This window comes from Serratia sp. T13T92 (genome assembly GCF_047530105.1).
GTDB lineage: Bacteria > Pseudomonadota > Gammaproteobacteria > Enterobacterales > Enterobacteriaceae > Chania > Chania fonticola.
The window spans coordinates 1-54,923 of the sequence record NZ_JBLJAK010000032.1 but is presented as its reverse complement, the minus strand read 5'-3'; the positions used below and the strand labels follow the sequence as shown (position 1 = coordinate 54,923).

The window sequence follows — 54,923 nt, the reverse complement described above, 5'->3', positions numbered from 1 at the left end:
AGGAGCCCCATAGAGGCCCTCAGAAAAAGCAAAAAGCAGTGTGGTGGGAAAATATCGCGATCGCGACCTACGGTCGCTAAAAACAACGAACCCCATCAAAATAATGGGGTTCGTCATCAGTCTGAAGGGAGCCGAAGCTCCCTTTTGTCTACCTAGCCGAAAATTACAGGCTTTCGGTAAAGGTACGTGCGATCACGTCACGTTGCTGTTCTGGCGTCAGTGAGTTGAAACGCACCGCGTAACCAGAAACACGAATGGTCAGCTGCGGGTATTTTTCTGGGTTCTTAACGGCATCTTCCAGAGTTTCACGGCGCAGCACGTTCACGTTCAGGTGCTGACCACCTTCTACGCGCACGGTAGGTTGCATTTCCATCGGCACTTCGCGGTACTCGATCTGGCCCAGTTCGCTAACAGGTACGATCTGATCTTCAGCATAATCCGCTTTGGCACAGACACAGCGCGCTTCTGATTTCTCTTCATCCAGCAGCCAGAAAGAGTTCACCAGTGCTTGATTGTTCGCTTTAGTGATTTGAATACCAGTAATCATTTTGTTGCCTCCGTAATAGGGAGAAAAATTTCTACGTCGCCGAAAACTCGGTTGTGGTTCCCGGCCATTTGGTAAAACCAATGTTGTCTTGTTGTTCTGTATACCAGTCAAACCGGGTCAATTCTTTGACTAAAATCAATTTTTACGGGGTAGTCGAATGAGCATCAGAGGCAAATTTATGTTTTATATCAATTTTACCTTTTTGCTCGTTAAAATTATTTTTGTAAATTTTCAAAAATATTTGTAAGTCTCGCTCGCCATACCCATTGAAAAAGCGGGTTTCGCCGAGCAGAGGTTAACGGTAAGCTATGCACCATGAATTGCTAACAAAAACAAAGGAGAGTGCTTATGTCTACCTCCCTCACCTGGCACGACGTCATCGGCAAAGAGAAAGAGCAGCCCTACTTTCTGGATACACTCGCCTTTGTAGCTAATGAACGCCAGGCTGGTAAGACCATTTATCCACCGCAGAAAGACGTGTTTAACGCTTTCCGCTTTACCGAGTTGGCAGACGTCAAAGTGGTGATCCTGGGGCAAGATCCCTATCACGGCCCGAACCAGGCGCATGGCCTGTCGTTTTCCGTGCGCCCAGGCATCCCTGCGCCGCCTTCACTGGTCAATATGTACAAAGAGCTGGTGACGGATATCCCCGGCTTTGAACGCCCGACACACGGCTGCCTGCAAAGCTGGGCCGAGCAAGGCGTACTGCTGCTCAATACCGTATTAACCGTTGAAGGTGGCCGGGCGCATTCTCACGCTAATCTGGGCTGGGAAACCTTTACCGACAAGGTCATTGCCGCGCTAAACGAAAATCGCGAGGGTGTCGTGTTCCTGCTGTGGGGTTCACACGCACAAAAGAAAGGGAGCTTTATCGATCGCCAGCGCCATCATGTGTTGAAAGCGCCGCATCCCTCCCCGCTTTCTGCCCATCGCGGTTTCCTGGGTTGCCACCACTTTTCGCAAACCAATCAGTTACTGGAACAACAAGGCCTGGCACCGATTGACTGGGTGCCGCACCTGCCACAGGAATGATCCAGGCACAAAAAAGGCACCGCTCAGGTGCCTTTATCCTCAGCAGGTCTTAATTAAGACTTGGCTTTGGATACCGCTACCATCGCCGGGCGCAGCAGGCGGCCATTCAGCGTGTAACCTTTCTGCATCACCATCATCACATGGTTCGGCTGATGGTCGGCTGATTCCATCAGGCTCATCGCCTGGTGAACGTCCGGGTTGAATGGTACGTTGAGCTCGCCTACCACTTCGATGCCGTACTTGCGTACCGCGTCCAGCAGTGACTTCAGCGTCAGTTCAATCCCTTCGATCATCGCGACCAGTTCAGGGTTGTTCTTGTCCGCCAGCTCCAGCGCACGCTCCAGGTTGTCAATCACCGGCAGTAAATCACCGGAGAATTTTTCCAGCGCGAATTTGTGAGCCTTCTCGACATCCAGCTCACTACGGCGGCGAACGTTTTCCATTTCGGCTTTGGCACGCAGCACACTGTCACGCTCGCGTTGCTGAGCTTCAGCCAGTTGGGCTTCCAACTCGGCAATGCGATCATCGCGCAGATCGGCGCCTGCCGCCATGGCTTCCTCGTGCTGTGCTTGCTGTTCCATTTCTTCCGAGGCTTGCTCGTTTGGCGTCTTCTGTTCTTTACTACTCATGAATATCTCCGCGTTTTAGCATTAATCTCGCAACTTGGCTTATTATGGGGATCAAAACCGGGGTTTCAAGTCAACCGGTCACAATGTGGGGCATAAACCGTCCCTGGTGAGGAAAATGGCAGCGATGAAGAAAAAATTTGCATGTATTGGCATTGTTGGGCACCCGCGTCACCCTTCCGCATTGGCTACTCATGAAATGCTGTTTGAATGGTTGGTTGCCCGTGGCTACAAGGTGATCCTTGAACGCCAGATTGCCCACGATTTGGGCATGAAAGACGTAGATACCGGCAGCCTGGCGGAGATTGGTCAACGGGCCGATCTGGCCGTCGTGGTGGGTGGTGACGGTAACATGCTGGGCGCAGCGCGCGTATTGGCGCGTTATGACATCAAGGTGATCGGGGTAAACCGTGGCAATCTCGGCTTCCTGACCGATCTTGACCCGGACAACGCACTCCAGCAGTTGGCGGACGTGCTGGAAGGGGAATATATTGACGAGAAGCGCTTCCTGCTGGAAACCATCGTCCATAAAGAGCACCAGCAATGCCGCGTCAGCACCGCGATTAACGAAGTAGTGCTACACCCTGGCAAGGTGGCGCACATGATCGAGTTCGAAGTCTATATTGACGATCGCTTCGCCTTCTCGCAGCGTTCCGATGGCCTGATCATCGCCACGCCAACCGGTTCTACCGCCTACTCGCTTTCCGCAGGCGGGCCCATTCTGACTCCATCGCTGGAAGCCATCGCGCTGGTGCCAATGTTCCCGCACACGCTTTCCGCCCGGCCGCTGGTGATCAACGGTGACAGCACCATTCGCCTGAAGTTTTCCCATATCGGCAGCGATCTGGAAATCAGCTGCGACAGCCAGATCGCCCTGCCCATCCAGGAAGGCGAAGAGGTACTGATCCGCCGCAGCGACTTCCACTTAAACCTGATTCACCCCAAGGACTACAGCTATTTCAATACGTTGAGCACCAAACTGGGCTGGTCAAAAAAATTATTCTAAAAATGGCGCCAACCGCTTTACTGTATATAAAACCAGTTTATACTGTATGAAATCACAGTTATGTGTTTATACACAGGAAGGTCCCTATGTTGGCGCAATTAACCATCAGCAATTTTGCTATCGTTCGTGAGTTGGAGATCGACTTTCAAGCGGGTATGACGGCAATCACCGGTGAGACCGGTGCCGGTAAGTCGATTGCTATTGATGCGTTAGGCCTGTGCCTCGGCAACCGCGCCGACGGCAACGTCGTACGTCTGGGGGCCTCCCGTGCCGATATCTGTGCCCGTTTCTCACTGGCAGATACCCCATCCGCCCGCGAATGGCTGGAACAAAACCAGCTGGATGACAGCAACGAGTGCCTGCTGCGCCGCGTGATCGGGACTGATGGCCGCTCCCGTGGTTTTATCAACGGCACCGCCGTTCCCCTTTCCCAATTGCGGGAACTTGGCCAGCGCCTGATCCAGATCCACGGCCAGCATGCTCACCAGCTGCTGCTAAAACCCGAACACCAAAAACAGTTGCTGGATGCCTATGCTGGAGAACCGGCCTTGCAGGCAGCCATGCACCAGGCTTACCACCAATGGCATCAAAGCTGCCGCGAACTGGCGCACCATCAGCAGCAATCTCTCGAACGCGATGCCCGCAAGCAACTGCTACAATACCAGTTGAAAGAGCTGAACGAATTCGCCCCACAGGCCGGTGAATTTGAGCAGATCGACAGCGAATACAAGCGTCTGGCCAACAGCGGCCAATTGCTGACCCTCAGCCAGCAGGCTCTGCAACTGCTAGCCGATGACGAACAACACAACATGCTCAGCCAGCTCTACACCACCAAGCACCTGCTGCTGGACCTGATCGGCATGGATGAGAAGTTAAGCGGCCTGCTGGATATGCTGGAAGAGGCCTCGATCCAAATCAGCGAAGCCAGCGATGAACTGCGCCATTACGCAGACCGCATGGATCTCGATCCCAACCGCCTGCATGAACTGGAACAGCGCCTGTCGCGCCAAATCAGCCTGGCACGTAAGCACCATGTTTCACCGGAAGAATTACCCGCCCTGCATCAACAACTGCTGGATGAGCAACAGCTGCTTTCCCAACAGGCCAGCGATCAGCAACACCTGAGCGAAGCGGTCAACCTGCATCATCAACAGGCACTGGCGCTGGCTGAACAGTTGCACCAGAAGCGGCAGCACTATGCGGCCGAGTTAACTACCCTGATCACCGAGAGCATGAATGCGCTCTCGATGCCGCACGGCAAATTTAATATCGACGTCCGCTTTGAACCGGAATACCTGAGCAGTGAGGGAGCCAGCCGCGTTGAGTTCTGCGTCTCCACCAACCCGGGGCAACCGCTGCAGCCGTTGGCAAAAGTGGCCTCCGGCGGTGAGCTTTCCCGCATCGCGTTAGCCATCCAGGTCATTACCGCCCGTAAAATGGAAACCCCGGCGCTGATCTTCGATGAGGTGGACGTAGGCATCAGTGGCCCAACGGCCGCCATTGTTGGCCGCCTGCTGCGTCAGTTGGGTGAATCAACTCAGGTTATGTGCGTGACCCACCTGCCGCAGGTCGCCGGTTGCGGTCATCAGCATTTATTTGTCAGCAAGCAAACCGACGGCACGGTAACCGAAACCCAGATGTCACCTTTGGACAAACGTGCCCGTCTGCAAGAGTTGGCGCGCCTGCTCGGCGGCAGTGAAGTCACTAAAAATACGCTGGCAAACGCAAAAGAATTGCTGGCCGCATAACTTTTTTACTTTCCTGAGGTCATAATGAGGCCCTGTAAAGGTTCCCAACTGCTGCAAGGTCTATTATCATCGGCATCCTATGCCCTAAAGGAATGTGATTATTATGCGCTGTAAAATGCTGACAGCTGCCGCTGTGGTTCTTGTGATGCTGACCGCAGGCTGTTCTACTTTTGAGAAGGTGGTTTACCGGCCTGATATCAACCAGGGTAACTACCTGACACCAACCGACGTGGCAAAAATCCACAAGGGAATGACGCAACAACAGGTTGCTTACACATTGGGCACGCCAATGATGCAGGATCCGTTTGGTACCCAGACATGGTTCTACGTGTTCCGCCAAGAGCCAGGCCATGAGAAGATCACGCAGCAAACGCTGACGTTGACGTTCGACAGCGCAGGCGTGTTGACAGATCTGCAGAATAAACCGGCACTGACCGAGTAAGCCGAGCCGGAGTTGTCATCCGGCCCGTGGGGGAAGAGTGAGATCCTTCATGACAGTCGCAGGCTGCAACTCGGAAGACAACGTTCTGATGAAGATAAGGCGCATTCAGCGCCTTATTTTTTTGCCTTTTCCGCCCGCTGGCGACGCAGTTCTTTCGGATCGGCAATCAATGGCCGGTAAATCTCTACCCTGTCGCCATCATTGAGCACATCGCTCAGCTTAGCCGGACGACTGTAGATACCCACCTTGTTGCTGGCCAAATCGATATCGTTACGTAGCTCTAACAGCCCAGAAGCCAGGATGGCCTGCTCAACGTTGCTGCCTGCGGCCAACTTAACCTGGCGCACATACTGGCGTTCTGGCAACGCATAGACCACCTCAACGCGTATCTCAGACACTGTAGACCTCTTTGGCGCGCTGAGTGAACGCTTGCACCATGCTACCGGCCAGTTCTTTAAACACTTTACCGAAGGCCAGCTCGATCAGTTTGTTGGTGAACTCAAAATCCAGGTGCAGCTCTACCTTGCACGCCTCGGGGCTTAACGCGGTGAACTGCCAGCCGCCCATCAGTTTGCGGAACGGGCCATCGACCAGTTGCATATTGATGCTTTGGTTATCCAGCAGCGTATTGCGCGTGGTAAAGGTTTTGCTGATGCCGGCTTTTGCCACCTCTACCGCGGCGGTCATTTCATTTGGGGAAGCGGCAATCACCCGGCTGCCGGTGCATCCTGGCAGAAAATCGGGGTAAGAATGAACATCGTTAACCAACTGATACATCTGCTCAGCGCTGAATGGCACTAATGCAGAACGACTGATCTGGGGCATATCATTTCCTGAGAGGCAAAAAACGTACAGATAATACCATTTATCTGGCGCCAAACAAAAAATCTGCTACGCGCGGCACGGATCCAAAATGCGAGAAATTGCGCAGGTGCTGAGTGGGAAAGGATTTCTTTCGCTGCGCCATCCAGTATAATGAGCGCACTATGACAAAGAAAAAAGCATACAAACCCGGTTCCGCGACCATTGCACAAAACAAGCGAGCACGTTTCGAATACTCCATAGAAGAGGAGATCGAGGCGGGTTTGGCCCTGCAAGGTTGGGAAGTAAAATCACTGCGTGCTGGCAAAGCTAACATCAGCGACAGTTATGTGATGTTCCGCGACGGTGAAGCCTATCTGTTTGGCGCCACCATTTCGCCGCTGAACGTCGCTTCAACTCATGTGGTATGCGATCCAACACGTTCCCGTAAACTCCTGCTGAAAAAACGTGAGCTAGACTCACTGATCGGCCGCGTTACCCGCGATGGTTATACCGTCGTCGCTCTCTCCATGTATTGGAAAAATGCCTGGAGCAAGGTGAAGATCGGCGTAGCCAAAGGTAAGAAAGAACACGATAAGCGCGATGACATCAAAGATCGTGAGTGGCAGACGGCGAAAGCCCGTATCATGAAGCATGCCAATCGTTAAGCCGCTGGCTTAACAGGGTAATCTTCTGTTATACTGCACAAAGTACTTGGGGCTGATTCTGGATTCGACGGGATTTGCGAAGCCCTAGGAGCATGCCGAGGGGCGGTTTGCCTCGTAAAAAGCCGCAAAAAAATAGTCGCAAACGACGAAAACTACGCACTAGCAGCTTAATACCCTGCTTAGAGCCCTCTCTCCCTAGCTTCCGCTCTTAAGACGGGGATAAAGAGAGGTCAAACCCAAAAGAGATCGCATGGAAGTCCTGCCTGGGGCTAAAGTGCTAAATCTAATCAGGCTAGTTTGTTAGTGGCGTGTCCATCCGCAGCTGACCGGCGAATGTAAAGATTGGACTAAGCATGTAGTGCCGACGGTGTAGTAATTTCGGACGGGGGTTCAAATCCCCCCAGCTCCACCAAATTCTTGGTTGATGGTTACCAGAGCCATCCAACGAAGTCCTAGAAGCCCGCATGGCGAAAGCCCTGCGGGCTTTTTTGTACCTTCAATTTGTCCCTCGAAGTCTGAAGCCACCTAATTAAATCCGAACCTTTTAGGCACCTTGTTAGGCACCTCGTAAAGCATTATTGTTTTTGAGGTGCCTAAAACTATGGAAACCCTGCAATGGCAAGACAAACCAAACCTTTATCCGTCAAGGAAATCGAATCCGCCAAACCCAAGGAAGCGGACTACGTTCTCTATGATGGCGATGGCCTTGAGCTACTCATCAAATCAAGCGGCAGTAAGATCTGGCAGTTTCGCTACATTCGCCCTGTCACTAAGAAGCGTGCGAAAAAGAGCATTGGCCCTTATCCGTCAGTCACCCTTGCCGATGCTCGAAGCTACCGGGCAGAAGCTCGTGCTCTCCTGACAAAACAGATCGATCCTCAGGAGCACCAGCAAGAACGACTCCGCAGCACTCTTGAAGCCAAAACCAATACTTTCAAACTCGTAGCCGAACGTTGGTGGAATGTGAAGAAAACCAGCGTAACAGAGGACTATGCGGTAGATATCTGGCGCTCACTTGAAAGAGATGTTTTCCCAGCGATTGGCGATATGAGCATCACTGATATTAAAGCACACACTCTGGTCCAAGCAATTCAACCTGTTCAGGCTCGCGGAGCATTGGAAACTGTCCGTCGCCTGTGCCAACGCATCAATGAGGTCATGGTTTATGCTCAAAACACAGGTCTGATTGATGCAGTCCCCAGCGTCAATATTGGTAAGGCATTCGAGAAGCCTCAGAAAAAGAACATGCCCAGCATCCGTCCGGACCAGCTACCGCAACTCATGCAGACGATGCGTACCGCCAACATTATCCTACCAACACGGTGCCTGTTCATGTGGCAACTTCTTACTATCACCCGCCCTGCCGAAGCGGCTGAAGCCCGCTGGGACGAGATAGATCTGGAAGCACGAGAATGGAAAATCCCCGCATCACGCATGAAAATGAACCGTGATCACACTGTTCCATTGTCAGATCAAGCAATGGCCGTTTTAGAAACGATGAAACCGCTAAGTATAAATCGAGAGTTTGTCTTTCCCAGTCGTATCAAACCGACTCAATCAATGAACAGTCAAACAGTGAATGCGGCGCTAAAACGCGCCGGGTTAGGTGGCATACTCGTGTCTCATGGCTTGCGATCTATTGCTAGTACTGCACTCAATGAAGAAGGCTTTTCGCCTGACGTGATTGAAGCTGCACTTGCCCATGTCGATAAGAATGAGGTTCGTCGTGCGTATAACCGCAGTGATTATCTTGAGCAGCGACGACCTATGATGCAATGGTGGGCTGAATTTGTAACTAACGCTGAAGACGGGAAAGCGCACAAGGGAACGTTGCGATTGGTCGGATAACAACGCAAAAATGGAGTGCCCCCAGCGCTTCATTTTTTTTTCTTAGTCCGAACCGTATTATTAAATGCTTCTCGAAGCAGCTCATCTTTGTAGGCCCATTGTTTTAAAGTAATAACTAAATTCTCATACTTTAAGTCAATTTTTTTCCCAAGATGATTTTCACTCTCAATAAACTCCCAAAGCTTATCCGCAATCGCCCGTGCTGCAATATCTCTTTTTCGCCACCCTCCATCAGGTGGTGAATTTTCGTACAACAACTTTACAGCCTGCTCTTTCACTGGAATATTCAGCGCGGCCTTAGCAATACCGCCTTTGGCAGCCCCCTGTGCTCTATACCAATCAGACAATTCCATTTTTATTGTTTGGCTGAGTGTCATACACATTCCTCTCGCAACCTCAATATGACATACCGCCCTAAAAAGAGCTTCGAGTGATTCGCAATCATTTACATTGCGCAAATATATTCCTTTCTGACGCTCCCTAAGAGCACTCTCTAACTTTCCATAAAAAGATCCGAAAGCACTAGGCCACCCATCAGTATTTTTTCGGTTGAGCCCAGGATCTAAAGAAGTGAATGAAAGTTCCACTCTGAAAAAAGGGTCCGCCGATGTGAATTCATCAGTTAGCTGTTCCAGAAAAAGCTGAATGTCAGGATGTTCGTAGTCCAGCATGGGCCACGCTGATTCCCACGGCGTATTTTGCACCCAATCTGGTATCGTTCCACGTACATCGTCGAAGCTTTTAATCAAAAAATCGTAAGTTTCTTTGAAGTTCATATCCAATAAAATCAATAAGTTAAGTTATTTGTGATTCAAATAAAAAAAACGAGAAGGCACAGATATTTTCTAAAAACGACCACGCCCCTAATCTGCCTGCATCCAAACCAACATGATTCAGGAGAACAAGCAATGACATCATCTAATGTTAAGGTTCTACGCTTACCCGCTGTCGCGCTCAAAACAGGTCTTTCCAGGTCCACAATCTATGACTGGATGAACCCAAAATCTCCCCGTTTTGACTCAACGTTTCCAAGACCAAGGTCTTTGGGGAGTCAGTCAGTGGGATGGCTAGAAGCTGAACTTGATGAGTGGATTCTACAACGAATCCACTCTGTTCCATGAAGATTTATATCACAGCAGGTGGATAGATTGGCATCTATGTCGTTTTACGCTGCTATTTTGCTATTAATAGCAAAATAGCAGCCCAAGCATGAGGCACAAGCCAAAAAAGAGGAGATTAAACGTTGAGTGAAAATGAATTCCCCACGGGAATGCTTCCCCTCTCAATGCAAGAAGTTATCCGTGAAGTAAGAAATTTGACTCAAGCACCTGTATCCATGATTGCAGTAACTGCTTTGTCAGTAATTGCTCTAGCATGTCAGGGGGCAATTGATGTTCGCAGAATGGAAGGGTTAGTAGGGCCTACATCTCTTTACTTCATTATAAAAGCCTTGTCCGGAGAGAGGAAAAGCACAGTAGAGAAAGTTCTGATGAGTGCAATATATCAATTTGAACAGGAGCAGCATGAGATTTACAAAAAAAACGTAGAAACGTACAACCAAGAAATGGAGATATTTAAGGTTCGAAAGAAAGCATTACTTTCGGAGCTAAGGGTAAACACCCGAAAATGTAGGAATACTTCAGATGTGGTTGAGCAACTGAGCGAATTACATAGGTCATACCCTAAGTCACCAGTGCGCTACAAACTGATATTCAATGATGTCACACCAGCAGCTATGAAAGAATATCTTTGCGGAGATTATAATTCTGTCGGTCTGATGTCCCATGAAGCAGGGAGCGTTTTTGATGGCTATGCATTGAGGGACTTACCTTTCATTAATCAAATGTGGGATGGGTCAACAGTATCAGTACAAAGGAAAAATGCGGATGAAATTCTGATAAAGAATGCAAGACTCACTTTATCTTTAATGACTCAACCCAAGCCCTTTAATAAATTTATTATGCGAAATGATGAAGAGGCCAGAGGGAATGGTTTTTTGGCTCGCTTCCTTATTTGCGAACCGGGTTCAACACAAGGCTATAGGCTCATTGAAAACCAAAATATATCAACTGAAAACCTAAAGTCGTTCCAGAATAGACTAATAGAGATCATAAAAAAAAGCACTGAGATACTTAATAGCGGAGAAAAGAAATGCCTGCGATTTACCAATGATGCAGAAAAGCTTTGGATTAAATTTCACAATGATACCGAAGTAGAAACGAGAGATACTGGTTTATTAGCGGACTTTAAAGATTATGCCTCCAAAATGGCTGATAACATGGCGAGAATTGCTGCGTTGCTGCACTACTTTTGGGGGTATCCTGGTGATATTTCATTAGATGCTGTCATTTCAGCAAGGGCTATTTGCTTATGGTTCGGTGATGAACACATTAGATTATTTAGTAAGAGTGGGGAGCAAAAGTTAATCATGAATGATGAAAACGAATTGTGGGAATGGATAAATAACTATTGTAATCATAACTTGGTAAAAACAGGAAAGCCATATATGAAGAAAAATGCAATATTACAACTTGGGCCAAACCGGTTCAGAGAAAAGACAACTCTTGATAATACATTAACTGCGTTGTTGCTCAATGGCAGAATTCAGGTTGGTAAGGAAGGACGAACCACAATAGTGAAACCTAAAATGATAAACAAAACTCCAGCAGAGTTACTGCAAGGATTAGACTTGTAGCAGTCGTCATTTTTCAAACCTAATTGCAGAGTTACTTTTAAATAGTCACCACAGGCTGGGGCTGACTTCATCTCAAATTTAGGTGTAGGAAAAGGTATTATAATGGCCATATCCTCTTACTACTTGTTAATAGTTAGCTAAGAGATATATTAACAGTCAGAACATAATAGTATTCCAGTACTAAGATCTGATACCAGTATATACCCCTAACTCTGAGTAAGTATAGCCCTGTCTGTGTGGCAATAACCAATACGGTCCCTTACAGACCGTAGGACCAACCACATAGGTATATATTATGAACACATACATTGGATCGCATGGATTACACAACGCAGACAATCTAGACACAATACTTGAGGTGCTCAGCTATTCCACTAACGAATATCCCAGCATTATGGCCGTACGTACTGATTACCATTACCCCCCCATACTGGAAGATACCGTCGGCTGTTTCCATAACCTTAAACCTGGAGCAATATCCCGGTCGATAAACGCGTTAAAAGAGATGTTGAAAAACAGTGAGCTGCGAAGAAAACGTAACGGTGCACGGGTTCACCCCAATAACCTGCGTAATGTGTGGGCTAAAGAATTCAGCCAGTCAGGGAAATGCCACTTCCACGTTTGCTTTGTGTTCAACGAACAGGCCTACAACAAGCTGGGAGATTATAATATCGACACCAGCTTACGAATGATGATCACCAGAGCCTGGTACAGTGCATTAGGACTGGAACTGGAAGACTACCCTGGGTTGGTTCACTTCCCTGAAAACTGCCGGTATATACTGGACCGGAATTCGGCAGATTATATCTATGAGTACGGGGAGCTACTACATCGACTGGACTATTTGACCAAACTTGATAGCAAAATTTACGAAGAAGGTGAACGCAACTTCGGAGGTAGCCGGAAATAGCCATGTGAGCAGGCCTTCTCTGTGTGGGAAGGCCTTTTTTACGTCAGAGTTAAGTAATATGCCCCACGATCGCACAAATTAACCGGTAATCAGTGACGTTGAAGATCTCCGGGCTATCAGCGCTTTGCTCACCGATAAAGAAGACCCAAGCCTTATCTTTTAATCTTTTTGCTTTAGCTTCCTGTGCCTCTGTCCGAGCTGCCTCCAACTCTTTACGTACCACAGTCCGCTTGGCTTTTGACCACCCACCCCATTTTATGTGGATCTGGTAACTTCGGGAAGGTTTACGCTTTCCGGATTCGTCTTCCGCCCACTCGCCAGACAACGGGATGATGAGTTTTTCATCATCTTCAACAAATTTATTCCAGAGTAGTTCAGCATAAAAGATCTTTGGCTCCGGGTAGGGCTGAATTTTACTTTGGAGCTTTTTAAACACCTCTGAGTAAGTTTGCCCCTTGATACCAGGAACGTTTAGCGACATTCCTCGATCATATGGGAAGCGGATGAAGGCACGGCAAATATTGCGGATAGCATTCACTTGACGCCGGGATTGTCGTTCGGGTGAATTACCTTCACCAGATGCTGAGGATGCTGAACGCGTCGAACTGGACTTGCTTTCATCACCTGCGATACCTGGTTCAACAACCGGGCGTTGTTCAATCAACTTTAATCCCGAGGGCATTAAACCTGGAGCACTGTCCAGTATGTTGCGGACACTCTCCTTCTGGCCTTGGCGAATTACTGTGCTTTCAGCATCAGCATCACATTCATGATGATGTTGAATATGGCGTTTCTTTTTAAAATAGGCTCTGACTTTTTTATCTTTTTCCCATGCAGCAGGATGCATGGTTATACCACATCCCCAGCACACGTAGCCTTCAGTATCAACGCTATCCAGCAGCCAGAGATCCTCAGCCTCGACGATCTCACTGGTGCGTTTATCGCGTGCAGATTCCATCACTTTCTCCTTATCGCAGAACGTTTGTATAGGCTCTTAGCCTTCATTCAAACCGTTGCTCCCTTTCACTATCTTCCCGTTGTTCACGCTCTTTTTGGCGTTCGACCCACTGACTCATTTTTTTACAAACTACTTTGGCAGGCTCAGAGATATCTGTACGCTCGTGTCCGATCAACATACTGATGACCCTTGATCTAGCTTGCATTATGTTCGCTAGGCTACCAGTCCAGGATGATGGAGTGATGCGCTCAGCAAAAGACTCCAGTACAGCTAGTGGTTCAGGTGAGGCCTCTAACAGTTCTATAGCAGCTTCGTGTAAGGTCAGTACACTCTGTTCACCATTCTTTGACCAAAGAGTTACGCCACCAGCTATAGCTGACCAAACACTGGGATCATTTCTGGCGTGGCACCATGCAATTAAAACGTTTGTATTTATCTTTGCAAGGGGATAAGAGCGTAAGCCACCACGACGAATAAAGAACTGCCTTCTTCGTTGCTGTTCCTCAGTGCCTTCAAAAATGCGATTGAGAAAAGCTTCAGGCATCAACAACACTGTCGTTTCAATGGTTTTATCAAAATCAAACATATATCCATAGAAGTCATCAATGACACTGAAAATTGTGTCCAACCACTCAATTTTTTTTGCCTCATTACCATCGAAACGCAACGCGGCATCGATAACTCGTTCCATACGATAATCAATTGTCCCCCTTTGGCCTCTGTTGCTGTTTTTAATCCTCTGGATTGCTGCAGCAAGACCGATTAACCGAAAGTCTGCACCAAGTGTATCTGCAGATTTATCTTGACCATACAATCTCATGGATAGTGCATGCAAAATGACATCATCTCCACCTACTTTACTTAGGAGCCGCTCAGCAAGATCCAGAACACGAACTCTCGGCAAATTGGCGTATTGTTCTCGCCATAGAATCGACTCATACATGAAAGGGCGAATGTCTGGATCATCCAAATGCTTCATGCAGCGATCCATGTCATTTACGGTGAACTGCCGCCAAGGATGTAAGCCTACTAACACTTGTCTAAGAATTGGATGTTGTGCACACTGGTCTAGTAAGTCCTGTGCTAGTGTTGGATCAACGGAGTCTACTTCTTCAATGAAACCACCAAGGACTCCAAAGTCTTTGTAAACATCTGGCTGCTTTTCTATTTGTCCAACAAGTCGCTGCCAGCTAACACGTAGATCATGTGCCCCTCGAGCAAGTCCTCGACCAAAGACGGCGCGATAGGGCATTCCACCGATGGAGAACAGCTCTGCCCCTAACTCCTCAAGCGTATGATTTGATAAGGAGAAGTCCACTCCCAATTGAAGTGCTTTGGCTTCCAGTCGTTTTTCGGCTGCGGTATATTTACCGGAGTCCCAATGCTCAAAATCCACATCCAGTGCCCAATAATCATGATTTGTACTCAACACGTATGTCTTTATTGTTGGAATTAGCTCAATGGGCTCCAACTCCTTCTCTAAGGCAGCAAGATTGTCCGGCAACGGCTCAACATCTTCTCCATCTCTACGCTTGGTATAGTCAAAATAGACCGTTGAACGAACGGCTTTCCAACCTTCCCCCCAAGGACTAAAAGCATTTAATGTACAGGCAGCATCGACGAGTTTGTCTCGCATCGCTTCTTGAAACCAAATTCCCCTGAATACGTTAGCTAGGATTGATCGAGCGGGCCCTTCAAGCTCAGGATCTCCGGATGTCCCTAATCGGACCACAACGTCAATAAAGGCACTGCGCCATTCTACAAATTCATCATAGTTGGGTTCGTATCCATAGTCCCTTGGTCGGGCTCCAAACTCATTCACCCCAAACCCTGACCACGGTGGGCCATCCAAGGCAGTTGACAGCATTTTGAAACCTAGAGATCTGCGCGCCACCATATCTGATGAAATGCATTCGTTCATTAAATCAATGCGCTGGCTCAGGGATGCGTGAGTACCAGACAGGTAAGCCTGGAAAAACCTTGGGACCATGTTTCGAGCAGAATCCTGGTCATTATTATCGGCTTCGTCGTCTGCGATTCGGATAAGGAGCCTGGCGCATCGCTCAAAGGCGTTCGGTTCGTATGCCAATACTTGTAAAAGACGGAGAACACTTCGCCGCTGCGGGTTGTAGCTCGGTTCCACACCTTTAAAATCAGATGAGGAGAGTACGGCCTCAATTCGGTTGAGTAATGCTTCAGGTGCAACTGGCCCGATATACTCAAGTATTCGTGCCGAAGCGTCATTTAGTTCGATTATACTCCCTAGCAGCCCTTCAGGCTGAAGCCAAGCTTCAACAATCTCTCTCGCAACAGGGTGGTCATGCAACAGCCCAAGCCGGTGTGCAAAAGACATTAATAAACGCTCACAATCCGGAGCTTCAAATGTCGTCCTAAGTTGATCAACCGGAATACTATTAAGTGCAGATGCTGCCAACTTGTTAGCAATGGCATGGGGAAGTATGGCTCTCCAGTGGGATCTCTTCTGAACAACATGACGTTCCATCAACTTCGTAACAGCTTTGAATAACTGGATTTTGGGATACCCAAAGAATTCACCCAATATTTCCAGTTCATCGGTAACAGCATCTGGACTAGAGACCGAGAACGAATATACCAGAGACAATATTTCAGCTTGCTCCCGTAAATTACCGTCGGGATGATTACGCTGTTCAAACAAGCGATTAAACAACTGCGCATCAGAAAGCAGAGCCAAACTCTCACCTTCCTTCCCCCTCTCCGCTATAGCCAAAGCAACTCTTGCATTTCCATCTGCAAACTCAGCAATTCGGCGGGCATTATTCTGACCAATAGAAGGGAAGCGACGGATAAGAAGTTGCTCTGCCACCTCCGGACCATCTGTCTCAATATGGATGACCTCTGTTGTCTGTGGTTTGTCATCTCTAATGTCGTACTCGATAGTGATGAGACTTACTTCTCTTCCAGAGGCTGATACTTTGCTGGCAAGTGAAGCGTGTAGTTCTGATGGGCAATTGTCGAGGATCATGATGGCTCGTCGGCCCTCAGCGATCAGCTTATCGAGCATCGCCGTTGCCGAAGGCACTGACTCAGATCCAGTATCAACATAAATAGCTACTGTTCGGTCAAGCGCATCTGTTCCAACTGTTTCATCGAAGAGTGCCTGAACGATCCTTGTCTTCCCAACACCAGACAATCCTGTAATACGAACGGCCTTATTCGTTGACCGGATAAGAGCTCGCATTGGGCTAATTGCTTCATCAATTTTGAGTTTTTGCCCCTTTCCCGATGGCAAAGTAATGGTTACACCAGGGGCTGAGATTAAAGTGTCCGTAACACCTTGTGGTGGATTGCTCCACGCACCGTATGGTTGCCAACCGGAATACCCTTGTCCAAGTTTCCCTTTTGTCCACAGCATGACTGATGGGTGTTGGCGCAACCATTGAATGAGTTTGGAACGGTCGTAGAAATCAAGATGAAGATTGCTTTTGTTAGGATTATCTTCTACTGCATCCCACATTGCTTTGAGACGGTCCGCTTTTCCTGACGGCGAGCAATCATCACCCAGGCTAACAATGATGTAACTGCCATGCTTTCTGGCTTGTTCAGAGATGATGGGGGAAAGCGCTTTGCCGGCGCCTATTTCCTTCTCAATTGCAGCCTTTGGCATCTTATGTTTCTTTGCCTGAAAGACCGTATTAGGCCTTACAAGAAAGCCAGCTTTCAGTTGATCAATTGGAACCTGAACATGGATATCAATTCCTCCGTCAGGGGCAGTGATAGAACCAGACCAATTTACACACGCAGGGCTATGACCATGCATTGCCACTTCAGCTTCCGCTAGCCGAGCAATCAACTCTTCAAGCTGAGTATCTGAGAGACGAAGTAATTCGTCCTTTTCAATGTCAAAGATTGCCACGCCTTCACCTTAGTAAAAAATTTCTGTCATGATTCTAACACTAGGGACACTTATTCATCCGTTCCAGGCTCTTAAGAGCAAGTAAGCGCATTTTGAGTTTTTCCGCTTTGCCGGGATGGAATCTAGCGAGTAAATGAACCTGGCCCAACGTTTGTGCATAAGGGCCTTTACCGAACTCGATAATTTCGCCCCTCAGGAAAGCCAACTCCGAATGATGCACGGCCGAGCGTATCTGGCTTTGTCTAGCAGCAGAGAGACCGGGCTTTGAATTCACCGAACGCCGAGTAACCTCCATTCGTTCTCCGAACATTTTGATTTCGTACATCGCTCGTTTGGCTGATTTCGTGCGAGTAAGGTATAAATACAGTCGCATCATCTTCGTATCCCTGAAATTTAACTCACTGAATTTTATTCAAAAATATCTGCTTCGCCTTTCTTCTTGAGTGCATCTGATGCGGCGACAACTTCTTCTTTCAACTTCTCATGCCACAACCAGAGTGCAGCGCTGTAGAGCAGACGTTGATCGCCTGGTGAAACAGCGATTATCGCCTGAGTGGCCTGTATCAAAGACAAGCTGGTGCACTGAATCGGCTCTAACAGCCCTTCATTGGATGGCCCACACAGCAAGAGATCTTTGTTTGAAAGCGATGTACCGAGCTTGAAGCCAATGCTGTCAATTCCTGCATGAATATATTGGTTGGCAAACCCATAGTGAGGTCGCAAAAAGTCCAGCTCGACAAACTCTTCAATATCGCTAAAGTGAATCCTTGTTCTTGCACCGGGTTCTTTTCCTAAAGCTTTTGCGGCCCAACCGAATTCATTGCCGAATCCCGCTTCATACTTACCAACGATGTTATTTCTTTCAAGATCAAACCGACTTAAATCTTCTGAGGAGAAGGAAGTAAAACCCAACTCTTCACTATATTTATTATAGCGATTAGCAGCTTTTCGCCTATGTACGCTCTGAAAATCCGTGAATCTTATCGCCAGGTCTTCGTCGCCTTCTGCGATAAATATCAATATCGCTGTGGTTTCGTGGAGCGTTCTCCAGCGGGCCATCGCACCGTCTGCAAATCCACCTTTTAGAAGGTGAGATATCTCGCAGGAAACCTGGACTGCACGTGCATGCAGTCGGGTAGCTATGTTCAGCTTTGCGGACCTTATGTCAGGACTAGTGCGATACTCGCTGTTTACCTCATCACTGATTTCAGTACAGCCATAAATTAATGCATCCAGCCGCTTTATAGGGGACTCCCAAGTTGTAAATAGCCTCTCTCTAAATGCCTCTAAGTTTTCGTAATGTTCCTTTAATACTTCCCCTTTAGCTTCATCCAGGTACTCGAACATTTTTAACGCAGCAAAATGCTCTATATCTTCAGAATGAGTGTCGATCAACTCAGTCACCTCTGCGGGAGACATATTGCCGCTATCAGTCACATCCTTTTTGAGAGAAAGTACTTTTTTGTTTATCACACTTAGTTCCTTAAAGAGTCAGTACTCCGTCGAAGCAGGCAGAGCGGTTTACGTCGACATTAGCGGGCCATCAATATGGGAGTCAACGAGCAGACAACCAGCTTTTTCGAGCCACGCGTGAAAGCTACGTAGAGATGCCGGGCATCCATCTCTTCAGGGGCGGTTATGACGGCCACCTCCGCTTCCAGTCCCTTCAGCAACAGGGTGCTGCCAATCGCACGGCGCGCAAGGGGCCGGCTTTCGTGGCGGTTTCGTTCGCGCTCCCGCACCGTGGCATCGGCAAAACTGCAGTTGCCTCCTCCAGCCATTTGCATCGCGCGCAGACAGCAATACAAAACATCCGGACGATAGACCCGGGCATTGTTTTGCCTGGTCAACGCGCGTAGAGCCTCGGCGGCCAAGGGGAAGCTTGGTGCATTCGTGAAAGCGAGCAGTGCGGCTTCTGCCTCAGTAGCAGGATTGTGTGCAGTCCCCCGGCTTAAGCTTCCCAATCGGTGTTGCAATGCAGCTACACCGACCTGCGTCATCACCTCCGCGGCAAACTCCACCAGACGAGTCAGTGCGTCGGTAGCCTGCAGGTTAAATGTCGTTCCAAACAGCGTTAGGTCGGCAAGGTCGACGGGCTCTACCGCAGTCGCTCCCGGTGTCTGACTGGCGATTTGCCGGCGGCCACGAGGATTGCGACTGTCGCCAATCACCAGCACGTCTCCCTCCCGCGTAACAGCCTGTGTTAACGCAGCGATGAGCCGTTGCTTAATGGCAGTAGCCGGCTGCAACTCGACCCAGACGACTTCGGCCGGCGCCTGGCGCAAATCAATGCCACCTCCTGCCAGGAGTATTCGCCGACACTCCAGAAGCCACTGACCAAATTCGGGCTTGCCTGCGTTCGTCCAGCGCCAGGGCTGATTCAGCTCGCCGATAGCAGGAAAATGCGGAAGCACGTGGGTATTCCAGTCCACCAGTTGATTACCGCGAAAGCCGAAGATAGCCTGCATCGGGTCGCCAAGAACGCAGGTGGGAAGTACCACGGAAAGTGCTGTCACCAGATCGTGCTGCACTAGATTGCAGTCCTGATACTCATCGACAATCAGATGGGCATAACTTGCTGCGAGGACCTCATTGAGGTGTCCGCTTTGGAGTAAATGCCTGGCAGCCAGGCGTATTGCCGGGTAGTCGGCTCCGGGGTTCCGGAGTAGGAGGACCGCAGCGGCAACAGTACTTCGCTGCGGAAACATCGCCACCAGCCGCATGGAAAAACCATCAATTGTGGCAATGTGGTAAGCCGAAGCTGGCACTCCGGCTTTTTGCATGCGCAGACGCAGTGTTGTGACACCAGCGTTGGTATGAGTGAGGATGAGTACCGGCGTTGTTCCGGTATGCTGGGTCAGCGTATCGGCGATGAGTTGCGTCTTACCACAACCAGCAGGGGCCGTGATCGCGCCTCGACGAAAAGCGAATAAATTGTACTCAGGCGGCATGAGCCCACCGGTAGAGGCGATTGATCAGAGCGACAAATTCTGGCTCTGAGATTTGGCTATAGGGACCAAGAATATCGCGTGCCACATCCTCGAATTTGGTGACCGATTTAAACCAACCGTTTTTACGATTACGCGCTGCCAGCCCCAGTAGCTGTCGCGTTGCGAGGGGATATGGCATACCTAGCTGTTGTCGCTGCAGCCGGATTTGGGCGAGAGCCAGTTGTCCGTTTGACTGAGTCTGGATATGCGCAGCCACCAGATCTTCTTCCACAAGGTCTATGGCTCGCTGAAGCAGAGCATCCACACCCGCATCCGGCAGACTCAGAAACAGTTCGTCCTCCAGAGCACGTCCTTCTCGCCAAGTGATGTACTCCCCACCAGCATCCACGTAGGCCTGTACGGTCGCCCCAGTGGGCGGCTTATCCGCATCAACCATGACCAGCACCCGGTAGCCAAGCCGGCGCAATGCGAGCCCGCGAACAAAACACCGGTCCGGCTCTCCGCCGCCGACATTCACAAACGCAGTCCCTGCGGCCAGCATTGACTGTCCGTTTATGTTCGTCCAGAAATGGTCCAGGCCACGGATCAGGCCGACCTCACTGGCGCCTTCGCAGACAATGACGCTTCGGGCGAGAAAAGCTTCCGGATCAGCCCTGACGGTGCTTTGAATATCATCAGCGACACCTACCTGGAGAACCTGATGTGCACCATCCGGAGACTTGCGTACCACGAAGAGCTGATTGCCGTTAAGCTCGCGAACAGCGACCGGGGAATGGGTGGTCAGAAATACCTGAAGGGGTTGGGGATTTTCCTTCGCACCAAGGGAATTCAACAATCGGGTAAGGCGATGCGGCTCCAGTCCGTACTCCACTTCATCGACCAAAGCGACAGACGTCTGCTGTGCTGCTGCACGCTGCATACCTGCGACGAGTAGACGGGATGAACCTGTGCCCAGTGAGCGCAAGGGCACACCTGTCGAATCGTGCAGCGCAATGGCACCGTCTCCGATGGATACCGCGTGCGCGTCCAGTAATGCCTGAGTACTACCACCGACAGGCACGCCAAGTTCATTGGCTTTCTGAGTCACGATTTGCAGTGTTGCAGCCAACTGTACTCCGGCCTGGCCGCCGAAACTGGTTCGGGCCTGGCGTGCTGCATTGGCCAATTCAGCACCAAGGTTTGGACGTTCCTCGGTCAGGCGATTGAGTACCGAACCGCGTGTCCATGACAGGTTGGAGCTGGCATAAGTCCCGAGCCGGGCTGGTGCTAACAGCAACCGATCCTTCCAGGCAATGTTGCGCTCCTGCCCTTGTGCCTGAGCGCGCTGTGATACCAACGACCAGACAGGCTCCAGTTCGCTATCCACCGTCAAACGTAAGCAAAGAACCGTTTCCAGACCCTGCTCAGGTTCTTCGGTGACCAACCCGTTTGCGCGGTTGAAGGCCTGTAAATAATTTCCGTACGAATCTAAGCGCAGCAGAGCATCGGGCAACGAGCCAAGCGTCAGCGTGATGCTGATGGGCCGGGTGACATCCAGCCCATAAAAATCAGTATCGGCGAAACTGATATTGCGGCGGGCACCAAGGCAAAGGTCAATCGCATCGAGAATAGTGGTCTTGCCGCTGTCTCCTGGGCCAATCAGGCAGTTGAGGCCTGGTGAAGGTTGCCAGTTCAATAAGCGGATAGTTCGGAAATTCTGGATCTCGACTTTGCAAATTCTGGTCACGGATCTGCTCCTTAATTCTCATTTTCTTCATCTGCAGCGTGATCGCAAAAGACATCCATGAAGAAAATATACAGCGCAAAAAATATATTACGCTCTCAATGAACAAGGATCTAAACAGGGATACCTACCTTACTGTTTTATCTGCTCGTTTCTTGATCTACCCCTCAATCTTGTGGCATATGCGAGGAATTTTGCTCGTTAAGTTTGCCGGTATTGGCTATAGAGGATTATTCGTGTCACTTAAGCTGGCCAGTGATTAAGAAACTCTAGCATTAGCCATGCCTGCTTCTGGCATACAGCAGATAAGCGCGTGACGCTGAAGGTCTGTGAGAGCGAAAAGTAGACCTTACGCAATCCTTTTAAAAGGATTTCTCGCTATGATGTTAAATACTATTACTTTTGTGGATTTTAGTCAGCGGGGAACTTTGTGTTATGAAGTCCAGAATCGGGCCAAACGGAGTGCATTTCTTCGATCGAAATACAGGTCTGAACGTCCTCTTAGACGAGTTGCACCCTCAGGAGACGGTTTGGTCGATGTCTCCTCGTCAAGTTTCAGTAGCACTCACTAACCTTTGTGATCTCCACTGTACGCACTGTTTTGCACCCAAGCACAAGGCATTGCTGCATACTGACCAAGTGCTTGGCTGGTTGAAGGAGTTGGATACTGAAGGATGCCTCGGCATCGGATTTGGCGGAGGGGAACCAACTATCCATCCAGATTTCGTCGAAATATGCAAACGGGCTGCGGGGGAAACTCAGCTTGCCGTGACATTCACGACCCATGGTCATCGTTTGTCGCAACAATTAGTTAAACACCTCAAAGGTTCGATTCACTTCGCCCGTATTAGCGTTGACGGGACAGGCCGTACCTATGAAAAACTGCGCGGAAAACCGTTTACCAACTTACTTAAGGGAATTGAATCGATTGCAAAATTGTCGCCCTTTGGAATCAACGTCGTGATAAACGAACGTACAGTCTTTGAGCTTGATGCAGTAACTGAGCTGGCGCAACAGTTTGGAGCTAGTGAATTGCTGTTGTTGCCTCAACAAGCAACTAACGCGGTCGCAAGTATGGATGAAGTGGTCGGCCGAGAGCTTAAGAACTGGGTCTCTAACTATAGAGGAGAGGTTCGACTTGCAGTAAGTGAAGTGGGAGCGTCAGGACTACCCATATGCGATCCTCTTCCTAATGAGATAGGCCTTCAAGCCTACGCACACATAGATGCTTCCGGCATATTGCGTACGAGTTCTTATTCAACCACAGGTATGGATATTGGCGAAACCGGTGTTCTGTCAGCACTTAAACGACTTCGAAATACCTTAGAGATTAAATAAGGGGCACAGTAATGAAAATTTGGAACGGATATGGTTCTGAGCATTCGATGAACTTAGTTCTCATCGGAAAATTCAAGCAAGAGCAAGATGCAAAGAAGATCGAGAAGGATATCAGCAAGCTCAGAACTCAAGCTGAGAAAGATGATTGTTACTCCATCCCTTTTGATGAGCCAAAGAATCAACGGTTTTCAGACGAGATGCTCTCGTTACTTTGCAGTTTAAAACTCAACACGTTAGGACCAACTGATCTTAGCCAATTCGTGTCGGATCATCATCTAAGTCGTGAAGGCGATAGAATAACAATAACAACTGATGAGGCAGAGGTATCCGCGTTCGTGAAACTGTTTATCGAAGCCGGGGCAAAGGTTGAAGTTTTCTCAGCGCATGACTATCCGTCCGATTCCGACGACGCAAACTAATAGGGAAATGCCGATGCCTGAAGCAAATTGGGATGTATTCAGCAACCTACCCGGTGCAGCAGATGAAAATTTTGAGAAACTTTGCCGTGCTTTGGTGCGTCGACATTACGGATGTTTCGGGCGCTTCAAGCAACTCGCAAACCAGCCAGGCGTAGAATTCCACCTTGAGTTGACCGAATCTTGTGCTCTCGGAACACCACCGCGCTGGATTGGATGGCAATGCAAATGGTATGAACTGGCAAATGGACAAGGTTTGGGAGCCCAACGCCGCAAGATAATCGTCGAGGGGATCGAGAAGACGCGCAAATATGTCCCGGGTGTAACTAATTGGAAACTTTGGACACGCCACACCCTGACAAAAGATGACCAAGAGTGGTTTTTCGCACTGGAGAAAGATAGTTTCCCTGAACTTAAGTTGGAGCTGCTGACTGCTGAGGATATAGAGGAACTTCTCGTCGGACCTGGAGCACTATTTCGAGAGACTTACTTCGGTGAGCTTGTTCTGACACCAGCGCTACTTGCTGAGCAGCATAAGCTCGCTGCAGCTCCGTTCAAACGCCGTTACCAACCAGAAGTTCATGTTGCCGTTGCAGCCGAGGAGAAGGTTCTTAGGCATTTGGGTGCCCAAAGTGTATGGAAATCGTTAGAGACGCTCGCCAGTTCCCTTAAGATAAATTGCTCGGATATTGCTTCATTAACATGTCAACTCAAAGCTGAACTCAAAGTCGAAGTTGACTCACTCTTGGCTAGAGCCAACGAATCGGCTGATCTGTTAGATGACCTAAACACAGCACTCGGTAGCGGTGACTTCGACGCCATAAAAAATATGCTGGCTGCTAATCCTCCTAAACCGGTGCGCTATGACAGGCTACTCTCGAAGTTGCGAGGAGCTCGTTCAGATGGAGCACCCTTAACCGCAAATCTGGTTGCGGATATCCATGTACTTTCATCGGTGATGCTCAGTCTGGAACAGTCGATCAGCGTTCGAGCCGTAGCCGTTCTTGCAGCTGCAGGAGAAGGAAAATCCGAGCTTGCCGTTAAGGTGACGGAGCCAGATGGAGATTTCCCCGGTGGTATCTTGCTACTGGGCAAGAACCTTCACGCAGGCCAGGGTCTTGATGATCTTGTGTCTGCTTTCAAAATATCTGGCAGACCTGCGGAAAGCTTCGACCGATTGGTTGAGGCCGTTGATGCGGCAGGTCAACGCGCAGGCAAGCGCATCCCTATAGTCATTGACGGTCTGAATGAAGCAGAAGACCCAAGAAACTGGAGAGATGAACTCTCCCGAGCGCAAGAGCTTCTGGAGGGCTTTCCGTATGTCCTGCTGGTTGTCACTCTACGTAATGAGTTCGCGCCGATGTGCCTGCCAGAGGACTTTCCTCTAGTTGAGCACAACGGATTCCAAGAAGCCCCGCAGCAGGCCATTGAGAAGTACTTTGAGTACTACAGGATCGATGCCACTGACGCGGATCTGCCAATCGAGTTCTTGCAGCACCCATTGACGCTGAAAATCTTCTGTGAGGTGGCGAACCCTCGGCGCCAGCACCTTGTCGGGGTGGAGGCGCTGCCCAGTTCGCTTACAAGCCTATTCGATGCGCACTTCGACAAGGTAGCTGCACGAATTGCTGAGCTTTCACCGGCGGCGCATCGTATCTATCAGGAAGAAGTGCAAGATGTACTACTGACGATCGCGGGGCTCCTTTGGGATGGCAACGCGAGAAGCGTGGAGTTCCAAACGGCACGGGCGGCAGTTGGAGACGTAGGCCGTTGGGACGTCAGCATCATTCGCGCGCTGGAGTCCGAAGGCATACTCGTTCGAACGACTTCAGGAGAAGGCGTCCAGGGCATCGGGTTTTCATACGACCTGATGGCCGGACATATGATGGCGCATCACCTGCTTGCTAAACTTGACTTGGTGCATTGGCTGAAAAGCAACGAGGGACTCGCGCAGTTTCAATTCCGTGAGTCTGGGTCGCACACTTTTGCCTATGACGTGTTTCGGGCTTTGGTGGGCCTCTATCCGCAACATCGTGGCCGCCGCTCGCTTTGGCAAGACTTGCTAGACGAGAATCTAATCATGAACGCCCTGTTGTTGACGGCACAATCGGACCCACGTCACATCAGTCGGGAAACGGTTGAACGGTTTGCATGCGCGATGCAGGAATCAAAGCCGTTTGCACGATTAGCTTTCAAGAGACTTCGGAGCACCAGGGCAGCAAGAGCGCATCCGTTTGACATGGATTTCACACATGGCGTGCTCTTGGCCATGCCAAATACGCAGCGAGACCTGTTCTGGTCTGAGTGGGTTAGAGAGAGACCTAAGGAAATTGAAGATGACTTTAATTTCCTGTCGTCCCGATGGAAATCGAGTGTTCTAGACGAGCGAGATACTCGTCGGGCACGATGGGTGATGTGGACGTTGACTTCAACGATCCGAAGCCTGCGCGACTTGGCCACCAAGACCTTGTATGAATTCGCAATCAAGCGGCCAGGAGAGTTTTTCGGGCTGGCTGTCGAGTCGATTGCCGTTTCAGACCAATATGTCCCCGAGCGAATGTTCGCCGCAGCCTACGGTGCGGCTTTGACCACTTGGTCGGATATGAATGCGGTGGAGATGCGTGAAGCACTACCCCAAGTTGCTCGTGAGATCTATGAATCGATGTTCGCACCTGGCGGGTCGCATCCTACTTGGCATGCCCTATATCAGCAGTACTGCCTGGGAACCATTGCCATCGCAAGGATGGTTGATCCGGCTTGCTTGTCTGAGGACGAGGCAAAGAACCTGCTTCCTCCGTTTAGCCATCTGCCTAATCCGTTTGATGTCTTGCCGCATTACGACTTGGCAGTGATCGAACGTGCAAAAGACGCAGCGATTCAAATGGACTTCGGCAACTACACGATAGGGAGACTTATTCCAGATCGCTGGAACTACGATGATAGCAACCCAGAATATCAACGGGTGCTGTCGGCAATTGTTTCGCGAATGCTGATGCTTGGTTATGACCCTGAGCAGTTTGAAGCTGTTGATCGGCAAATGTACTCCGGTTCTCGTATGGGAGATGACAAGCACAAAATCGATCGATATGGCAAAAAGTACGGCTGGATAGCTTACTTCGAGATGTGGGGAATACGATACGCACAGGGCCTCCTTTCCGAAGACCGCAGTGCTCGCCCATCAGATGCTGATATCGACCCAACATTTCCACTAGAGGCAGAGAGTATTGGTTTGTCACTCCCAGTCTTATTTAACGATCAGTCTGTGGATGATGGTGACTGGATCGTGGGAGGTCCGCTACCTGACTACCGTAGCATCCTTGAGATTACGGAGATTGATGGTCTGACGGGGCCATGGATCCTACTTGATGGTTTTGTTGAGCAAAATGCTACCTCGGATGACCGACAGATTTTCACTTTCCTGCGAGGAGTATTAGTAGATAGCCAAGAAGTTGACAATCTATGTAGGTTGTTCACTGATCTTGAATACCCTGGCAATAGTGCCATCCCTGATGCTCCTGGCTACTATTACACCTATGCGGGTGAGATGCCTTTCTCGTCGATTCCGGGGCTGCTAGTCGCAAATGAACAAGAGGATGATAGCGATGAAAATTTGGTGTCCGCAGAGAGATGGTCAGGCAATGGCGTTGCGGTAGATATCACAGTGCAGGACTACAACTGGGAGAGTTACCATAGCTTGGAGAACCAAAGCAGTGGTGCAAGCCTGCCCTCAAAGCAACTTTGTGAGGCTTTGAATCTCAGGTACCGTGCAAATAAATGGGATTTGCATGATGCTACAGGTGTGGCATCACTTTACCGCAAAGTTGGCGAATATGGTTCGGACGTCAGTGGCTCTGTCAGCTATCTACGTCGTGATCTACTTGACCGCTACTTGATGCAATCCGGTAAGGTATTGGTATGGCTTATGTGGGGAGAGCGTGATTTTCATTATCGGTCCAACAAGACGCGCAATTTGCACAAGTATTACGTGAATCACCAACATATTCACAAGCGTATTCATGTCCATCAGATTGGTTCGAGTACTAGCAACACTGATATTGCGAACACAGTCGCTACATGAGTTACGACTTCAGAAATCACTCACCCGCGGACTTTGAGGATATTGTTCGGGATCTAATCGGAAAAGAAGAGGAGCTTCGCTTCGAAATCTTTTGCCTGAGGTTAAATAGAGGCATTAACGGTAGACATGCACATACTGGCGGGAACGTCATCCCGTAGGCGAAGCATTATAGAGGATCGCCGTTCAGTAAACTGATGCCAGCAATAAAGCATTAGTATTTGTCGAGCGGCATGCTTTTAATGTTCATTTTTTGTACAGACCAATCTGTCAGCCAGACGCTCGAAAATCGTCATAACCGAAGCCATTGGTATTTGACTAGTACTCCAAATAATTTCAGACAGATATTATCCCAGTGAATCACCCCCGAAGCCTTCCTGGCTCGGGGGTTTTGTTTTTCTGTCTGAGGTTGTTTCATGAAGAAATCAGAAGGTCTGCAGGCCATCGAAAAGCCACTGGCGTCACTCCCCCATGTCATTGGAAAACATATTCTTGACCATATTCAAAAGCTCACTCACTACGAACCGGTCATCGGGATCATGGGCAAAACAGGTGCGGGAAAATCATCGCTCTGCAATGCGCTGTTCCAAGGTGAGGTCACTCCCGTCAGTGATGTCGATGCCTGCACCCGTGACGTACTGCGATTGCGGCTGAGCAGTGGTGAGCATAGCCTGATATTGGTTGACCTACCCGGTGTAGGTGAGAGTGAACAGCGGGACAGCGAATATGAATCTCTGTACCGCCGTATTCTCCCTGAGCTGGATTTAATCCTGTGGGTTATCAAAGCCGATGATCGTGCTTTCTCCATCGATGAACGTTTCTACCGGCGTGTGATGACTGACTACCAACAGCGGATACTGTTTGTCGTTAACCAGGCTGACAAAATCGAACCCAGCCATGAATGGTATGTCACCGGCAATACGCCATCACAGCACCAGTTGGTGAATATTGAGGCCAAGCTGGACTCCATTCGCCAACTGTTTTCACCGAACCATCCGGTGTGCGCCGTTTCAACAAGGACAGAATGGAATCTACCGTCAATGGTCGAAACCATGATGCGTTGCCTGCCTGACCGTGCCACCAGCCCTCTGGCGACGCAATTGCACGGGAGGTTATGCAGTGCACCGGTAAAAAAGCAGGCGCGTGAGGGCTTTGGCTATGCGGTGGGAGAGGTGTTTGATTCTGCTGAAGCGGCATCATTTATTCCCGCGCCACTAAAAGCGATCATTCGTACCGTCCGCGAGGCCGTGGTATCCGTTGCCCGTGCCGTTTGGGACTGGATTTTCTTCTGAGCTGGGGCACCTGCCGTTATCTTCGGGACATACCCTGTCCGTTATGACGTTTTATAAGCTACCGAATTTGGTATGTTTTCTCTCTAAGCCCCGTCACAGTTGATTTCGGCAACAGTAAAAAATACGTCTTCTTGTGTCCATTCCCTGTCCCTGCCTCTCGTTAAAATAACTGTTTTATTTTCAGCTAATTATCTCACTGGAGAACCTGTCTCATGACTCAGGCTGAACGCCGTCATGACCGGCTTGCCGTCAGGCTGTCGTTAATTATCAGCCGTCTGGTGGCGGGCGAAACGCTAGATTTGCGAACGTTGGCAACTGAATTTGGCGTGTCGGTTCGTACCCTGCGCCGGGACTTTCGGGAACGGCTGATGTATCTGGATCTAGAGTATCGCAAGGGTCAGTGTCGCTTGCTGTCCGGCGGCCGCCAGAGAGAGCTGGCTGTGATGACATTTGCCCGCCAGTCGGGCGTTGAAGCACTGTTTCCTGGTATGGATAACCATCTGGTCGCTTCACTGTTGAGCGGTCCTGGTGAGTCTCCCTGCCTTATCTGGCAGGGAGTGGCCCAAGCGTCATCCCCAGACTTGGGCGTGTTCACACGACTGGTGAGCGCAGTATCGGAACACCGGAAGGTGACGCTACTAGGAAGCGGTTGTCGCTGCACAGACCTTGCTCCCTATCGCTTGGTTCTGCGTGAGGGAGAATGGTATCTGACGGGTGAGCATCAGGCCCGGATTGCCGTTTTTCCCCTGACCGATATTCGGGCGGTCACGCTCCATAACGGCAGCTTCGCTCCAGATATAGCGATGCGCGACATCCTATCTCACCCGGATTTTCTTCAGGCTTTACCCCACTTTCGCTTTTTCCATTCATTGCTTGTCACAACTGACGACGGGCTTATACCTCAGAAGGAATAATCACAATGAAATTGCTTACCACTACAGTGCTGGCCGCCAGTTTTTGCCTTGGTGCTGTTTTTCCGGCTGACGCTGGAAACACCGTCGGCACAGTCAAAGCCTGGCAATACATGCAGGCTGACGGTTGGAAATCCGCCGATGGCATGGATGACAATAAGCTGCACAACATGCTCTATCAAGCCAGCGTGATTGATAACTACCCGTGGACGAAACAGTTTCTGCTACGTGTCCGTGGCGGCGGTGCAATTTTCCTGGCTGACAAGAAAGCTCACACCATCCGTCAGCTGAAATTGAATCCACTTAGCGGTAATTACAACGATATTGAAACGGTCTACCAGGGAGAGAATAACGGAAATGGATGTTATTTCGCCATTATTGATAACAAATTCTGGGCAAGAGACGAGGCCGAGCAGAATGTTCTCTATGGCTATCCTCGCGTCGAGAATGTGGAAAACGAGCTGGCTAAAATCAGGCAGCAATTCAGCCCACAGGTAGTTATGGTCATGCCGGATAACTGTGTGAATAAACAACAGCAGGCCGTTTTGGCTGCTAAACGTTCGGAAGAAGACCGAAAACTGCAGCAATGGGTGGCGCAGCAGAGCCTGGCGGAATTGTGTCGCCGCACGGGCAACTGCTGATCTCTTCTTAATAACAAACACTAAAGGCAAAGATCGATGGAAAAGGATTATCAGAAGGTGATCGCGATACCGACTCTCACGACGGCAAGGGTATGGGCAAAGTCTACTTACCGCAAAATCATGCCATCCGTGAGCCGATTGGTTAAAGCCTTACCTGTCATCGCCGGTTTAATGCTGTGTCACCTGTCATCCGCTTATGCTGACGAACAACGCTATATCAGTATCCGCAACACGGATACGGTCTGGGTGCCAGGCAATGTTTGCGTCTACCAGTTCCGTCTGGATAACGGCGGCAGTGGCGAGGGCTTCGGCCCGCTGACCCTTTCCCTGCGTCTGAAAGACAAAAGTGGCAACACACTGGCGATGGGGAATATGGAGGTAGCCGCGTTTGGTGACAGTGATGCCACGCGCTCTCAGGAGGCTTTTCTGGAGCATGAATGTGTTGAAAACGTCAGTGCCGTTGAAATCATGAAGGCGACCGAAGAGCGCAACGGCCATCAGGTTAGGCTGCCACTGTCCGTTTTCGACCCACAGTATTACCAGTCACTGCCGGTATCGGTTGCTGGGAATAAGACATCATAACTGGCTTAGCCTTGCATCTGCCAAACCTTAACTTAACACAATCCCCTAACTACACATCAGGCCATGCCTTCTTCGGGAAGCATGGCCTTTTCATTTTTAATCTCTGAATAAGGAACTAACCATGGCCCGATTAGCCAGCCGCTTTGGTGCGGTCAATCTTGTACGCCGTGACCGCCCGCTAACCCGTGATGAACTGGCGCATTATGTACCGAGTGTCTTTAGTGAGGAAAAGCATGAATCACGCAGCGACCGGTACACCTACATCCCGACTATTACCCTGCTCGATAACCTGCAGCGTGAAGGCTTCCAGCCGTTCTTTGCCTGTCAGACCCGTGTGCGGGACCAGAGCAAGCGTGAACACACCAAACACATGCTGCGCCTGCGCCGCGAAGGCCAAATCACCGGCAAGCAGGTGCCAGAAATTATTCTGCTTAACAGCCATGACGGCTCCAGCTCATACCAGATGCTGCCAGGGCTATTTAGATCGGTTTGCCAAAATGGACTGATTTGCGGTGAGAGTTTTGGTGAGGTGCGCGTACCGCATAAAGGCAATGTGGTGGAGAAAGTCATTGAAGGGGCTTACGAAGTACTGGGGATATTTGACCGAGTGGAAGAGAAGCGCGATGCCATGCAGTCGCTGCTGTTACCGCCACCGGCCCAACTGGCAATGGCAAAAGCGGCATTAACCTATCGCTTTGGTGAAGAGCATCAGCCGGTAACGGAATCGCAGATCCTTTCCCCCCGCCGCTGGCAGGACGAAAACAATGACCTGTGGACCACTTACCAGCGTATTCAGGAAAACCTGATTAAAGGTGGGCTGTCAGGGCGAACGACCAAAGGCAAACGAGCCCACACTCGTGCTGTAAAAGGTATCGACGGTGATGTGAAGCTTAACCGCGCTCTGTGGGTGATGGCCGAGAATATGCTGCAGCTTGCTTCATGAATCTTTTTGCCCTCACTCCCTTCAGGCCCTGTCGATAAACCGACGGGGCTTAGTGTTTTAAGGAACTGATATGTCTGCACTTCATCTATCCCCGGTATTCCCGGCAAACGAGCAGCGCATTATCCGGCGAGCCCTGCGCTTGCTGGAGAAATATCAACGCCAGCCGGGTGAACAGTTTACCGCCACCAGTGTTGCTAAAAGCTGGGTACAGCTACAACTGGCTAGCGAGGAGCGGGAGGTATTTCTCGTGATGTACCTTGATAACCAACATTGCCTGCTGGGGCACGGAGCGTTGTTTACAGGCTCCATCAGCCATACCGAAGTACATCCCCGTGAGCTGGTGAAAGCGGCTCTGCGCCACAACGCCGCTGCAGTAATTCTGGCGCACAACCATCCGTCAGGTACTACAGAAATCAGCCAGCAGGACAAACATGTTACTCAGCAGATCGTCAAAGCGTTGGCACTGGTCGAAGTGCGAGTGCTGGATCATCTTGTGGTTGGGAATGAAGTGGTTTCTTTTGCTGAGCAGGGGTTGCTTTAAACGGAGGTTTTCATGCCATTAACACCACCTCATGAATGGGGTTTACAAAGCAATATCACCCCACGATTTGGCGCAAGATTGGTTCAGGAAGGTAACCGGCTGCATTACCTAGCTGACAGGGCTCGGTTGACGGGGAGCTTTAGCCCGGAGCAATTACAGAAACTGGATCAGGCTTTCCCACTGTTTATAGATCAACTGGAAGCAATGCTGCATTCTGGTGAGCTAAATCCACACCAGCAACATCAGGTGACCATTCAGCTTGCGAGTTTAACCTGCATAGCTGATACCCGTGGTAGCTGCGGCTACGTTTACATTTCGATTTATCCAACCCAGTGACACCTCCTCACTTCTTCTTTTATTAGGACTCAACTCATGCACATTTCATCTGTACCGGCCACGGTGCCGGTTGCGTCACGCTTGTCGCCCGTACAGGTCTGGCAGCAACTTTTAACGTATCTGCTGGATCATCATTACGGTCTGACGCTTAACGACACGCCATTCCACAACGACGCGGTCATTCAGGAACATATTGAAGCAGGAATAACGCTTACTGATGCGGTAAATTTCCTGGTGGAACGCTATGAACTGGTTCGCACTGACCGCAAAGGGTTTACATGGCAGGAGCAGACACCATTTCTGACCGCGATCGATATTCTCAGAGCCAGACGAGCTACCGGGCTGTTGAGCACTTAAATCATGTTAGCCCTCTTCCCTACATCTCTTCTATTTCCCTTCAAAAAGGGGTGAAAAAACTTTTAGGCACCTAAATAGGCACCAGCGAAAAGTTGAACCAGTATTTACCAAATTAAATTCAATGAATTACATGACCAATTCAGACTCCCCCAGCCCACCAAATAGGTCGCCAGTGATACCAGATAGACCCGGCGACAGTGACGAAAAAGCCCGCAATTCACGTTGCGGGCTTTTTTGTGTTTGAAACCTACGCTCCTAGAAGATGAGGCTAGCGACTTTATGGAGGAAAATTTTAATGGGTGAGAATTTTCCTAATAACATCAAATAGCCTATCTAAACGTGTGGACCGCACTCTATCCCTTCCTCTATCTCATCGAAACTTAGAAAGGTAATCTTGCGACCAATCGGCAAAAGACGCGAAAACAGAGACCTAAACCAGAATACCCCTCTTCACTTCCTCTCGGGGCTGGAGTAAAGTCATTATTAAATTATTATAAAATATTCATCAGCACTCTTTCATAGCATCCTACCGCAATGATATCTCAGATAGCGTAGGGGTTAACAAGAACAATATGACGGACTAATAATTGTATGAATGATAACGAAGGGACACTATTTCAAAGCAATGCATTCTCCCTTGAGCAAAAACTTGAAAGAGCACGAGCGCAACTGCTTGATTTAGGTGCTAGAAATAGATTGCTCAACATTCCCAGAGCACGGACGTCAAAATTTCTTGATGTGTGTGATGAGCGCTCTGAAGATATTTATAAGCTATTAGTGGTTGAAGCTAAAACCTTTACCTTCCTGCATGGAAAAACTGGCAAAGATGATGATAGCCAGGAAAGTGAAGAAGTGAATGATGACATTGAAACATTTCTCTATCCGTTCAAAGAAGATGATACTCCAAAAGCACAGCATTTAGATACAAAACTCCAAACAAGGCTAACGGCTAAAGGGTTACAAAAAAGGCTATTGGACCTTTATCACGATTCTAGAACGTTAGAGGAAGAACAAGGTGTCAATATTCTTTATTTAGCACTGGGAACGTTAAAATGGATAGATCCTGCTAATAAAGAAAATATTCGCTATGCACCGTTAATTTTAATTCCTGTAACTCTTGAACGTGGCAATGTTGGTGAAAGGTTTAAACTACGAGCAAGGAACGAAGAAATTATCGCCAACCTTTCCCTTGAGGCTTTTTTAGAAAGAATTCACCAAATTACTCTTCCAGAGATGAGACTAGATGATAATCATGAATTAAATATCATTAGTTACATGTCAGATATAGCTGAAGCAGTCAGCCTTAAGCCTGATTGGCAAGTTCTAGAAAATGATATCTCTTTGGGCTTATTTTCCTTCGCTAAGTTTTTAATGTATCGCGATCTAGATCCTGCTAATTGGCCCGCCAAAGATAGTATTACCTCCCAACCCATTATCCGTGCACTGATGTCGGATGGGTTTGATGAAGATGACAGTCTGCTATCCGAAGATGTACCAATCGACCCTATTATTCCACCAAAAGATATGCTGCACATCATGGATAGTGACAGTTCACAAACTCTTGCGATTCATGAGGTCCGTCGGGGTAAAAGTTTAGTCATACAGGGGCCACCTGGAACAGGTAAGTCACAAACTATCGCAAACATCATTGCTTCTGCTGTAGCGGATGGAAAAACAGTTCTTTTCGTTGCTGAAAAAATGGCTGCTCTAGAGGTTGTTAAGCGTCGCCTTGATCAGTACGGCGTTGGCGATGCTTGTCTAGAGTTACACAGCAACAAAACAAACAAGCGCGCCTTCCTGGAAGAACTTAAAAGAGTTTGGGAATTAGGTTCCCCCCGCGGAGAATTCTCAGATACATTGATAGATAATCTGACCGAAGTTCGAGACCTATTAAACCAGCATCCTGCGAGGATCCATAAGGTTTATAGCCCTTCGGAGCTCACTCCATATCAAGTCATGGGTCACTTAGTCCGCCTACGCCAGGTTGGCCAAACCCCAACAAATTTCCGTTTGCACGGTATCGAATTATGGAGCAGCAATGATGTTACAAAACGCTTAGAGCTTACAAAAGAACTCTTAGATAGGGTAAATGATATTGGGATACCTGATAATCACCCGTGGCATGGCGTTGGTCTTGAAATAATAATACCCAGCGAGGTGGAACGTTTAGTCCCTGATATTAACGCAGTGCTAATCCAACTTGCAGATTTTTATTCTAAAACTGTAGCGCTAGCAAGAAATGTAGCGTTATTTCCTGCTCCTAACACCTTCAAAGATATTGATGAACTCGTGGTGGTTACGGAGCACATTAATAGCGCGCCAAATCTCTCTGTGGAAGCCTTAACCTCGCCAATATGGAAAAGTAAACTAGTAGAGATCAATAATCTAATTAATTTAGGCCTTGATTATCAAAGGAGCTTTGCAGAACTTGAGAGTGAGATTGTAGTTGGAAATTTAAACATGCCTCTTACTGAACTTGAGGTTGAATTAAAAGCGCTTCCGGATAGTTTATTACCCTCAGGCTTTGCCACTGCAATTCCTCTTCAGAGGTCGTTGACAAAACTGCTGGCTGAAGCACGTCAACTACAGCTTGAATTAGGGTCCCAAACAGGACGGGATACTTGCCAAGATATCAAGCAGTTGATCGAACTAGGTGAAAAAGTGGCCTCTGTGCCCGATGTCAGCCCCGAAGCCCTCATTGCATCCGTTTGGGAGCAAGGTGTTGAACAAGCTTCAGACCTCGTTAACTCGATAATACGATTAACCGAAACGTATTCTAATATTGAACACCAACTACAAGGGTTTGCCTGGGAAGCTGACGTTATTACTGCGAGAAACAGTTTAGCAGTACAAACAGATCCACTTCGGTTTTTCAGCAGTGAATGGCGAAAATCCCGGGCTTTTGTGCGATCCCTTATTCGCGACCCTTCAATGCCAATTCCATTGCAAGTTGAATTACTAGATAAACTGCTGGAAGTACAATCGTTAAGAAAAAAAATAAAAGAACTTGATGCATTTGGACAATCCGCATTTGGCAGTGATTGGCGTGGAGAAAATAGCAATAACCAACTACTATTAGCACTTATCGATTGGATGAAGACATTAAAAGAATTCAATACAGAAACTCGGGTTCTTGCTAGCCGCCTTGCGGATCGTGATTTAGTCAAATACCAAGTTGAACAACTTAACACCACATTTGAACAGGTAAGTGTTCAGTTAGATACTCTATGGAACGCTTTCGGCTCGACTCCAAATGAATTCTTTGAAAATAACTTTTCTATAAGTCGCGTACCTCTTAATTTTATCGATAAATATGTTAAAAAGTTAATCTGGGTTGACGAAAGATCTAGAGATATATTTAAAAACCCGCCAGACAACTTAAGTAAAAGGCGACACTTACTATCGAAAATCATAAAATTGAAGCAACTATCTCAGACAATAGACTCTTTTGATATTCTAGGCACTCAGGCATTTGCTAATAGCTGGATGAAAAGTAATTCCGATTGGAAATCATTGATGCAAGCATCCAACTGGATAGAGCAGCATCAGGATTTACGTTATATTGCAGCCAACATCAACGAACGAAATGAAATAGCGGAACTTGCAAAGGAATATCAACAGACAGGCATTAAACTTATCAACACTATCGATAACCTGTCGATAAGATTAGCTTCAAAAACTGAGACGCTGTTTAAAGTAGCTTCAATTGATGAGTTATCAATACTAGCAGCAGGCACTAAGTTGCTATTGTGGATGGATAATTCAGAACAGCTTTCCAAATGGGTTGCTTGGCAATACCGAGCTTCTTTAGCTAAAAAGCTAGGCATGAGCGAGTTTATTGAAAAACTTGCAAATGGAAGCCTTACGCAAGAAAACAGCTTCACCGCTGTTGAACGTACTTATTATGAATCCTTAATGGCATTAATGGTGGAGCAAGAGCCTGAGCTTGTTCGATTTGATGGAGAGCTTCACTCCCGAGAAGTGGAAAAGTTTTCTGACTTGGATCGTAAGCGTATCAAAGCAGCTAGCTTTGAAGTGGTTAGAGCACATCATCGTAGAATTCCATCTCAAATAGGTGGTGCGGGCCCTGTTGGTATTCTGCGTGCAGAAATGGCACGTAAGAGGGGGCACATGCCAATCCGGCAGCTAATGCTAAAGGCTGGCATGGCGATACAAGCTCTAAAACCAGTAATGATGATGAGTCCATTATCTATTGCACAATTTCTGGTACCTGGATGCCAAAAATTTGATCTTCTCGTGATGGATGAAGCTAGCCAGATCCAACCTGTTGATGCCATCGGCGCCATTGCAAGATGTGGGCAAGTGGTTGTCGTAGGTGATGAACGACAATTACCCCCAACCAGCTTCTTCTCTAGAATGACGGAATCGGATAATGAGGATGATGATGAACTTTCACAGGTGGCAGATATCGAGAGTGTATTGGGATTATTTGTCGCCAGAGGGTTACCGCAGAGAATGTTGCGTTGGCATTATCGTAGCCGCCATCAATCATTAATTGCTGTATCTAACAGCCAATTTTATGAGAATAAACTCTTTATAGTACCTAGCCCGTACACTCAAGAAGCCGGAATGGGGTTGCTATTTCATCATGTACAAAATGGTGTTTTTGAGTCGGGAAGCAGCAGCTCTAACCCGGTGGAAGCAAGGCGTGTAGCTACAGCAATAATGGAACACGCACAAAATCATAAAGGGCTGTCTCTGGGTGTTGCGACATTCTCGGTTTCACAGCGAAAAGCAATCCAGGATGAACTAGAGGTATTACGCCGCTTGAATCCGGAGTTGGAAGATTTCTTCCATGCCCATCCAAATGAACCATTCTTTGTTAAAAACCTAGAGAACGTTCAGGGAGATGAGCGCGATGTTATTATGATTTCCGTTGGCTATGCCAAAAATACCAATGGTTACATGGCGATGCGTTTCGGCCCTCTAGGTGCGGAGGGAGGAGAACGCCGCTTGAATGTTCTGATAAGTAGAGCAAAACGACGTTGTGAGGTTTTTGCGTCAATCACTGACGAAGATATCGATCTTGAGCGGGCAAAAGGCAAAGGTGTCTTTGCGTTCAAACTGTTTCTTCAATACGCTCGCACAGGACGTTTATCCCTGGCTCAAAAATCCGATCGTACAATGGATAGTGTGTTTGAGGAACAGGTGGCTGATGCACTTCAAAAGAGAGGTTACCAGGTCCATCCACAAGTTGGCATTGCTGGATTCTTTATCGATTTAGCCATTGCAGATCCTGATATGCCAGGACGATATCTGATTGGCATTGAGTGTGATGGTCGAGCCTATCATAGCTCTCGGTCCGCCCGTGAACGTGACAGATTGCGCCAATCCGTGCTGGAGGATCATGGGTGGATTATTCACCGAATTTGGAGTTCAGACTGGTTCCAGCGACCAGAAGAACAGTTGCAACGTACTGTCGAAGCAATCGAAACAGCAAAAAATGAACTTGCCCTTCGTTCGGAGCGCAGGAGTTCTGATACCAGAGCTGTGCCCATTGAAATTATCACTATTGAACGTGAGTCTGTAACAGAAATTGGTCTCGTCGATGCTGAACAGAGTCTTGAGAATGTTGATAATTATATCGAGTCTACCCCAGAGTTTCATGCCAATTGGCAGTTGCATGAAACACCAGCGAGCATTTTGGTAGACCTGATTGAAAAAATTGTTCAAACAGAGTCACCAATTCATGTCAGTGAAGTCGTTACACGCCTAAGAACCGCATGGGGGTTACAGCGTGCCGGGGCAAGAATAGAAGCGGCAGTAAATCAGGCAATCAATATCGCATGCAAAAAAGGAACGATATTGCAGGCTGGGAATTTCCTTATGTGTAGCACCTCAGAAGTCACGCTCCGAAATCGACAGAACGTTCAGTCATCTGGTCTGAGAAAACCTGAAATGATTGCTCCTGAAGAAATAGCCGTCGGCATCAATGCAGTGGTGATAAGAAACTTAGGGGCCACAGATGACGAGATCATTTCATCTGTTTCCAGAATGTTGGGATTCAGAGCAACAAGCAGCGTCTTGAGAAAGACAATATCTGAAGTCATAGAAGTTTTATTGAATGAAGGTATTCTGAGGAGAGAAAATACAATGATTATTGTTAGCGAAACAGTGGAAAATTAATGGCTGTAGACAGTTGCCCAAGGTCGCGAAAGCGGCCTTGGGGTGCAATGCCTGATATCAACACCCTCTTCTTTAGCTTTTGAGCTCCTGCGTTAAGCTTTAAAAAGCTGAACAGTCATACCAAAATATAACTCTAAACATCAATAAATTACCTTCAGTTATAGCGATATAGAATCTCCGCTGCTAACTTTAAACTCCCACTCAACCATCGAGCAAATACGCATGACCAACGAGTTTTCCGGCGGCTGCCTGTGCGGAGCCATACGCTTTAAGGCAACCAGCCCAGCAAACCCACACACCTGCTCATGCGATATTTGCCAAAAGCACACCGGTGCCCAGTCCGCGGCATGGATTGAGTTCTCGCCTTCCAATGTGCAATGGATCGGGGAAGGTGGCAAACCCGCAACCTACCGTTCCTCACCGGCCTCAAGCCGAGCCTTTTGCCCACGGTGTGGCAGTTCCATTGGTGCCATAGATGACGGCCCCGTTATTGCATTACTGAGTGGGGTATTTGATAACCCAAACGATCCTGCGCTGGCACCGGAATACCATTCGTTTGAAGATTTGAAACCAGAGTGGTGGCAGAAACTGTTTCCTGATAGCCCACCTTGACAGTGCGCAGAATTCATCCGATCTTGGGATAGTCGTGACACCAGCTAAAGGAAGATACTATGGTGATTTACAGTTTTTTCGTGAAGGACGAGCAGATTGTGGTACTGGATAACTCTGTACCCGATTTCGCAGATAATCAAAAGCACCTGTTAGATAAAGGCTATGCCAAGCAATTTGAAGAGTTGCAATCCACTTCCCCGCAAGCGGCCCTTGCCAGATTTAAAGACATCAAGGGTGAGGAATACAAAACAGCGCATGCCTTTACCACTGGAGGCGTGTTTACCTCACTGATTGGTGCCTTATTGCCTAAAGGCTGACAGCACAGCTTGCTGGGGGCTCAGGCGAGTGGCTTATGCCCCCACCCGCCAATCAAAGACTGTCCCAGTCCGGCAGCTTGTTTACCCTCTTGCGCCAATAGTGATATAGCGCCATCATCAAGCCAAACAGTCCACCAGCCAACAAGCTTGTCTGCAGCGCCATTATTACGCTGTAGCCTTCACTGTTCCAGATGGTAAACCACATAAACAGGCCCCACACAGCTCCAAAAAAGACGCCGAAGCAAAGCACATTCAGCCAGAACGGCATAAACGGTGGCGGTGGGATCTGGACGCCTAACTTCCACAACTGGCGCAGGAGTGGTGGAGCATAATTGCTACGCCACATCTTTTTCTCTGCCATCAACGCTAATGCCCGTTCTTTCTTTTCATCAAACGTCATAGTTGAGTCCCTTCACGAGCAACAAGTCTATTTTTTATCAGATCGAGCACAATTTGAGAACTGCTGCTTAAAGGTTTTTCACCGTTTAGATCCTCACCCTATAGTGGGCCTGATAGGGTTCTATCATTACTCAGTCGTGGATGTGATGAGATTCGCATCTCCGGCGCAGGACTAGCCATATCATTGGCGTTTGAGCGCAGAAAGGATAGCCGCAATGGATCCAGTACATGCAATCACCCTGACGATCGGCCTGTTTGTGTTAACGTTTTTTAACCCCGGCGCCAACCTGTTCGTCGTGGTGCAAACCAGCCTGGCTTCCGGCAGCCGAGCAGGCATGCTTACCGGGCTTGGCGTAGCGCTGGGTGACGCCTTTTATTCCGGGCTGGGCCTGTTTGGCATGGCAACGTTGATCACCCAATGCGAGGGGATCTTCTCGTTCATCAAGGTCATCGGCGGGTTATATCTTCTATGGTTTGCCTATAAGAGTATGAATAAGCAGGTAACGCCACACTCCCCTGCGCTGCAACAACCGCTCAGTGCGACTTGGTATATCTTCTTCCGCCGGGGCCTGATCACCGATCTCTCCAATCCGCAGACGGTGCTGTTTTTCATCAGTATCTTCTCCGTAACCCTCAGCGCCAATACGCCCGCCTGGGCCAAACTGAGTGCCTGGCTGGGAATAGTGCTCAGTTCGGTTATCTGGCGAGTTTTTCTCAGCCAGGCATTCTCCTTGCCTGCGGTACGGCGCACCTATGCCAGCATGCAACGGGTAGCCAGCCGAGCGATCGGTGTGGTGATTGGGGCTTTCGCCATTAAGCTGATTTACGAAGGCCTCACGCGCCGCTCCCTATAGCCGGTATATATCGTTGTGCATGAGCCCAAGTTTGGCCTTTGTCTGCCGCTTGAAAAAACACGTGCATTTTTCCGCCAATTACTTTAGTGTTTACTAAATTTAGCAAATACTAAAATAACGAATGACTGACGAAAACGCCTCGCTGCTTGCCAGCGCCAATGCCGCCGCGACGTTGCTCAAAGCCATGAGCAACCCCCGCCGCCTGTTGATCCTTTGTATGTTGGTGGACGCGCCAGGTACCAGTGCCGGTGAGCTGGCGTTAGCTACCGGGCTTAGTCCCTCAGCGACCTCACAGCATCTGGCCAAGATGCGCGAGGAAGGGCTGATTGAAAGCACCCGCGATCGGCAGCGCATCAACTACTCAATTAAAAATAGCGCCGTGCAGCAGGTCATCAGCACGCTAAAAGCCATCTATTGCCCCTGAGGACACCATGAACATAGAAACGATAACTGCCCAGCAAGCGCAAAAATTAATCATGCAGGGAGCGCAGCTGCTGGATATTCGCGGAAAGGATGAGTATGCCCACGAGCACATTGCCCAAGCCAGCTTGCTGTCGCTGACTGATATTGAGAAAGGTGGCAAACCGCAGGCCGTTAGTGAACAGGATGTGGTGATTTTTCACTGTCAGTCTGGCCGCCGTACGGCAGAAAACGCAGCGCTATTGGCAGGGGCCGCAACGCCTGCCAAGGTTTATCTGCTTGAAGGCGGTATCAACGGCTGGAAGCAACAGGGATTGGCTGTCATCAAGGGTAACAACCAGCCACTCCCCCTCATGCGACAGGTGCAGATTGCTGCTGGCTCCCTTATTCTGGCTGGGACAATCTTGGGGTATGTAATCTCTCCCCTGTTCTTCCTGTTGTCCGGCTTTGTCGGTGCTGGATTGCTATTTGCCGGCATCAGCGGATTTTGCGGGATGGCGACGCTGTTGGTCAAAATGCCTTGGAACCAGCCCAAATAACCCGATCACTCTTTTGTTGGGGCGCTGCATGTTGCGCCCGCTTAACCCCTACGCCCCTAGGCAAGATCCAACGAATAGACCCGTGACGACTCACCCCACGGGTGATAGCCAAGCCCATCAAAGCTGAAACCCAATTTCTCGTAATAACCCACATGATCGGTACACAGATGCAAACGGGGAAATCCCAGTTCGCCTGCGGCTTTGGCTACATGGTTGACCAACAATGCACCGCAACCCTGCCCGCGATAATGTTCATCGACATACAACGCACATAGCCACGGATACAGCTCCATGCGGCTGATAAAGTCATTGGTAATCAAACCCGCGCAACCCACAACGGTTTCCCCATCCAGCAACAAATACCACTGTGGCAGCGGGTTTACCGCCTCGATACAGCGGGTTATCGAGTCTTGATACAGCATCATGGTTTCTGGTGATGCCCACTGACGCTGGAAATAATCGATAGCCACATCGCGATAGGCTGGCTCCTGACGCACCGAAATAATATTCACCCAAACTCCTGATTTATTCTGTGGTCGCTACATTATGCCCTATTTTTGTTGGCAGTCAGTTGCTGAACGAATACCATTAATGCGCCGCGCTGTTATGCGGTTTATTTAATACAGGAGACGTTATGTCGCAAAATATCTATGACAATCAAACCTTCTTCGACGGCTATGCACAGCTCAGCCGTTCGGTGCAGGGTTTAGATGGCGCGCCGGAATGGTCAACCATCCGCAGCATTCTGCCCGATTTGCAGGGCAAAAAGGTGGTCGATCTTGGCTGTGGTTACGGTTGGTTCTGCCGCAGTGCTCGTGAGCAAGGTGCAGCCCAGGTGCTGGGAATGGATCTTTCAGAGAAGATGTTGGGCAAGGCAAAAGAGATGACCGAAGATCCGGCGATTGAATACCGCCAGCAGGATCTGGAGGCGCTACAGCTCCCGGCAGCAAGCTTTGATTTGGTCTATAGCTCGCTGACGCTGCACTATATCGAAGACCTCGGCAAACTGTTCGCAACCGTTTATCAGGCATTGGTGAATGGTGGGGAGTTTATTTTTACCGCCGAGCACCCAATTTATACTGCGCCAAAGCATCAGGGCTGGTTGGTGGATGAGGCAGGGCAAAAATCTTGGCCAATCAATGGCTATCAGCAAGAAGGGCAACGTATTTCCAACTGGCTGGCGGAAGGCGTGATCAAGCAGCACCGTATGCTGGGCACCTATATCAATTTGCTGGTCCAGCAGGGATTCACCATCCGCTATCTGAACGAGTGGGGTCCTTCGGCACAGCAGATTGCTGACAATCCGGCACTGGATGAAGAGAAAGAACGCCCGATGATCTTTATCCTGGCGGTACAAAAGCCCGCTGCATAATGGCTATTCGCTTTATTAAATATCGTTAAAACATCCAATATTGGGGAGGCTGCCTCCCCCCAATACTTTCCAAGCTTATTCACAGCAAACGGATCTGGGCAACTTCAGGACAACACCGTTTCACTGTCGATACAACTTACTCGCTCGTCATTTCACCTTCGTAGCTTTCCGGCTCTGGCTCGCTCTGAACCTCCTCAACCGGCGGCATCTCCAAACGCAGATCGATCCAGCGCCCTTCAGGAATATCCATCGGCTCCCCTGCAACGATCGCTGCGGTATCAATATCAAAGCGGCGTTTGCTGACCTTGACCGTGATCGTGCCGTCTTCGGCCACTTCGGTGGCGACGAAGCACAGGCGGTTACCGTTGACGTCCTGCGGGACCTCGATGTTCCAGCCTTCCTCAGCAAAGCCTAATGAGCCTTTAACCTCGTATACACCTAAATCGATGCGCTCTGTGGTTACACCTTGTGATTCATCGTTAAGGGTGCAGAAACCGTTACCCTGTAGTCTAACAATCGGGGATGCCACTTTTAAGAACCCGTTGGCATCAACAGTACTGTTGAAATCGGTCCAAACACGCTTTTCTGTAACAGCCATGAAACCGCTAGGCATAGTCGCAGTCCAGGTACTGGTCTCAATAGGTATTAAGCCTTGGGTTCCTGAAACAACGTTGCCAATTAATGAAATACTCGGCGAATTATAACCCGCTCCAGAAATCCATAATTCCCACATCGCTGTCGTAGGATTATATACAGCTCCAGCACTAATGTTACCACCTGATGTGAGACCAGTTCTCAATACTTGAAGACCTGTAGATGCCAATGCTGATGTTGTTGAGTTTCTCGCACTGAAATAGATATGCATTATATCAAGACCAGGATTGGCAGCTGCATAGCTCCGCCCACCGGTAATCATAAAATGCATACCTCTAGCTGAAACTGTCGTTATTGATTGCTCTGCAATTTTGCAATATCTGTTTCCGTTAGTGCCAGATGATAATAATGGAGGAACTATTTGAGCCTCTGTATTGTTGACAACAAGTTCATTCCATGCCCCTACAATATTATTTTTAATTCCACGAAATGCTATTTTATCATTATCCCTCTGAATTGATAGCTGAGCACAATATGATTTGTTTACATGACCTGAAATATTAAACATATGATTAGGCACATTCCCAAATGCATCTCTTGTATATGTATTTGTAACGTACCATGATCCATTAACCCTATAATCAGAGGCCAATGTAACATCAGGAACAAGAGGCAAAAAATCTTTACCAATACCATAATCCCCGACCTTTAATGCTGTTTTACCTGCGATTGTGAAGTCATTGAGTACTTGAGCGGTCCCAGTTCGAGCGTTTACCGAAAATACAGGGGTACCATAAGTCACGTTTGATACCAAGCCTGTTGTCGCAGTAGATACAACAGAGAAACCATTTGACGTTGCGATATTGGCATTATTAGGGTGAACCAAATCAGCACGATCGCCTCCACGAAATACAAATGGAAGTGCTCCTAGATCTGGAACTTTTTCAATAGTTGTAAATGCATTACCTAAGACCAGTCCATTAGACAAAGATACGAAACCATCAGGACGGAAAGACGCTGTATTTGTAGTACCATTCCAGCGGATATTCATGGCTCCAGTATCGGTCTGGGCATAGACAGCCCCTTTCTCTACTCCTGAGACATCTTTCAATCTTATCAACAAATTAGGTGTCGTTGCCCCGGCTTGCATAACTTGATCACCTGTTGATATGAAACCACCAACAGCAGTTATATATCCATTAGGGCTTATTTTTGCTGACAAGTTTGTAGTTGTTCCATTACTGTTCCAGAAGTTCCACCCACCAACTCCGTTCCCCCTATTGTTAATAAAATCTGTTGCACCATTATAACCTTCTGTATCACCCGCGCCAACACGACCCCAGCTAACCCATGCTCCCTGCGTTGATGGGGTAAACCCGATTGTCGCGATAGATGACAATCGGGTTGGTTTTGAAAGTAAGACCGTACTGGCAACTTTCTGATCTTCGGTCAATGTTCTGGATACTGAATCCGACTGGATCTTCGCCAACGTCGGCACAGTTAGTTTTGTACCATCATCCTTGGTAAAGGTCATATCTCCTGAACCAGTAAACCAACTCACCGTATCATTGCGGCTACCCTGGAAGAAAGTCAGCATCGCCGCAAAGCGAGCGGAGAACTGACTGATATCACCTTCATAGGTAGTGATAATCGCATAACTCTGCCCGCTGGCCGTTGAGCCTGCATAATTGCTGTTAAGGGTCAGCGAGGTATTGCTATTTACCTGTTTAACTTCATACAGCTTATTGTCCGGTGCCAGCAAAATCATACCTGGCATCACGCCAAACTTGGCATCGGCCCACGCGGTGCCTGTACCCATTACGGTTGCGTTATTAGCGATTAAATTGATCGTGCCTGTTTTGTACCACATATATTATTACTCCAAATAAAATAACCGCACATGGCGGATCATGGCTTTAAATTAAGTTACCTTAGTAACATCCAGGATTTATTTATGATTTTACTGCAAACACAGCGATAGCTTTTAAATAATTGCCATTATCAGCAGATGCAACATATTGAATGGTTACACTATTATTTGCCAGCAAAGAGAAAGAATAAGAGTCACTGTCCGTTGCCAACCGCATATTAGAGCTTGCCTTTACCGATATCGCTTTTCCAATAGAACCATTGACCAAAACGGATGCTGCAGCGGAACCGTAACTATAAACAGTATGGTTATTATTACTACCGCCTGTCTCATACTCCGTTGTATAAGCTGATGCCGTAATCATGGGTATAAAAACTGTTCGTGAAAATGGCTGGGGCATTATCACCACAGAGCCACCAGCACTAACCGGGATTATTTTTGCTATATCTCCCTCAATCGAACTTGCTACTACCCGTTCAATAGTTGCAGTGCCTTTTATAGTAACATTTTCAAGCGTTCCTGAAGTCGCCTCAACATGGCCTCTAGCAGTAACGTTATTAAAAACAGCACTACCATTTTTATCAATAGCCCAACCAGTTCTTTTATTCCAGTCGTAGTTATTTGACTGGATATAATTTCCTATCTTAGCATTAGTAATCGTTCCGTCAGCAATAAATGCAGAATTAATAAACGTCTGTCCATTCTGGATCGTGAATGGTAATGTAACCTTGGATGTGGAACTATCAAGGAAAGCAAATCTATTAGCATCAAATAAAACTTGCCTATCAACGGTTCCATCCGCACGCGTTTCGACTCCAATGGCCATTCCAGCGCTGTGATACTGCCCTTTATAATTCACGCCTGTTTTAATTGAAAACGTCGCTTTACCAATCCCAGCCATGTCAAAAACTGTTTGTCCACGTTTTTCAATCTCTGCTGTATTTCCCCCTACCGAGGTAGATAAGTTGGTAATTTGCTGTGAAGTTGATTTCTGGTTATCAGTAACGCTCTCCGACAGCGAACTGATAGCCGAGGCATTGCTACCTACAGCAGAATTCAACGACCCAAGCTCTCTGGCCGTTGCCGATTGGTTATCGGTCACGGTTTTCGACAGCGAGGTAATCGCCGAAGTATTGTCACCAGTAGCGGATTGCAGAGCACCAATTTGCTGAGCCGTTGCGCTACTGTTATCGGTAAGCGTTTGACTCAAGGCGGTAACCGAAGCCTCATTTGCTCCCGTGCGGCTGGTCAGATCGTTAATCAGCTTGGCCTGGGCGCTGTCTGTATCCACCAGCACCTGCAGTTGCTGATTGAGTTGGGCATTGTTGTCCCCCACGGTGCCTGCCAGCGCTGTCACCTGCTGGGATAACGCCTTGTCAGCTTCCGCACGCACCGTCTGTTCCGTCATCAAGCGCGCATCAACATCACCAAAGCTCGCGCGTAATTCGGTGATCTGCTGCGCCTGGGCGCGCTGATCGTCCGCCATCACGTTCTGCTGGGTCTTGATCGATGCGGTGACCACGTCATTGCTGATAACGTCTTCCGCCTGCTTTAACGACTGCTCGATATCCGCCTTGGCAATGGCTTCAAGCGAGCTGCTAAGTGAAGCCTGCGAACCTGCCGAGTCGCTTTGAGCCTGCTTCAGCTCTCCGATCGCCGCGCTGTTTTCGCCAGAGGTCGCCGTTAATGAACCAATCTGCTCTGCCATGGCCGAGTCTTGATTGGCCAACGTCTGTAGCCGATCGTTGATGGCCGCCGTATTTTGCCCGACGGTGGAGTCCAGCGAACTCAATTGCCGAGATAGCGCTTCGTCTGCCGTAGTCCGCGCTTGCGATTCAGCGGCGATCGCCGCTTTATTTTCGCCACTGGCTGCCCCCAGGCCAGTAATTAACGACGCTTGAGCACTGCCGCTATCCACCAGCGCCTGCAAACGCTGATTGACCTCAGCCTGATTACTGCCGACATCTGCGCTCAGATGGTCAAAGCGTTGCGACAACGCGCCGGTCTCGCTGGCCCTGGTGGTGATCTCCTGCTGCAACTGCGCAGACACATCACCAAAGTTCGCGTCCAGCTGCGTGATCTGCTGGGCCTGCGCCTGCTGCCGATCGGCGAAAACGGTTTGCGCCGTGGTTAACCGGGCGCTGCTCTCGTCCAGACGTTGAACATCGTTATCCTGCTTAAGCGCCTGTTCGATATTCGCCTTGGCCGTAGCCTCCAATGCCTGTTGCAGGCTGGCCGTGCTGCTTTCGGCTTCGGTTTGCGCGATACCAAGGCGGGTGATGGCCGCCGTGTTTTCCTGGCTGGTCGCCTGGATCACGTCAACCCGTTGGCTCAGCGCACCGTCGGCATCGGAACGGGATTTCGCCTCTGCCTGGATAGCCGCAGTGTTACTGCCCGTGCTGGCCTGCAAACCGGAAATCTGCTGGGCCTGAGCCGAGTCTGTCGCCGCCAGCGTTTTCAGCTGTTGGGTTACATCCGCACGGTTTTCGCTAAACTCAGAAGTCAGCCCACTGAGCTGCTGGCCCTGCGTTTTCTGCTGATCGGCCAGCGCTTCGGTTTTCTGCGTAACCTGCGAGTTAACCTTGTCCTGTTCCGTCTTGTTGCTGCCAATTGCCTTGGCATTGGCGGAAACGTTGGACTCCACCTTAGCCAAAGCAGAATCGGCATCGGCCTGCGCCTGCTCCAGCTTGATAATCAAACCCTGCTGATTATCCGCCGTGGCTTTCACCGAGCTGATATCCTTGGCTAACGCCCCATCGGCATCCACTCGCGCCGCTTTCTCCTGCGCGATTTGCGCGGCATTCCCCTCGGCCTTGGCAATCACCACGTCTAGCTTGCTGGCCAGTTGCTGATCATCATCCTGCAATTGAGTGATCTGCGAAGCGACCTCGGCCATGGCCGCGTTGGTGCCACCGGTAAGGGCATCGACCTTGGCTTGTAGTTCGGCATCTGCACGCGCCAAGTTGGCTCGGGTGCTGTCAATTTCCCCGCGCGCATCCTTGATATCGCTATTCAGCGCCTCCTGAGCCTGGGCGAGTTTTTGGCGGTTATGCTCGATGGTCAGACTGTTTTCGATGGCGGCTTTGCCCAGCTGCGTCAAATCCTGTTGCAGCACATCAACAGCATTGCTCAGATCGGCATTTCGGCCCGCCAGCTCGGCGTTAACCTTGTTCAGCGCTGCTTGCAGGGTATCGACATCCCCTTGCAACGCATCCCTGTTCGCCTCGATATCGGCCTGCGCCTGGGCGATCTTCTCGGCCAGATCCTGGACGTTCTGATCCGAAGGCAGGCTGTTGATCTTCTCCAACAGATCTTTGCCCAGTTCGGTCTCGGTAATGCTTTGTGCGATCTGCGCCAACACCACGTCCGCACTGTCCGAAGCCATCCCGCGCACAAACTCGCTCCAGTCGGACTGGTTGCCGGTTTTGTCGGTAAAGGCCGCGCGGAAGTACAGCACTTGCCCGGCACGCAGACCCTGCATGTCATAGCGATGCTGCGGATAAGGCACATCGGCCAGTAACCGTTCGTCGGCGAAATCCGCCCGGCTGGCTACCATCAGGGTGGTTTTCAGGCCGTCGGCAGAGTTCTGGCCAAAGCCCCAGGAAAGCTGGATGCCAAACACCACATCCTTGGTTGCCGTCAACGAGACAATCTTGGGCGGTACACCCGCTTTTCCTGCCAGATAGCTTGGCTCGGCATAACCCCACTGTGAGGAAACACCCACCGCATTCACCGCTCGTACCCGCACGTCGTAGTTACCGGCATAAATGCCGTTAACGTCAAACCCGAGTGAAGGCGTCGATCCCACATTCACCCAGTTGCCGTTATCTTTGCGCCACTGGGCTTCATAGGTCACCGCGCCAGCCACAGCACGCCACTGCCCCCGCATTGAGGCAACGTTAATTCCCTGGCTAACGTAGTCGTAACGCGAGATGGCGATATTCGCAGGAGCAGGCATCGCTCCTGGTGGCGTGACGGTGATTGGCGGCGCATCCAGGCGGATGCCGTTATCGATAAAGGCGTATTTATCCGGATCGTGCTCAACGGCGTTAATGGCGAAGGTGCCATCATCGTTGGACTGGACCGACACCACACGGAACTGCTGGATCGCCAGGCTGTCAGAATCGATACTCCAAACGGCTTCAGCCTCTGGCTGCTGGCGGAACGGTGCGGTCAGCGTCACCGTAAGCTTGTCTGCCGCGATACTGGCGATGGTACGAGTCTGCGCCGTGCCGTCTGGCAAATTGACGATCAGGCGATCGCCTTTACCAAATGCTACTTCACGATCCAGCACCACCACGCGATCCTGCGCAGAATGGATGCGCCCGCCGTTGGTCTTGCCTGCCAGCATGGCATCTGCAATGCCGATGATCCGAGCTGGTAGCGGGATATTGCCGTCCAACCCGACGGTAAAGCTGACGGTACGATCTTTGGCATTACTCAGGATTGCCCAGCGCCCACGGCGGTGAGCCTCGGTGCGCCGCGTGCAGCCAATGGCGGTGATTTCAGTCTGGTTAACGCCGTAGCGCTTCACCAGTTCGTTATCGTAAGCCGCTTCCACCGCGTCGGCATAATGGTTGGCCGGATCCCCCCACTTCACCAGCGCCGAGGTATAGCGATTCTTGTAAGACCCCGACGCATAGGCAAATTCACCACCGATGACGTTGGCCCGCGAATAAACGAAATCCACATCGCGCGGCATATCCGCGTAGGCAAACAGCTGATCGTTGCCCCAGTAGGTGATGCCGCGGAAGATGGCGGCGATATCACGTAATACGGTGTAAGCATCCTGCTGCGACTGGATGTATACGTCACAAAGGAAACGCGGTTCTTTACCGCCGCCACCCAAACCATCATCAATCAATTCATCGCAATACTGCGCGATGCTGTACAGCCCCCATTTGTCGATCTCGGCGGCGGTAACCCGGTTGCCTAAGCCGTAATTCTTGTCCAGCGCGATATCGTAAAACACCCAGGCCGGGTTGTTGCTCCAGGCCCATTTAAAACTGCCATCCCAATTGCCGCTGTAGGTCCGCGCCAACGGATCGTAGTTGGTTGGCACGCGGATGATTTTGCCCTTCGGCTTGAGCGTAATTTTCGGTACCGAGCTGAACTGCTGGGCATCGAACTCGATAAACAGCAAGGCGGTGTTGGGATAGCGGAACTTGGCGTCCACGATCTCGGTGTAGGTCTGGATCTGGGTAGTGTTTACCAGCTTGCTGCTGGTGGAGTCTGGGGTGATGCGCTTGATGCGCAGCGTCCAGCTGGTGGTTGCCTTAGGTAGATTAATCCGGTGATCGCGCTCGTACAGGCTGGTGGTTTTGCCCTTTAGCGTGCCGGTGACCACGGTTTTATAGGCTCCGCCGTCGGTGGAAAGCTCGATCAGGTATTCCACCAGCGAACCGTTCATATCGCCGTTATCTTCCTGCTGGAACAGCGCCGGGAAGCCCATGCGAATACGCAGCGCGTCGATATCGGTTCGGGTGAAGGTTTTGGTCCAGACGTTCGTGGTGGTCAGCTTGACGTTGACCGGCGTTTCAGACTCTACATCCGGCATGCCCTGGATATAATCCTGAGTCTGGGTACCGTTACGTACCTCCCACTTCAGGCCGGTAAAGTTTTCACTGCCATCGGGGTTATGTACCGGGGTGCCGTCGAGCAGAATGCGGGTGCCGTCTAACTCACCGGCAATTTCCCCTTCAGACAGCGCCAGCAGGATTTTGATTTTAGCGTTGGACTGCAAATCATCGGGAGCTTCAACCGGCGTATGCGCCGATCCACCACCGCCCTTGCGCCCATGAATAGTTAACTTTGTCATATTGCGCCCACAAAAAAGGTCGCGAATGCGACCTGTAGAAAAATGCCCTAAAGGGGGTTATTGCTGGTTTTCAGCGTAAATACCGGCGGAAATTACCGCGCCACCGATTTCCCGTTCGCCGTACAGCACCGGCACCGGGTAACCCTGCGCCGTGGTGTTGACCGGTGAGCCAAAAGCATAGGAGGGTTTGTTTTCTACCGACTGGGAAGAGGACATGCCGAAATTCGGCTGTGGCATCATCAGTTGCATGACACCACCGAGTACCATTGAAGCACCCATCATTGTTAAACCGCTAACAGCGGCAACCGCCGTGGCACTAAGAGTTGCTGTTGCGCCAGAGGCAGCCAACGCCGAAGTGTAAAGTCCTATCGTTCCGCCTGCGGTAAAGAATGCCCCTACCAGCGCTGCCACTCCCAAGATAATCTGAAACCCTCCGGCGCTTTTACTCCCGGCGATCACCGGCATAATGCGAATGTCGGCGCTGCCTTTAGAGGTAGCAAACTCGGCCAGGCCGATATTTTGTGGGCCATTGAAGAAGGCAAACTGCACGCCGTCCTTATGGGCATTCATCATAAAGCTCTCAAATCCGGGCAGCGTGATACACAGCGCGCGCAGCGCTTCGCGAGTATCCGCCACCACCAGCCGATGGGTTTTACCGAACTTTTTGCCCAGTTGGCCACCCAACCGGATCAGTCTTGTTGTTTGCATCATAGAAGCTCCTTCCTGCGGACTACGCGTACCGTCCGCTCCTGAAAATATCCGCTGTAGGGATAACGCTGGCTGAGCTGGCCGAACAGGTGATGCAGCATCATGCCGTCCCCCAGATATATACCCGCGTGGTTGGTGACCGGGGCTGAAACCTGCATCATGATCATATCGCCCGCACGCATTGGCCCCTGAAACTCCCGGAATCCTTCGGCGTACCAGTTATCGTCATATAGGCGGGTTTTACCGTCGATCCACCATTCATGCTCCACCGAGTAATCATTCAGCGCGATGCTGTGTTCCTGGCGATAGTAATCCCGGATCAATGACCAGCAGTCGGCATGGCCCAACAGCCAACTGCGCCCAACCAACGGGCGCTCACCGCGTGGTACAACTTCGGTGTAATCCCCTTCGGGCCACGAGACGATGCCCCAGACAATGCCCGAGTGATCGCACTGCAGGCGATCCATCTCCGAAGGGATCAACACGGGCACATCTGGGTGGCTATGGATGATGCGAATGATCTCGCCTTGATCCTCCGCCTGCGCGTATTCCTGAGGGGAAATGACAAAGTTATCCAACGCGTTTTCCGCCACATTGCGGCACGGCAGATAACGCGCCTTACGCCCGTTCTGCACCACAAAACCGCAGGACTCATTGGGATACTCCGCTGCGGCATGCTCACAGATCGCCTGCATGATTTCAGCCTGCATCATTACCTCCCCAACAGGTTGGAACCAGGGAACCCGCCAAAAGCCAGGGGTTGCGCGTCACCGAAGCGTTTTTTACAGGAGGACACCCGGCCACCACAGACGTCCAACGCCGGATCGTCGATCGGTTTATCGTCCTTATCAAAACAGGCTCCGCCGCTGTAATCGCAACCCCTGCCGCTGCGGTACCAACCCCGGATGCACCAGGTGCAAAGCCCGTGAATTTGTCGCGAGGGCAGTTGCTGGCCTTGCAGATCGAACGGTGTACAGAGCTGGAACTCCACCACGCTGTTGGTTTCGGTGCTTTTGCTGTCAATGTAGAAAACCTGCACCCGCTCCTGCGAAGCATCGGCAAGGGCGTTCCCCTCGGGGAAGTTGGCCGCATCCAGATATTTGGCAAAGGTGTCGTGTACCCGCACTTTCGCCTGCACCATATCGTTGAAGGTCAGGCACAGTGAGGACACCAGATTGCTGAGGTTAGCGACGCTGAGCCTGGGCGTTGGTTGCGAACCATCGCTGGTTGCTGCCAGGCCGGTGATTTCGTAGGGATAGGCTTCATACTCGTTTCCCTGCCACCAGATCGATTTTGGATTCAGCCGCTGGGCATCGTTGCCCGCCGCCGCGATCTCGGCCTGAGTGTGGGGAATATTGTGCGCATGAAAGCGCATGATGGCCGCGCCAAAGGCGGTGCCATCAATTTCAATCAGCTGGATCAGTTCCCCAGGCGCCAGCTTTTGCACTTCACTGTTAAATGACATGATTGCACCTATACGCCGAAGGCTTGTTCAAAGGCAAAACTCAACGCCTCCACATTGCGCGCAAGCGGCGTGACGGAGATTGAATCCGACTTGACGCGAAATAGCGCTTTCTTGCCGTTGGGCGGCGTCCAGAAAAAGGCGACGAGCACGTGTTGATTTAAAAAGGCCAGCATCGACTGGGTCACGGCCGGATGGCCGGTATAGGCCAACTGCCACTGCTGCACCGCCTGGTTAAGCCCATTGCTGCTGACCTGTTTATAGCCGTCGCCGAACTGCGCACTTCTGACGTTATGGACAAAGTTACCGCTAGGCGAGGCCTGGGTTTGCCATTGGAAAGTATCGATAAGCATAAAGACTCCGAGCAGTAATAACCGTCAGTCACCGGGCCAGAATTCCCCATCACCCTAACCCTTATGTCTTGATCTTCTCCGCCTTAGCGGAGAAGATCCCCGACTGATCATCGGGAGATAGCCGGTGAGCTCCCCCTAACCCTAGTGCCTATGAGCCCGTGGGAGAGATTGTGCCC

Annotated in this window: 45 protein-coding genes and 1 other RNA gene; 28 read left to right on the top strand and 18 right to left on the bottom strand. The window is 49.7% G+C overall.

Going from position 1 to position 54,923, the window contains the following annotated elements; genetic code table 11:
• Positions 1–163 precede the first annotated feature (163 nt).
• Positions 164–547 carry an autonomous glycyl radical cofactor GrcA gene (gene grcA, locus ACMV5I_RS22145; protein ID WP_021178913.1) on the bottom strand — a complete coding sequence of 128 codons (384 nt, stop codon included), beginning with the start codon at positions 545–547 and terminating at the stop codon, positions 164–166.
• Between the two features lie 348 nt (positions 548–895).
• Here grcA and ung point away from each other — a divergent pair, with 348 nt between their 5' ends.
• Positions 896–1,579, top strand: a complete 684-nt coding sequence (gene ung, locus ACMV5I_RS22140; protein ID WP_021178914.1) for a uracil-DNA glycosylase — start codon at positions 896–898, stop codon at positions 1,577–1,579.
• A gap of 53 nt (positions 1,580–1,632) precedes the next feature.
• Here ung and grpE read toward each other — a convergent pair whose 3' ends face one another.
• Positions 1,633–2,208, bottom strand: coding sequence for a nucleotide exchange factor GrpE (grpE, locus tag ACMV5I_RS22135; protein WP_021178915.1), 576 nt, complete (start codon positions 2,206–2,208; stop codon positions 1,633–1,635).
• 124 nt (positions 2,209–2,332) lie between these two features.
• Here grpE and nadK point away from each other — a divergent pair, with 124 nt between their 5' ends.
• The 3 genes from nadK (at position 2,333) to bamE (ending at position 5,401) form a co-directional block, all read left to right on the top strand.
• Positions 2,333–3,211, top strand: coding sequence for an NAD(+) kinase (nadK, locus tag ACMV5I_RS22130; RefSeq protein WP_024485805.1), 879 nt, complete (start codon positions 2,333–2,335; stop codon positions 3,209–3,211).
• A gap of 86 nt (positions 3,212–3,297) precedes the next feature.
• Entirely contained in the window at positions 3,298–4,959 is a 1,662-nt protein-coding gene (gene recN / locus ACMV5I_RS22125; RefSeq protein WP_414825276.1) for a DNA repair protein RecN, read from the top strand.
• 103 nt (positions 4,960–5,062) lie between these two features.
• Positions 5,063–5,401 (top strand): outer membrane protein assembly factor BamE, encoded by a 339-nt coding sequence (bamE, locus tag ACMV5I_RS22120; RefSeq protein ID WP_021178918.1) that lies wholly within the window; start codon positions 5,063–5,065, stop codon positions 5,399–5,401.
• Positions 5,402–5,514: 113 nt separating this feature from the next.
• Here bamE and ACMV5I_RS22115 read toward each other — a convergent pair whose 3' ends face one another.
• Positions 5,515–5,799: an RnfH family protein gene (locus ACMV5I_RS22115; protein WP_121607593.1), complete on the bottom strand. Its 285-nt coding sequence runs from the start codon at positions 5,797–5,799 to the stop codon at positions 5,515–5,517.
• On the bottom strand, positions 5,792–6,226 hold the full coding sequence (locus ACMV5I_RS22110; RefSeq protein WP_021178920.1) for a type II toxin-antitoxin system RatA family toxin: 435 nt from the start codon (positions 6,224–6,226) through the stop codon (positions 5,792–5,794). Before ACMV5I_RS22110 ends, ACMV5I_RS22115 begins: the two co-directional genes overlap by 8 nt.
• Before the next feature lie 161 nt (positions 6,227–6,387).
• Between ACMV5I_RS22110 and smpB the strand changes: the two genes are divergently transcribed.
• The 3 genes from smpB (at position 6,388) to ACMV5I_RS22095 (ending at position 8,718) form a co-directional block, all read left to right on the top strand.
• Positions 6,388–6,870: an SsrA-binding protein SmpB gene (smpB, locus tag ACMV5I_RS22105; RefSeq protein WP_021178921.1), complete on the top strand. Its 483-nt coding sequence runs from the start codon at positions 6,388–6,390 to the stop codon at positions 6,868–6,870.
• A 48-nt stretch (positions 6,871–6,918) separates the two neighbouring features.
• Positions 6,919–7,282: a transfer-messenger RNA gene (gene ssrA, locus ACMV5I_RS22100) on the top strand.
• 203 nt (positions 7,283–7,485) lie between these two features.
• Positions 7,486–8,718, top strand: coding sequence for an integrase domain-containing protein (locus tag ACMV5I_RS22095; protein ID WP_414825275.1), 1,233 nt, complete (start codon positions 7,486–7,488; stop codon positions 8,716–8,718).
• A 29-nt stretch (positions 8,719–8,747) separates the two neighbouring features.
• On the opposite strand, the gene ACMV5I_RS22090 is transcribed toward ACMV5I_RS22095, so the two are convergent.
• Positions 8,748–9,494, bottom strand: a complete 747-nt coding sequence (locus tag ACMV5I_RS22090; protein ID WP_414825274.1) for a hypothetical protein — start codon at positions 9,492–9,494, stop codon at positions 8,748–8,750.
• A gap of 132 nt (positions 9,495–9,626) precedes the next feature.
• Between ACMV5I_RS22090 and ACMV5I_RS22085 the strand changes: the two genes are divergently transcribed.
• From ACMV5I_RS22085 to ACMV5I_RS22075, 3 genes are all read left to right on the top strand, one after another.
• The gene (locus ACMV5I_RS22085) at positions 9,627–9,839 is read left to right on the top strand and encodes an AlpA family transcriptional regulator (protein ID WP_151426416.1); all 213 of its coding nucleotides are present in this window, start codon (positions 9,627–9,629) and stop codon (positions 9,837–9,839) included.
• A gap of 122 nt (positions 9,840–9,961) precedes the next feature.
• Entirely contained in the window at positions 9,962–11,413 is a 1,452-nt protein-coding gene (locus ACMV5I_RS22080) for a YfjI family protein (RefSeq protein WP_414825273.1), read from the top strand.
• A 295-nt stretch (positions 11,414–11,708) separates the two neighbouring features.
• On the top strand, positions 11,709–12,323 hold the full coding sequence (locus tag ACMV5I_RS22075) for an inovirus Gp2 family protein (RefSeq protein WP_414825272.1): 615 nt from the start codon (positions 11,709–11,711) through the stop codon (positions 12,321–12,323).
• A 49-nt stretch (positions 12,324–12,372) separates the two neighbouring features.
• Here ACMV5I_RS22075 and ACMV5I_RS22070 read toward each other — a convergent pair whose 3' ends face one another.
• The 5 genes from ACMV5I_RS22070 to ACMV5I_RS22050 form a co-directional block, all read right to left on the bottom strand.
• Positions 12,373–13,281, bottom strand: a complete 909-nt coding sequence (locus tag ACMV5I_RS22070; RefSeq protein WP_414825271.1) for a hypothetical protein — start codon at positions 13,279–13,281, stop codon at positions 12,373–12,375.
• 43 nt (positions 13,282–13,324) lie between these two features.
• Complete coding sequence (locus tag ACMV5I_RS22065) at positions 13,325–17,176, bottom strand: hypothetical protein (RefSeq protein ID WP_414825270.1); 3,852 nt, start codon at positions 17,174–17,176, stop codon at positions 13,325–13,327.
• 408 nt (positions 17,177–17,584) lie between these two features.
• Entirely contained in the window at positions 17,585–18,649 is a 1,065-nt protein-coding gene (locus tag ACMV5I_RS22060; RefSeq protein ID WP_414825269.1) for a DUF5677 domain-containing protein, read from the bottom strand.
• 59 nt (positions 18,650–18,708) lie between these two features.
• Positions 18,709–20,127: a UvrD-helicase domain-containing protein gene (locus ACMV5I_RS22055; protein ID WP_414825268.1), complete on the bottom strand. Its 1,419-nt coding sequence runs from the start codon at positions 20,125–20,127 to the stop codon at positions 18,709–18,711.
• Positions 20,117–21,853 carry an ATP-dependent nuclease gene (locus ACMV5I_RS22050; protein ID WP_414825267.1) on the bottom strand — a complete coding sequence of 579 codons (1,737 nt, stop codon included), beginning with the start codon at positions 21,851–21,853 and terminating at the stop codon, positions 20,117–20,119. Before ACMV5I_RS22050 ends, ACMV5I_RS22055 begins: the two co-directional genes overlap by 11 nt.
• A gap of 534 nt (positions 21,854–22,387) precedes the next feature.
• On the opposite strand from ACMV5I_RS22050, the gene ACMV5I_RS22045 reads away from it, so the two are divergent.
• From ACMV5I_RS22045 to ACMV5I_RS21980, 14 genes are all read left to right on the top strand, one after another.
• Positions 22,388–23,188 (top strand): radical SAM protein, encoded by an 801-nt coding sequence (locus tag ACMV5I_RS22045; RefSeq protein WP_414825266.1) that lies wholly within the window; start codon positions 22,388–22,390, stop codon positions 23,186–23,188.
• 11 nt (positions 23,189–23,199) lie between these two features.
• On the top strand, positions 23,200–23,607 hold the full coding sequence (locus tag ACMV5I_RS22040; protein WP_414825265.1) for a DUF6375 family protein: 408 nt from the start codon (positions 23,200–23,202) through the stop codon (positions 23,605–23,607).
• A 13-nt stretch (positions 23,608–23,620) separates the two neighbouring features.
• Positions 23,621–27,682: a hypothetical protein gene (locus ACMV5I_RS22035; protein WP_414825264.1), complete on the top strand. Its 4,062-nt coding sequence runs from the start codon at positions 23,621–23,623 to the stop codon at positions 27,680–27,682.
• 413 nt (positions 27,683–28,095) lie between these two features.
• Positions 28,096–28,971, top strand: a complete 876-nt coding sequence (locus tag ACMV5I_RS22030) for a GTPase family protein (RefSeq protein ID WP_414825263.1) — start codon at positions 28,096–28,098, stop codon at positions 28,969–28,971.
• A 212-nt stretch (positions 28,972–29,183) separates the two neighbouring features.
• Positions 29,184–29,885 carry a WYL domain-containing protein gene (locus ACMV5I_RS22025; RefSeq protein WP_042526032.1) on the top strand — a complete coding sequence of 234 codons (702 nt, stop codon included), beginning with the start codon at positions 29,184–29,186 and terminating at the stop codon, positions 29,883–29,885.
• A gap of 5 nt (positions 29,886–29,890) precedes the next feature.
• Complete coding sequence (locus ACMV5I_RS22020) at positions 29,891–30,523, top strand: hypothetical protein (protein ID WP_414825262.1); 633 nt, start codon at positions 29,891–29,893, stop codon at positions 30,521–30,523.
• 120 nt (positions 30,524–30,643) lie between these two features.
• Positions 30,644–31,105: an IrmA family protein gene (locus ACMV5I_RS22015; protein ID WP_414825277.1), complete on the top strand. Its 462-nt coding sequence runs from the start codon at positions 30,644–30,646 to the stop codon at positions 31,103–31,105.
• Between the two features lie 121 nt (positions 31,106–31,226).
• Positions 31,227–32,048, top strand: a complete 822-nt coding sequence (locus ACMV5I_RS22010; protein ID WP_414825261.1) for a DUF932 domain-containing protein — start codon at positions 31,227–31,229, stop codon at positions 32,046–32,048.
• A gap of 70 nt (positions 32,049–32,118) precedes the next feature.
• Positions 32,119–32,589, top strand: coding sequence for a JAB domain-containing protein (locus tag ACMV5I_RS22005; protein ID WP_414825260.1), 471 nt, complete (start codon positions 32,119–32,121; stop codon positions 32,587–32,589).
• 12 nt (positions 32,590–32,601) lie between these two features.
• On the top strand, positions 32,602–32,925 hold the full coding sequence (locus ACMV5I_RS22000) for a type IV toxin-antitoxin system YeeU family antitoxin (RefSeq protein WP_414825259.1): 324 nt from the start codon (positions 32,602–32,604) through the stop codon (positions 32,923–32,925).
• Between the two features lie 36 nt (positions 32,926–32,961).
• Complete coding sequence (locus tag ACMV5I_RS21995) at positions 32,962–33,282, top strand: TA system toxin CbtA family protein (protein ID WP_414825258.1); 321 nt, start codon at positions 32,962–32,964, stop codon at positions 33,280–33,282.
• Positions 33,283–33,873: 591 nt separating this feature from the next.
• The gene (locus tag ACMV5I_RS21990) at positions 33,874–39,429 is read left to right on the top strand and encodes a DUF3320 domain-containing protein (protein WP_414825257.1); all 5,556 of its coding nucleotides are present in this window, start codon (positions 33,874–33,876) and stop codon (positions 39,427–39,429) included.
• A 222-nt stretch (positions 39,430–39,651) separates the two neighbouring features.
• Positions 39,652–40,041: a GFA family protein gene (locus tag ACMV5I_RS21985; protein WP_414825256.1), complete on the top strand. Its 390-nt coding sequence runs from the start codon at positions 39,652–39,654 to the stop codon at positions 40,039–40,041.
• 59 nt (positions 40,042–40,100) lie between these two features.
• Entirely contained in the window at positions 40,101–40,358 is a 258-nt protein-coding gene (locus ACMV5I_RS21980; RefSeq protein WP_414825255.1) for a hypothetical protein, read from the top strand.
• A gap of 52 nt (positions 40,359–40,410) precedes the next feature.
• Here ACMV5I_RS21980 and ACMV5I_RS21975 read toward each other — a convergent pair whose 3' ends face one another.
• Positions 40,411–40,758, bottom strand: coding sequence for a DUF6404 family protein (locus ACMV5I_RS21975; protein WP_414825254.1), 348 nt, complete (start codon positions 40,756–40,758; stop codon positions 40,411–40,413).
• 214 nt (positions 40,759–40,972) lie between these two features.
• Between ACMV5I_RS21975 and ACMV5I_RS21970 the strand changes: the two genes are divergently transcribed.
• From ACMV5I_RS21970 to ACMV5I_RS21960, 3 genes are all read left to right on the top strand, one after another.
• The gene (locus ACMV5I_RS21970; RefSeq protein WP_414825253.1) at positions 40,973–41,611 is read left to right on the top strand and encodes a LysE family transporter; all 639 of its coding nucleotides are present in this window, start codon (positions 40,973–40,975) and stop codon (positions 41,609–41,611) included.
• Between the two features lie 121 nt (positions 41,612–41,732).
• A complete protein-coding gene (locus ACMV5I_RS21965) occupies positions 41,733–42,035 on the top strand; it encodes an ArsR/SmtB family transcription factor (protein WP_024530946.1) in 303 nt (100 codons plus the stop codon).
• Between the two features lie 7 nt (positions 42,036–42,042).
• Positions 42,043–42,570 (top strand): rhodanese family protein, encoded by a 528-nt coding sequence (locus ACMV5I_RS21960; protein ID WP_414825252.1) that lies wholly within the window; start codon positions 42,043–42,045, stop codon positions 42,568–42,570.
• Between the two features lie 56 nt (positions 42,571–42,626).
• Here ACMV5I_RS21960 and ACMV5I_RS21955 read toward each other — a convergent pair whose 3' ends face one another.
• Positions 42,627–43,082, bottom strand: coding sequence for a GNAT family N-acetyltransferase (locus ACMV5I_RS21955; protein ID WP_414825251.1), 456 nt, complete (start codon positions 43,080–43,082; stop codon positions 42,627–42,629).
• Positions 43,083–43,204: 122 nt separating this feature from the next.
• Here ACMV5I_RS21955 and ACMV5I_RS21950 point away from each other — a divergent pair, with 122 nt between their 5' ends.
• Positions 43,205–43,942, top strand: a complete 738-nt coding sequence (locus ACMV5I_RS21950; protein ID WP_199063623.1) for a class I SAM-dependent methyltransferase — start codon at positions 43,205–43,207, stop codon at positions 43,940–43,942.
• Between the two features lie 136 nt (positions 43,943–44,078).
• Here ACMV5I_RS21950 and ACMV5I_RS21945 read toward each other — a convergent pair whose 3' ends face one another.
• The 6 genes from ACMV5I_RS21945 to ACMV5I_RS21920 form a co-directional block, all read right to left on the bottom strand.
• The gene (locus tag ACMV5I_RS21945) at positions 44,079–46,406 is read right to left on the bottom strand and encodes a hypothetical protein (RefSeq protein WP_414825250.1); all 2,328 of its coding nucleotides are present in this window, start codon (positions 46,404–46,406) and stop codon (positions 44,079–44,081) included.
• A gap of 82 nt (positions 46,407–46,488) precedes the next feature.
• On the bottom strand, positions 46,489–52,224 hold the full coding sequence (locus ACMV5I_RS21940; protein ID WP_414825249.1) for a phage tail tip protein: 5,736 nt from the start codon (positions 52,222–52,224) through the stop codon (positions 46,489–46,491).
• 57 nt (positions 52,225–52,281) lie between these two features.
• On the bottom strand, positions 52,282–52,935 hold the full coding sequence (locus ACMV5I_RS21935) for a tail assembly protein (RefSeq protein ID WP_121607623.1): 654 nt from the start codon (positions 52,933–52,935) through the stop codon (positions 52,282–52,284).
• The gene (locus ACMV5I_RS21930; RefSeq protein ID WP_121607624.1) at positions 52,932–53,642 is read right to left on the bottom strand and encodes a C40 family peptidase; all 711 of its coding nucleotides are present in this window, start codon (positions 53,640–53,642) and stop codon (positions 52,932–52,934) included. The genes ACMV5I_RS21935 and ACMV5I_RS21930 overlap by 4 nt, the downstream gene beginning before the upstream one ends.
• A 2-nt stretch (positions 53,643–53,644) precedes the next feature.
• Positions 53,645–54,397, bottom strand: a complete 753-nt coding sequence (locus tag ACMV5I_RS21925) for a phage minor tail protein L (RefSeq protein WP_414825248.1) — start codon at positions 54,395–54,397, stop codon at positions 53,645–53,647.
• Between the two features lie 8 nt (positions 54,398–54,405).
• Positions 54,406–54,747, bottom strand: coding sequence for a phage tail protein (locus ACMV5I_RS21920; RefSeq protein ID WP_024486957.1), 342 nt, complete (start codon positions 54,745–54,747; stop codon positions 54,406–54,408).
• Positions 54,748–54,923 lie beyond the last annotated feature (176 nt).

What these genes read in the sequence shown, in the direction of transcription:
- ung (WP_021178914.1), top strand. Translation starts at nt 896, where the DNA reads ATGTCTACCTCCCTCACCTGGCACGACGTCATCGGCAAAGAGAAAGAG.
- ACMV5I_RS22025 (WP_042526032.1), top strand. Translation starts at nt 29,184, where the DNA reads ATGACTCAGGCTGAACGCCGTCATGACCGGCTTGCCGTCAGGCTGTCG.
- grcA (WP_021178913.1), bottom strand. Translation starts at nt 547, where the DNA reads ATGATTACTGGTATTCAAATCACTAAAGCGAACAATCAAGCACTGGTG.
- ACMV5I_RS22085 (WP_151426416.1), top strand. Translation starts at nt 9,627, where the DNA reads ATGACATCATCTAATGTTAAGGTTCTACGCTTACCCGCTGTCGCGCTC.
- ACMV5I_RS21985 (WP_414825256.1), top strand. Translation starts at nt 39,652, where the DNA reads ATGACCAACGAGTTTTCCGGCGGCTGCCTGTGCGGAGCCATACGCTTT.
- smpB (WP_021178921.1), top strand. Translation starts at nt 6,388, where the DNA reads ATGACAAAGAAAAAAGCATACAAACCCGGTTCCGCGACCATTGCACAA.
- ACMV5I_RS22015 (WP_414825277.1), top strand. Translation starts at nt 30,644, where the DNA reads ATGCCATCCGTGAGCCGATTGGTTAAAGCCTTACCTGTCATCGCCGGT.
- ACMV5I_RS21930 (WP_121607624.1), bottom strand. Translation starts at nt 53,642, where the DNA reads ATGCAGGCTGAAATCATGCAGGCGATCTGTGAGCATGCCGCAGCGGAG.
- ACMV5I_RS22040 (WP_414825265.1), top strand. Translation starts at nt 23,200, where the DNA reads ATGAAAATTTGGAACGGATATGGTTCTGAGCATTCGATGAACTTAGTT.
- ACMV5I_RS22070 (WP_414825271.1), bottom strand. Translation starts at nt 13,281, where the DNA reads ATGGAATCTGCACGCGATAAACGCACCAGTGAGATCGTCGAGGCTGAG.
- ACMV5I_RS22045 (WP_414825266.1), top strand. Translation starts at nt 22,388, where the DNA reads ATGTCTCCTCGTCAAGTTTCAGTAGCACTCACTAACCTTTGTGATCTC.
- ACMV5I_RS21940 (WP_414825249.1), bottom strand. Translation starts at nt 52,224, where the DNA reads ATGACAAAGTTAACTATTCATGGGCGCAAGGGCGGTGGTGGATCGGCG.
- ACMV5I_RS21945 (WP_414825250.1), bottom strand. Translation starts at nt 46,406, where the DNA reads ATGTGGTACAAAACAGGCACGATCAATTTAATCGCTAATAACGCAACC.
- ACMV5I_RS22075 (WP_414825272.1), top strand. Translation starts at nt 11,709, where the DNA reads ATGAACACATACATTGGATCGCATGGATTACACAACGCAGACAATCTA.
- nadK (WP_024485805.1), top strand. Translation starts at nt 2,333, where the DNA reads ATGAAGAAAAAATTTGCATGTATTGGCATTGTTGGGCACCCGCGTCAC.
- ACMV5I_RS21980 (WP_414825255.1), top strand. Translation starts at nt 40,101, where the DNA reads ATGGTGATTTACAGTTTTTTCGTGAAGGACGAGCAGATTGTGGTACTG.
- ACMV5I_RS21925 (WP_414825248.1), bottom strand. Translation starts at nt 54,397, where the DNA reads ATGTCATTTAACAGTGAAGTGCAAAAGCTGGCGCCTGGGGAACTGATC.
- ACMV5I_RS21990 (WP_414825257.1), top strand. Translation starts at nt 33,874, where the DNA reads ATGAATGATAACGAAGGGACACTATTTCAAAGCAATGCATTCTCCCTT.
- ACMV5I_RS22030 (WP_414825263.1), top strand. Translation starts at nt 28,096, where the DNA reads ATGAAGAAATCAGAAGGTCTGCAGGCCATCGAAAAGCCACTGGCGTCA.
- ACMV5I_RS22010 (WP_414825261.1), top strand. Translation starts at nt 31,227, where the DNA reads ATGGCCCGATTAGCCAGCCGCTTTGGTGCGGTCAATCTTGTACGCCGT.
- bamE (WP_021178918.1), top strand. Translation starts at nt 5,063, where the DNA reads ATGCGCTGTAAAATGCTGACAGCTGCCGCTGTGGTTCTTGTGATGCTG.
- ACMV5I_RS22090 (WP_414825274.1), bottom strand. Translation starts at nt 9,494, where the DNA reads ATGAACTTCAAAGAAACTTACGATTTTTTGATTAAAAGCTTCGACGAT.
- recN (WP_414825276.1), top strand. Translation starts at nt 3,298, where the DNA reads ATGTTGGCGCAATTAACCATCAGCAATTTTGCTATCGTTCGTGAGTTG.
- ACMV5I_RS21970 (WP_414825253.1), top strand. Translation starts at nt 40,973, where the DNA reads ATGGATCCAGTACATGCAATCACCCTGACGATCGGCCTGTTTGTGTTA.
- ACMV5I_RS22110 (WP_021178920.1), bottom strand. Translation starts at nt 6,226, where the DNA reads ATGCCCCAGATCAGTCGTTCTGCATTAGTGCCATTCAGCGCTGAGCAG.
- ACMV5I_RS22035 (WP_414825264.1), top strand. Translation starts at nt 23,621, where the DNA reads ATGCCTGAAGCAAATTGGGATGTATTCAGCAACCTACCCGGTGCAGCA.
- ACMV5I_RS21950 (WP_199063623.1), top strand. Translation starts at nt 43,205, where the DNA reads ATGTCGCAAAATATCTATGACAATCAAACCTTCTTCGACGGCTATGCA.
- ACMV5I_RS21965 (WP_024530946.1), top strand. Translation starts at nt 41,733, where the DNA reads ATGACTGACGAAAACGCCTCGCTGCTTGCCAGCGCCAATGCCGCCGCG.
- ACMV5I_RS22055 (WP_414825268.1), bottom strand. Translation starts at nt 20,127, where the DNA reads ATGCCGCCTGAGTACAATTTATTCGCTTTTCGTCGAGGCGCGATCACG.
- ACMV5I_RS21935 (WP_121607623.1), bottom strand. Translation starts at nt 52,935, where the DNA reads ATGATGCAAACAACAAGACTGATCCGGTTGGGTGGCCAACTGGGCAAA.
- ACMV5I_RS22000 (WP_414825259.1), top strand. Translation starts at nt 32,602, where the DNA reads ATGCCATTAACACCACCTCATGAATGGGGTTTACAAAGCAATATCACC.
- ACMV5I_RS21995 (WP_414825258.1), top strand. Translation starts at nt 32,962, where the DNA reads ATGCACATTTCATCTGTACCGGCCACGGTGCCGGTTGCGTCACGCTTG.
- ACMV5I_RS22095 (WP_414825275.1), top strand. Translation starts at nt 7,486, where the DNA reads ATGGCAAGACAAACCAAACCTTTATCCGTCAAGGAAATCGAATCCGCC.
- ACMV5I_RS22020 (WP_414825262.1), top strand. Translation starts at nt 29,891, where the DNA reads ATGAAATTGCTTACCACTACAGTGCTGGCCGCCAGTTTTTGCCTTGGT.
- ACMV5I_RS21960 (WP_414825252.1), top strand. Translation starts at nt 42,043, where the DNA reads ATGAACATAGAAACGATAACTGCCCAGCAAGCGCAAAAATTAATCATG.
- grpE (WP_021178915.1), bottom strand. Translation starts at nt 2,208, where the DNA reads ATGAGTAGTAAAGAACAGAAGACGCCAAACGAGCAAGCCTCGGAAGAA.
- ACMV5I_RS21975 (WP_414825254.1), bottom strand. Translation starts at nt 40,758, where the DNA reads ATGACGTTTGATGAAAAGAAAGAACGGGCATTAGCGTTGATGGCAGAG.
- ACMV5I_RS22005 (WP_414825260.1), top strand. Translation starts at nt 32,119, where the DNA reads ATGTCTGCACTTCATCTATCCCCGGTATTCCCGGCAAACGAGCAGCGC.
- ACMV5I_RS21920 (WP_024486957.1), bottom strand. Translation starts at nt 54,747, where the DNA reads ATGCTTATCGATACTTTCCAATGGCAAACCCAGGCCTCGCCTAGCGGT.